Source organism: Occallatibacter sp., from assembly GCF_035317045.1.
Classification (GTDB): Bacteria; Acidobacteriota; Terriglobia; order Terriglobales; family Acidobacteriaceae; genus Telmatobacter.
The window spans coordinates 173014-230342 of record NZ_DATHHT010000033.1; the positions used below are offsets into that span (position 1 = coordinate 173014).

Sequence of the window (57329 nt, forward strand, 5' to 3'; positions counted from 1 at the left end):
CGTCGAAGGCTTCCTCGAGTCGCCGCGCGAAGAAAAACAGAGCATGGAAGGCTCCAGCGACAATGCGGATGACAACGATCCCATGTTCGACGACGCAGTACGTTTGGTGTTCGAATTCGGGAAAGCCTCTACATCTCTGCTGCAACGCCGCCTTAGAATTGGCTATGGCCGCGCCGCCCACCTCATCGACCTGATGGAGCGTGACGGCCTGGTCGGCCAAGCCGACGGTTCCCGCCCCCGCGAGTTGCTCAAGGCGCCGGGTTGGCTCCACGAAATCGGCGTTGCCGACGAATAAGAACAAACGCACGACGAGCCACCAGAAAGCAGAAATATGCTTGGCATCGGCGAAAAGCACGAACTTGCCACCATCCTCCTGATTGACGACGACCTCGTCAGCCGCGAAGTGATCGCCACCGTCCTCACCCTGCACGGCCACATGGTGCACAGCGCCGAAGACGGAAACCAGGCTCTCGATATGCTCAAGACCGGCTCCGTCATCCCCGGCGTGGTGTTGTTGGATACACAGCTTCCCGGCCTGAGTGGGTTGGAACTGATCACCAAGCTTCGCGAGCTTGGCCAGGACGAAATCATCCTCATCAGTGGCTCCACGCCCTCTGACGAACTCATTGCAGCCGCGGACGGCTTTTTGCTGAAACCGTTCGGTCCTGAAGATCTGCAGAAGCTCCTCAGCCAGCACAATCCCAAAATCGATCAGCCCCAGGACATTGACTCCGAGGAACTGGTCATCAATCCCACCACCCTCGCCCAGTTCCGCCAACTCATGACCGAATCGACGGTTCGCGAGATCTATGCCGCTGTGGTCTCCGACCTGCATAAACGATTGGCCGCATTGGAGAAAGCGATCACCGAGGGCAACAGGGAAGAGGTGCGCCGCATCGGGCACGCCATCAAGGGCGGATGCGGTATGGCCGGGGCAATGCAGGCCGCCCGGCTCGGGGCGTTCTTCGAGTCCAGCAGTGACCAACTGGATAACTGTGCCCATGCACTACAAGAGTTGTATTCGGCCACGCAAAGACTGGAGCGTATGCTTGAAAAGGAATTTCCAGCTTAGGACAGGCCTGCCCGCTTATGGGAAGCAGGACTGGAAGATGTTACTGAATGCGGGCCGCTTACGTTGCCCGTTCCTTAGTCCCGGCTTTTCGGAGGTATAGGGCTCTCGTGGAACAGCAACCCATTCGCATCGTACTCGCCGATGATCATCCGGTAGTCCGTATCGGTGTGCGCAACATGCTCACCGAACGAGACGGCTTCGAAGTCGTAGGAGAAGCCGACGATGGCGATGAGGCCATCACCCAGACCCTGGAGCAGACCCCCGACATCCTTTTGCTCGATGTCCAGATGCCCCGCCTGCCTGGCCTCGAAGCCATGCGCGCCATCATGAATGGCTCGCCCACCGTCAAGATCATCCTTCTCACTTCCACCATCACCACCCAGCAGATCATTGAAGCGCTCCACATCGGCGCCCGCGGCATCGTCCTCAAGGATGCACTGGCTGCCGGACTCCACACCGCGATCCGCACCGTCTATGCAGGCGACTATTGGATCGGCGGAAAGCGCGTGGTCAATCTCGTCTCCGCCCTGCATGACCTCATGCGCCAGGCTCAGCCTCCGCAGCGCAAAACCTACGGCTTAACCCCCCGCGAACTTGACGTTGTCGGCTGCATCGTAGAAGGCTGCAGTAACCGCGACATCGCCAAGCAGTTCACCCTCAGCGAGGAAACCGTGAAGCGCCATTTGTCCAACATCTTCGACAAAACCGGCGTCTCCACCCGCCTCGAACTAGCCCTCTTCGCCATAGCCCACCAGTTAGTTACGCCACAGCAGCAGTAGTTCGTCCGCCTGTTCGCGCTGTCATCGAACCAAAGCGCAAGCAGGCGACAAATCCTCGTTTGCCCTTCTGACCGACCAAATCACCTGAGTAGCTTTTTCATCTTTTGAGCAGCTTTTTCATCTTTTGAGCGCTTTTTCATCTTTATTGAAGATGTCATTCCGACCGCAGCGAAGCGGAGTGGAGGAACCTGCAGTTGCTTTTCTCCGAGCCGCATGTCGTGCTAACTTCCGGTGGCCACGATATGCCTATCGCTTCGGAATAAGCCCGTATTTGCCAACATTCGTTAAGCTTGACTCGCTGAGGTAAATTCGGATTGGCGCAACGCGCCAGGATGACGCGGTTGCATCCTCACCGCCGCCTCCCGAAAGAAGCCGTACCTCCGAAATGTCCGCGATAAGCCCAGAACCGAGAAAAGCCGTGTTCCATTCACAAAAAAGCGCGTACGCTGGTTGCGTTCGGCCGATTTGTAGGTCAAACACCCGCGCAACCGCCTTTTGGGGGCCCGATGAAACCGCTGAAGACGATCATCTTGTTACTGGTGCTGATGCCCTCACTTGCCACCGTACAGGCCAAGCCTAAGAAGCCCTATAAGCTGCCTGTGGCGTTTGACCAGGCACGCTACGTTTATGTGGAAGCAGTCGATGGTCAGGAATTTGACCCGCGGTTAGATCCTGACGACCGCCAGGCCATCGCCGACGTTGATCAAGCTCTTGATGGTTGGAAGCGCTACGTACTGACAATTCGTCGCGAGCAGGCTGATCTGATCTTCGTGGTTCGCAAGGGCCGTCTTGCCACTGCAACGGTTGGTGGGCAAGTTGGTTCCGGGCCGCGGGGGGGTCCGAGCCGGCCAGCGAACGGTCCGATTGCAGGCAATGGCGTCGCCGTTGGCGGTGAAGTGGGCCCTCCCGATGATCTCCTCGAGGTGTACCTGCCCGATCCAGGCAATGCTCGCGGCGCGTTGGTCTGGCAGCGCACCCTTGCCGATGGCCTCAACTCGCCCCAACTCACGCTCATCAAACAGTTGAAGGATGAAGTGGAGCGCACCTATCCCCTCCAGACCGCGACCAAGGCCTCGAAGCCCTGATAAGGCACCACGATTGGGTACGCAACTGAGTGTGCTAAGCCAAGCGAACCGCTGACGCTGGGCCCAAGTCTCGATTTTGAGACCTGGGAAAGCACGAACCCACCCCAGTCCGTGTCATCCTGAGCGAAGCCGAACGATCTGCGGTTGCTCCTTTGCGGGATTCAAAACAAAGCAAAACTGGATTACTTCCCACTTGCCCACCATCCACCTGGTACTCGGCAACCAGCTTGCTATACTCACTCTGCAATTCCGGTTGGAGGCGTTCATTGCGAGTTCACGTTTTGCGGATTTTGGTGTTCTTGCTTGTGTGCGTAGCGACAGTTCCCTGCGTGGCACAGGACAAAGTGACGATCCTCTATGACGCGTTCGGGGAATCGAAGGAGCTGACGAAGGATTGGGGATATTCGGCTCTGGTGGAGCACAACGGAAAGCGAATTCTGTTCGATACAGGGAACGATGCCGCGATTTTTGAGCGCAACGTGAAGGCGCTGGGCGTAGACCTTACGAAACTGGATTTTGTGGTGATCTCGCACAGGCACGCAGACCACACGACGGGGTTGAGATATGTGCTGAAGGTAAATCCAAACGTTACGGTCTATGTGCCCGCGGATAGTGGGAATGGTTTTGGGGGATTGCCGTTTCCGAAGACGTTTTTGCGACCGGATGAGACCTTGCCGGCGAAGATGCGGTATTTCGGGGGAGAGGATCCGGAACATTTCACATGGGGCAAGCTGTATGACACGGGGAATTTTGTAGGGGTGAATCAATTGACGGAAGTATCGCCGGGAATTTTCCTGGTGCGTACTGTTTCGCAGAAGAAAGGAACTCTTGAGCTGCCGGAATTGACGCTGGCGATCAAAAGACCGAATGGATTACTGCTAGTGGACGGGTGCTCGCACGCGGGGATTGAAGCAATATTGGAAGCGGCAGGCGCGGTCGATCCGAGGACGGAGATTATGTTTGGCGGATTACACCTGGTGACGACGCCTGTGGAAGAGATTGATGTGCTGGCGGAGAATCTAAAGACTAAGTGGAAGGTGCAGAGGATTGCGCCGGGACATTGCACAGGTGAGCCGGCGTTTGCGCGACTGAAGAAGGCGTACGGCGAGAAATATTTGTATGCGGGGTTGGGGACGAAGATTGTGCAGTGAGAATGGCGGACATCCCGGATTTGCAGTAGCCAGGTGGAAAATCGCCAACCCGCTCATTAAAACGAACAGGTCTTCGAATGTCGCCTTCCCGACCGTCTTTCGTGATTTCCGGGCGCTCTCGAATTTTCCTGCGTCTCACACATACAGAAACTGCTTGGCCAGCCGCACCAGCAGCCCATCCATCCCATCGCACACCCCCGTATGCACCGGCGACGGCTGAATAATCGTGCTCCGCGGCGAAATCATCCAATGAAACGCTCCCGCTGCGGTAACCTTCCAATCGTCACGGTTGCGCGTAATAGCTGCTCTCCGCGCGGACATTCACGCCGGGCCGGTCCACCTTCACGTCAATCGAATGAAACTCGTCCGCGGCAGCCGCCGGAATCGAGTCGAAACTCAACTCATAAAAATCACCGGCATCGGCAAGGATTGCATCCATCGCATCCGCAAAGTTCTTCACCCTGGCAACCGCCTGCCCTCCGTTCTGGCGCGCAAGAGCGGGCAGCGCCATCGTTACCTCGGCGATCGCGTCCGGCGTAGACGGGGCACTGGCGGTTACGCTCATGAGGGGTTTACTTGAGTTCCTCGGCGTTTCGAAATCTCCCCACGAAACCGCATCGAGGGTCACCTGTGCCTCCCTCAAATTAGTCGTGAGTTCGACGAGGACATCGCGATAGTTTCCCCTCTGGGCCTCCGCCTGAATTCCAAAATCGGCGAGCAATGGCCAGCCGCGCCCAGTCCAGATAAGGATTGTCCGGCCACGAACATTATTCTGTTCGGCAATCAATGATCTGAGAGCGCTAACCGATTCCGTGAAATGCGAAATCATGCAATCTGCTCGTTCTTCCGCTGAATTCCCAGGCGATTGGGAACCCATGGCCTGTCCACTCATGCGGCTCCCCTCAATGAAGTGCGTTTGATCGCACTCCGCCTCGCGAGGACGGCGCGCGAACTCCGCCAGCTCGTTGGCAACCGCCGAGCGGTCCGTGGAGGGCTGTGATTCGGATTCTCCCGATCCCGATGCGAAAACCAGCGTGATAGGAAATGGCAACGCCTCGTGGTGCTGCGCAAGAAATTTGTCCAGATCCTTCTTCACGTGTCCAATCGACGATCCGCCGTCGTTGATCGCATCGAGAACAAGCATCACGTGTACGTTCGCCGTGCTTGCCGGTCCTTCAAACTCGTGGAACGAAGTTGTTCTTGTTGGCGTCCGGTTGTCGAGCAAAGAAAAATCATCTGCCTTCAGTCCGGTCACCGGCTTTCCCGACGAGTCCGTAACCTGCGCAACGAGCGCAATAAGATGATGAGCCTGGTATTTGTGCTCACGCTCCGCTTTCGTCCTGGGAATGAGTTTCGGCGAAGTCGAATCGGGACTTTGCGCGCAGATACTCCCTGCCTGCTGAATCACGGCGACAAGGAATAATGAAACACCCAGGACTCCAACGCTTACCTGGCGCGATGGCATCATGTGAAAGAACCTCGGCGGAATACCGCATGGCGTGTTCAGATTGCAACGGATCGAGTATCACACATCCAGAAACTGTCTCTCCAGCCGATCCATCAACCCATCCGTCCCGTCGCACACCCCCGTATGCACGGGCGACGGCTGAATGATCGTGCTCCGCGGCGAAATAATCCAATGAAAGCGCTCCCGCTGCGAAAGCTTCGCAATCGGCCCTGCCGCCTCATCGCCCTCACAAATCCGCCGCACCGCCTCCAGATGCTCCCGCGCAAGTTCCACATCCGCGGCCGGCCACAGCGCCTTCAGACGCTCTGCATCCAGATGAATCCGGGCGGCGAGATACTTCTTCTCCAGGCAGAACGCCACAACCCCGGCGTTGATAAACTCCTGCCGCTCCACGCGCGGCACTACACGCAGAATCGCGTAATCAAATGAGGCGGCAGTGGGCACCAATCGCCTCCTCTTCAAATACTGCGGAAGCTTGAAGCCTCCGTACAAAGAACCTCAGATATCCCGCCCGCCTCTCGGCCACATTCACATTGCCCGGAATCGCCTCCAGCCACGCATCCGGCACGATCTCCACGATCCCGCGCAACACCGGCTCCGTCAACTTTTCATGTGCAATTGCAGCAGCCTTTGCAATCTCCTTCGCCCAAGGCAGCAGAATATGATCCTTGATCTCCGCAAACGGCGAATCAATCTTCTTCTCCCGCGACGCCCAGTCGTGATGAAAAAACAGCGCCGCCCCGTGATCAATCGGATACAGCTTGCGATGCCACACCAGCAAATTTGCATTCCGCGCCGTGCGGTCGATGTTCTGCGTATACCCGTCGAACCACACCATCATCGAAGCCTCGTCAGCCGGAGCCGTATCCCGCGCCGCCGGATCGAACATCGTCGAACCCGGCAGATAATCGAGCGCCAGATTCACGCCCGAGCTCGCCTTCAGCAATTGTCGTATCTCATAGTCCGGCTCGTTGCGCCCCAGCGCCTCGTCAATTTCCATGAACACGATCTCCGGCACACGCAGCCCCAGAGCCCGCCCGATCTCACCCGCCAGCAGCTCCGCGATCAGCGCCAGAATCCCCTGCCCCGCCCCACGAAACTTCACCACATACAAACCCAGATCATCGGCCTCTACAATCGCGGGCAGAGAACCGCCTTCACGCAGCGGCACAACATAACGCGTCGCATTCACCGTTCGCAGCATCGATGATCCAGTCTATCGCGCATCCTTCGCGGTGCTTGCGGATGCACCACACTCTAATGACAAGATAAATGCAGGGAGCAAAACAGATGAAAATTGGATTTTTAGGAACTGGCCAGATGGGTACACCCATGGCGCAGCGCCTGCTCGCAGCCGGCCACGAACTCAGGGTGTGGAACCGCACCGAGGGCCGCACGGAACCGCTGCTCCGCGAAGGTGCAATCGCCGCAGGCACTCCGGCAGAAGCCGAACTCGGCGCCGACGCTGTAATCACCATGCTCTTCGATGACGCGGCTCACGAAGAAGTCCTCTTCGGCCCCAACGGCTTGATGGACGCCCTCGAACCTGGCGCGCTGCATATCGCCTGCAGCACCATCAGCGTTGCGCTCAGTGAACGCCTCACCGCCGAGCACATCCGCCGGGGCATCGACTTCGTTGCCGCTCCCGTCTTTGGCCGGCCCAACGTGGCTCAAGAGGGCCGCCTCTGGGTCGTTGCCGCTGGAGCCGACAAGGCAATCGCCCGCGCCCGTCCGGTGCTCGAGCCCCTTTCGCGCGGCATCTCCATCATCGGCCCCGAACCCCCGCAGGCCAACGCCGTCAAACTCGGCGGCAACTTCCTCATCAGCACCATGATTCAATCGCTTAGCGAGTCGTTCATCTTCGCCGCGTCGCAAGACATTGCCCCGGCCATCTTTCTCGAAGCCGTCAACAGCGCCCTCTTTCAGTCGCCGTTCTACGCCGCATACGGCAACGTAATGCTCCACCCGCCCGAGCACGCCGGCGCCAGCATCAGCCTCGGCGCAAAAGATACGCGCCTCCTGCGAGAAGCCGCCGCTGCCCGTAACACCCGCCTCAGCCTCGCCGACAACCTCGCCGAAATCTTCGAGCAAGCCAAACAAGCCGGCTTAGCCAATGAAGACTGGGCCGTAGGCCAATACCGCATCGCCCAACAACGCAGCGTTCTGAATCCCTGAAAACTCTGCTGTGTCATCCTAAGCGCAGCGAAGGATCTGCTTTGTTTTTACCCATCGATTCTCCAACATTAGCTGGGTCCACAGCCGCCCGTACAACCCATCACCCCTCCCCACAAAACAGTTCGCTAGGATAGTGTCATGAGCCTTAAGGGAAAAATCGTCTTCATCACCGGGGCCAGTGCCGGCATCGGCGCGGCCACTGCCCTCGCCTTCGCCGCCGAAGGAGCCCGCCTCCTGCTCGCCGCCCGCCGCGCCGGCCGCCTTTCCGAGGTCGCCTCGCAGGCTAAGGAGCGTGGCGCTCCCTCCGTTCACTCCATCGACCTCGACGTGCGCGACCATCGCGCTGTGCAGAACGCCATCGACAACCTGCCACCCGAGTGGTCCGAAATCGACATCCTCGTCAACAACGCCGGCCTCAGCCGCGGCCTCGACAAGGTCTACATGGGAAAAATCGAAGACTGGGACGAGATGATCGACACCAACATCAAAGGCCTGCTCTACGTCACGCGCTGCGTCGTCCCTGGTATGGTCGTGCGCGGCCGCGGCCACGTCATCAGTCTCGGCTCCACCGCCGGAGAACTCGCCTACCCCAATGGCGCGGTTTATTGCGGCACCAAGGCAGCAGAGCGCCTGATCAACGATGGCCTCCGCCAGGATGTGTTGGGCACCCCAATCCGCGTCACCAGCGTCGACCCCGGCATGGTCGAGACCGACTTCAGCCTGGTCCGTTTCCGTGGCGACACCGAGCGCGCAGCCAAGGTCTACAAAGGCGTAAAACCGCTCACCGCCGAAGACGTCGCCGAAGTCATCGTCTGGGCCGCCGCCCGCCCCGCCCACGTCAACATCGCCCGCGTCTCGATGACCACCGTCCATCAGGCCAACTCCATCATGTTTCACCGAGAGCCGTAGAGATACAGGATGAAGAAATTCATGTTGAGCGAAGTACGGCGGAGTCGAAACATCTGCCGTTAAAGTTCAGACATTGGCACGAACATTGGTACCCCATCCAAACTCCGCTTGGGTCGGAAACCACGATCTGACCAGCACCGAAACGTCAGTCTTTCCGGGTGTCACGCAGCGACATCCATCAATCGCAAAAATTCAATTTCCTTGATCCGCTTCCTGCGGAAAAGTCGCCCTGCGCGTGAACTCCTGTTCCCGTCAAGACCCAACCGGCTCCTTTCGCACTAACGTGCAAGCAAAGCGGGACGATACACGAAACAGAAGCGAAAACGGCAAGCTCATCGCACTTCAAACCAAGAGGAGACGTCACCTGCTCCATGCATGCGTGCTTCTGCCGTTTCTTCTCGGGTGCACGTGGATGCTATCCGGATGCGGGACCATTTCGCCAAATATAGGAGGTTCCAGCCCGGCAACGAAGCTGGTTGCACTACCGGCGGGAACCTACACTGCCGTTTTCAAAGCCAGTGCGGGGAGCGAAAGCATAGAGCTTCCCATCGCCGTTACGGTCCAAGAGTGCCGGCACCGGAAACTGTCGATATTTCCGCAGCTTATTCCAACGCCTTGATCAGTTGCTCAATCTCCGACAAAGCCGACGCCAGTGCGGCCCGCCGCGATGCGTTCGATGTCCGCTGCGAAAGAATGTTCTCGCGTTGAAGGTTCAATGCCTGCTTGCGCCGTTCGTTCGCGGCACGCTGGTCGACAGCCTGCCGACGCTCTGCTTCAGTCATCAGTACCTCGCCGGGACGCGGGGGCTTTTTTTCAGTGGCACTCGCCATCTGTTCTTCCACCGATTTACTTTCCCACCCGCGCGCCATATCTTCATTTTACGGTCGGTTGCAAATTTCCGTACCACGATCGCACGCATCCAATCACATTTGCATCATTCCTCACTGGAGTCCTGACTCATGCGCGTGTGGCAAGTCCCATCCTTCGGCATTGATTCTCTTGAGCTTGTCGAGCGTCCCAAGCCCGTCGCAGGCCCCGGCGAAGTGCTCGTAAAAATTCACGCCGTTTCGCTGAACTATCGCGATCTGATGATGGTCAAGGGTGCCTACAATCCCAAACTCCGCCTTCCCCGCATCCCCTGCTCCGATGGCGCCGGCGAAGTGGCAGCCATCGGCGATGCCGTCACCGCCTTCAAACCCGGTGATCGCGTCTGCGCCATCTTCATGCAGAACTGGCTCGATGGCCCACCCACCCCCGCCACCATAAAGGGCGCGCTCGGCGGCGACATCGACGGCACACTCGCCGAATACATCCTCCTCAAAGAAAGCGGTCTCGTCCGCATCCCCGAATACCTCAGCTTCGAAGAAGCCGCTACCCTCCCCTGCACCGGCGTCACCGCCTGGAACGCGCTCGCCCGCGCCAACCTCCAACCCGATTCCACCATCCTCATCCAGGGCACCGGCGGAGTCTCCATCTTCGCGCTGCAATTCGCTAAACTCCAGGGCCACCGCGTCCTCGGCATCTCATCGAGCGAAGCCAAACTCGAGCGCGCCTGCTCCCTCGGCCTCGACAAGGGACTCGACTACGGCGAAACCTCCGAGTGGGATCGCTGGGTGCTCGAGCAAACAAATGGCCAGGGTGTCGATCTCGTCGTCGAAGTCGGCGGCGTCGGAACACTCCCGCGGTCTCTACGCGCCGTCAAGATGGGCGGCGTCATCGCGCAGATCGGTGTCCTCTCCGGCCCCGCCGATCCCATTCCCGTTCCGCTCATCCTTCACAAGCAGATTCGCATCCAGGGAATCTACGTCGGCTCCCGCCACGACTTCGAAGAGATGAACAAAGCCATCGCCGCCGCAAAGCTGCATCCCGTTTTCGCACCCCGCTCATGGACGGAAGCCCGCGAAGCCTTCCAGGAAATGCAATCCGCCACCCACTTCGGCAAACTGGTCCTGAAGGTTCAATAACGAGTCTCGAAAACACCGCTAGTGCTTTCGTTCATCGTCACATCGGCGGAGCGCCCGGAGCATTCTTCAAGTGTTGTTGCTTCTGTTTGTCGGCCGCCGAGGCCGCTGCGCCCTGGGCATACCGCACGGTCGCAATATAGTCCCGCAAGTCCTCGGAGTGGTCGATCATCACCACGGTCGAACTGCTGATGAACTGGTTCGATCGGTGCAGCCCTGAACCTCCGCTGCCGACACAAACAGGCGGAACGGCAAAGGTCATTGTTGCCTTTGCCGCTCCCGCCCGAGTCTATATTTTTCAGCAGAACTCTTTGAGTTGCGACTCACCGCTCCGGATCGGCCAGCCGGTAAGCTGTGTGGATGAAGCAGCCAGTCGTGAGCAAGTTTCCGTTAGCATCATGGTCCACCACGAGGAAAAGAGGCCGACCTACGCTCGGACATCTACGCCCTGGGCCTCATCCTGGCGGAGATGATCACCGGCAAGCGTTCTCAGAATCCTGAAATTCCACCCTCGCCCCTCCATCGTGTGATCAGCCGATGCCTCGAAATCGACCCCGACGCTGGCCGGAGACATAGGCGAGCACCCCGGTGAAGGACGATGCGGCAAGCGAAACAGAATTTGTGCCCAATCCAATCTGCTGTGCCACCGGCAATGCTTGACGATGGGATCCTCCGGCGGCATGAACCCGGCATAGTCGCCCGATGGCCGCTACGTCGCTTACTGGGGTTCCCATGGGATCTATCGAAAAGCGACGGACGGCGCAACCCCACAGGAACTCCTGCTTCGCTCTTCGACGTTGGCCGTTCCCAAGAGTTGGTCTCCTGATGGTCGATACCTCATCTATGCGAAGATCAACCCCGGAACCGCCGCCGACCTGTTTGCACTGCCGGTCGCGCAGCCTGACCCGCATCCGCTGGTTCTCGCGCAGACGCAGGCCACTGAAGACCAGGGCCAGTTCTCGCCCGACGGCCGTTGGGTCGGCGGGTGGCCCCGATGTCGAGGCGCTATCCAGTTGAGGGTGCCCCCGGTCCCTCGCTTTTGGGGACCGGGGAAGAAGAGGCTGACTGCCGGTAGCGCATCCACTCCGGCAACTGCCCGCCCCTGTGCTTGGCAATCCATGCCGACTCAATCTCCCTTTCCCGGCCTCGACCGCCGCCAGGTAAGGACGGCGCCGATAGCAACTGAAGGTGAGGAAGTGGAACTCGCCTGTTTGCTGATAACGGATGCGCTGGCCTTTCATGCACTGCGACCCTCGGCTTGATTGGGGCCACCCCGCCAAAATTCCTACTTGACACCGACATAAAATCCACTACCATATGGTTGTGGATAGGTTGGGTACAACATTTGCGGCTTTGTCTGATCCCACCCGTAGGGCGATGATCGAACGACTCAGCCATGGGCCTGCCCCTGTGCATGGATTGACGGAGCCGTTTGCACTCTCGCAGCAGATGATTTCAAAACATATTGCCTACCTGGTGCGGGCTCGCATTGTGATCAAGACCAAGCGTGGACGAGAGAGTGTGTGCACGCTGAGGCCGGGGGCGATAAAAACAGTCAGCGACTGGGCAATTACCTATCGCCGATTCTGGGAAGAAAGTTTCGACAAGCTGGAAGTGGTCGTGAATCAAATGAAAAAAGAGGAGGTCAGAGATGACAAATAACACGGTGAGCGAGACAGAGCGGATGGTTGTCACAAGAGTTTTTGATGCCCCACGCGAATTGCTTTGGAAGGCGTGGACAGACCCGAAATATGTGATGCAGTGGTGGGGGCCGAAGGGTTTTACTTCGCCTTTTTGCGAGATGGATTTTCGCGTAGGTGGCAAATTCCGCTGCTGCATGAGAATGCCGGATGGCCAGGAGTTCTGGAATGCTGGTGAATACCACGAGATTGTTCTGCACGAGAAGATCGTTTCCTCCATGTACTTCTCTGACTCGGAGGGAAACAAGATTGAGCCTGAGCAATTAGGAATAGAGCATGAGGCCATCGAGGGTGCATACGACGTGACCCTCTTTGAGGATCTCGGAAACGGCCAGACGAAACTCACTTTCATTGGAAATGAACCCATGGAGAGCGCGAAGAATAGCGGTCAACTCGAGGGCTGGAACCAGATACTCGATAAAGTTGCCGAGGTTGTTGCGGGGCTGGCGCAGGCGAAATAAGAAGTTGAAGTTTTGACGATCGTCATGCGCAAGATACAGCGAAGGGTGGCGGGAGGTTGCGTAGTTCGGGCTTCTCGTCACCTCCCCGGTCCCAAAAGCGAGGGGCCCCTTCGGGCGGGTGGCCCCGCTGTCGAGGCGCTATCCAGTTGAGGGTACCCCCGGTCCCTCGCTTTTGGGGACCGGGGAAGAAGCGGTCTCGTCGAGCAGACCTCGTGATCTCGCGATAACATTGACCGAGCCAGACGAATGCCTTGTCTTTGTCTCCCAGGCCTGCATAGATGATTGAGCGCCTGGACAATCTTCATTCTGACCCGCGCTTCGACCAACTCCGGCGTCAGGTAGGACTCCCTGCGCTAAAGCGATAGCGATACTTCTGACAGCATTGCAATCCCAGAAGTTTCGGCGGGCGGCCTAGGTCTGGTTCTCTCGATCTGCAAGAGGAGCGGGTGCTCCATGTCTAGATTCTGAGACGTTGGAGAGCACGAACCTCACCCCAGCCTCTGCGAAGCGTGCAATTCGGCTGTCAAGCGCCGGTTCCCGTCATCGCTGCCTAACCCACTCAAAACAAACGCCAAAAAGTTTGCCGGCTTTTGCAGGTTATTTTGCCAATTGGCCTAGACTTGAATCTGTGCATCCGACCTCGATCATCTTTCGAGCGCCAGCCCCGGAGGGCCGCACGAACACTCTTCGAACTGGAATCAGTGCGAAAAGACCTCCAAGCCATTTGCTGAGAGGGCTCTACGGCTAACTCCAGTGATCGGAGCACCTTGACGGCAAAGCTCCCGCTAGACTAGTGAAAGTAAATAACTTACTGCGAGAGACGGGATAATAGGGGTATGACCAGTTCGCAGCTGCAGCTTAACTGAACCCCAGCACCGGATGCGGCGTATAAGGCTCCTCCAGCGCGGCAATCTCCTCCGCCGTCAATTTCACCTCCAGCGCAGCCACCGCGTCCGTCAGGTGATGCGGCTTCGTCGCTCCCACAATCGGCGCCGTAATCCCCGGCCTGCTCAGCATCCATGCCAGCGCGACCTGTGCCCGCGGCACCACGCGCTTCTCCGCAATCTCACCAAGCCGGTCGACGACCTTTTTATCGTCCTCTTCGGTCCGCGCATACATTGTGTTGCCGAATTTGTCTGTCTCAGCCCGCTTCGTCGTCTCCGCCTGCCATGCCCGCGTCAATCGCCCGCGCGCCAGCGGGCTCCACGGAATCACCGCGATGCCCTCGTTCGCGCACAACCCCATCATCTCCCGTTCTTCTTCGCGATAAAGCAGGTTGTAATGGTTCTGCATCGAAACAAACCGCGTCCACCCATTCAGCTCCGCGAGAAAAAGCGCCTTCGCAAACTGCCATGCAAACATCGACGACGCACCGATATAGCGCACCTTCCCGGCCTTCACCACGTCATGCAGCGCCTCGAGCGTCTCCTCGATCGGCGTCTCGTAGTCCCAACGATGAATCTGATAAAGGTCCACATAATCCGTGCCGAGCCGGCTCAGACTCTGATCCAGCTCAAACAGAATCGCCTTCCGCGACAGCCCGCGCCCGTTCGGCTCCTCGCGCATCACCCCATGCACCTTGGTCGCAATCACCACCGCCTCGCGCCGCGCATTCGCTTTCAGAAACTTGCCCACAACGCGTTCGCTGTCGCCGCTCGAGTACACATTCGCCGTATCGAAGAAGTTGATCCCCAGTTCCAGCGCCTGCCGCAGGAACGGTTGGCTCTCCTCTTCATTCAACGCCCACAAATGCCGACCGCCCTTCAACTCACCAGGAGCCGGCGGCTTGCCGTAAGTCATGCAGCCCAGGCAAATCCGCGAGACCTTAAGTCCGGTGCGGCCAAAATTCACATACTCCATCTCAACTCCTCAATTGCATTGATTCATTGTGTGTGCGAAGGTTGCGAAGAATCAGACGATCGGCGCTCGCGGCGCCTCGACGAGAAACCCTTCGTAGATTGCCAGCGTCTCGGCATTGAAGCAGACAAGCTGCACTACTTCGACTCCGCTCGCATCAACATCTTCTCTTACCGTGTCGATCGCAATCCGCGCCGCTCGTCTTGGCGGAAATTGATAGACGCCCGTACTGATCGCCGGAAACGCAATCGTACGCACCTGGTGCAGCTTTGCAAGTTCAAGACATCGCCGATAACAGCTCGCCAGCAATTCGTCCTCGTCGTGCCCGCCGCCTTGCCAGACAGGCCCAACAGCATGAAACACCCACTTCGCCGGCAAATGAAATCCCGGCGTCGCCTTCGCATTGCCAGTCTCGCAGCCACCCACCTTCCTGCATTCCGCCAGCAACTCCGGTCCCGCAGCGCGATGGATAGCGCCATCCACGCCTCCACCGCCCAGCAAGGAAATATTGGCCGCATTCACAATCGTATCCACCCTCAAGGTGGTGATATCGCCCCGCATTGCGATCAGTTGTGGCATAAATACGCCCCGAACATCCCGCTTTGACGATACATCAACGCATTGGGATGTCCGGACGCAACGAAGCAAGGAAAATTCGGAAGGGGAATGCGAGCAACTGGAGTTACTGCACGATATACATCACCGATGTGCTCGACATGTGCAGCGTCCCCTTCGGCGCGAAGGGAATGTTGTAATTCAAGGTATAGCTCACCACAACCTGCACACGGCTACCGGTATTCTCATTGCCATCTGGATACGTTGTATTCGCGCTCAGTGTGCCGCTGCCGAGATTCGGCCAACCAAGATGAGTCACTGCGTTGTTGATTGTCGATGCCGACGCCGTGCACGAAGATCCGCTGCTGGTCTGGCACGTCGCCCCACGCACAATCGCATACCGCGTTCCTTCGCGAGCCGACTCGGAAATCATGCAGTAGCTGTAGAACGCGAGACAGATCTCGATCATCATCAAAGTGAACGCTGCGATGATCGGCAACGCTATCGCCACTTCAATGATGGCCTGGCCCTGCTCGTTCTTACTCCGGCAATCTTGATTCAACCGTCTCACAGTTATTCCTGCACTTCCATCACCGAGGTTCCGCTCACCGTCCACGTCTTCGGCAATCCCGGACAAGTTACCGGCGGGTTGATGCTCATGCTCGAGACGACCTTCACAAACTGCAGGTAGTGGTTGCCGGCACTTGCCGGACACACGGCCGCCGCCGCGCTCTCCGATGAATACTGCGTCCCGTCCACGGCGTTCGAACATGCGTAGTAGGTGGTCGGTGTCACCGTTACGTTCGTCCCGAAATCAGCTGCCTCTGCCTGCGCAGCGTTCTGGATTCCCGCAGTGTCCCCGGCAAATGTTGAACTGATCATGCCGTACATCGCGCCTGCGTGAGCGCTGTTCGACAATTCAATCGAGTCATAAATCAGCATGGAGAGTTCCGTGGTCCCCAACAGCAGTGGAGTTCCAAAGATTCCGAATGCAAACGCAAACTCGAGTGCGGCGTTTCCCGCATTGTTCATCAACCGCTTGTGCATTCGCACCAGGATCGATCGACAATTGGTAGAACTCAGACAATTCCAGATCATATAACTACCCCTCATTCCACCAGCTTGGCTACGGAAAGATTCAAAGTTCCCAGACTCGATATCGAATAGCTGTTCAGTGCCGCTCCCCCCGAAATCGAAAGCGTCTGTGCCACAAAGTCCATCGTCAGCGTCGTACCCGTCCCGTTGTTCAGGGTCACCGCTGCATTTGGCGCGTACACCAGGCCCGAAAGATTGGAGTTTGTCCCACCCTGGATCGACACAGTGTTTCCCATTGCGTAAATCAGCGTCTGAGGAACACCACTGACGGTCGGAGCCGAAAGCGTTGCCGTCGCGCTGTTGGTGAAGTTCACATTTCCGCCAACATACAACTGCATATTGCTACCGGAGATGGGCGCGCCCCCGCCGGTCGTCAAATCCCCTTGGATGTAGTAGGTGTAACCGGGCGTGAAAGTCACCGAGCGGGCGTTGCTCGTATTCAGGCTCTTGAAACAAAGAGTATTGCTCGTTGCTGTTTCGCCGGCCACTGGAAGCGTGTAGTTGCCGGTATACCCAGTCGAGACCGTATAACCCTGGACCGGATTGTCATAGCAGGTAATCCCGACGGGGAGTGTCGGCACCGTCAGCACCGGCTTGCACTGGGTTGTAATCCCCGCCACAATCTTCGATGAAGCGATCTGACCATTGTTGTTGACGTTGTTGCCCAGGTTGCTGGCGCTGTTCCAGGTGTTCGACACGGTGCCCAGCGATAACGAATTCAGTGTCGCGCTGCCCACAATCCCCACGGCATTGCTGCTGCTCGAGTCCACCGTCACGCCGCATTGTGTGGCGTTTATCTGGCCGTTGTTGCTCATCGTCAGGCCCTGGCCCGTGGGTGCTTCAAGGCAGATACAGGTTGGACTGCTCAATCCACCCCCGGCCACCGCGCGGGCGGAAACCTTCATGCTGCTCGCGCTTCGATTGAATGAAGACAGAAAAAAGGTCGGGATAAGCTTGGAGACATCCGCTTCAATAAAACTCGCCGACCCCGAGTAATTCCCTGTCGTTGGAGTCTTCAGCGTCACCGTCGCCGCATTCACCGAAGCCGCTGGATCGAATCCATTCATCTTCGCCATCGCGTTGGCGACTGTCTGCTCATTTGAATTATTTCCGGCGTTGGCTTCCTCGGCGGCTGCGACGGCAGCGGCATCGGCTGCTGCCTGTGCCATCCGCTTCTGGTGAAACAGGTAGCCGACGTCGAGCCCGAGCGCCAGAAAGCCCAGAACAAACAGCCCAATGAAAATCACAATCACCATCGCGGCTTGTCCCCCGTCATCGACGAGAAAACGGCGGCCCTGCTCCCGACCGGATTGCCTCACGGTTCCTAAATCGCTGACGGCGAGGGCCCGAAGGATTGCGTTGAACGAGAAAGTCTTGCTTTTCTGCACGTTGCACCAAAAGTAATCAAGATAACGACCCATAGGTAATGATTACTATGATCGTAGGCCGCTATGACACCATAGGAGCTACCACTTTGGGAGATTGGGTGTCCCACTTCGGTACAGTCGCGTTGAAGCGTACGATCTTTCCCTGTCGGCGGAGCAAAGCCGGATTCGCCAGGACAGGACAGGCCGCTCGTTTTTTCGTCGAAACGGCTGTTGTAAACGTTACGTTTTGATCAATTAGGGGCTCATGCGCAGCATCGCTTCGGTCAAAAAGAGCTAACCTTGAATTTGCGCTCTCGTCGAACCGGACGGGACCAGCTCCAACCAAGGACAATCTGCCTCCGGTGCAGCAAGCCATACATCCCGTTCAGCACCAGCAATCTGCGTGTGTCCTCTCGGCGACTAACAGTTACCGCAGGCCATGCCTGAGGATCATTTCTGGACTTCTTTTGATGGGAGCAGCCTTTCTGGCCGGATGCGGAGGCGGCCCAGTGACCGCGACTACGTCCAATATGGCCTTCTCCATTTCACCGGGCACCGCGTTCATTGACACCAGTTGCACAGGTTGTAATGTTCTCAATGCTCACGCGGCCCCCGTTCACCAATTCACGGCAACGCTCGTCGGTGGCGGAGCCGCTCCCGTCGCCTGGTCCGTCAGTGGAGGCGATCCGGCCTCAGGTCCTGGCAAAATTAACGAACAGGGCCAGTACACACCTCCCGGTTATCTCAGCTCCGACCGGGCCGAGGTCCTGGTCACCGCAACCCTGAAGTCTCAGCCGGGACTCCGCGCAACTTCCCGCCTGACACTCACGCCTGGATTCCTGCAGCCGCTCACACCGGAAAACGCCGCTGTGGGACCAAATGGTTCCGTGACCCTAACCAGTTACTTGGCCGAAGCGGGTGGAAACAGCGAAATCCACTTTGCGCTTGCGAATTCCCCTTCCGGCAGCACTGGCGGCGAAGGCACATTGAGCGCGACCACCTGCCAGCGCTCCCGTCGGGCATTTACGTCCTGCTCCGTCACGTATTCCGCACCAGCAATCGTTTCCGGCACCGGAGTCACGTATGTCGTGGCAACGCTCCCCGGTTCCTCCGCGAAGATTGAGGCTGCCCTGCTTCTGAATTCTCCCGGCGTAAACAGCAATCCCGCTGCCCACCAAGGCTCCCAGTCGGCATCAATCCTCCTCGGCAGTTCCGGAGGCAACAACAACGACTTCGACGAAAAAGGCAACAACATTGTCGACTGCTGCAGCGGAACCCTCGGCGCCCTGGTTCAGGACGCAAGCGGCCGTCAGTACCTGCTCAGCAACAACCATGTTCTGGCGCGAAGCGACCAGGCCACCGTCGGCGACACGATCGTTCAGCCCGGGCTCATTGACAACAACTGCACCCCCAACGGCGACGGCGCTGGAACCATTCCTGTTGCCGCGCTGACTGCATGGCTCCCACTTCGTTCCCCGCAAACCAATGTCGACGCCGCCATCGCCCAGGTTGCATCGCATACCGTCGATCCCGGTGGCAACATTCTCGAATTCGGACCGAGACAGCCCGACGGCTCGCTTGGCGCCGCACCTCCTGGAATCTCGTCTACCGGCGGTAGAGGCGAAAATGCAACCCTGCAGTTGCGCGTCGCTAAAAGTGGCCGCACTACCGGCCTCACCTGCGGCAGGGTCAACGCCATCGCGCTCGATGTCGCAGTCGATTACTATCGCGACTGCGCCGAAACCAAGCCGTACTTCACCAAGACCTTTACCAACCAGATTGCCGTTAGCGGAGATCGCTTCGGCGACGCGGGCGACTCGGGCTCGCTGATTGTCGACACAACCGATGCTGAACCAGTAGGACTGTTTTTTGCCGGCGGCATCGACGCCTCAGGGGTCAGCCACGGCATCGCCAGCCCCGCCCCCGACGTGCTGAATGCCCTTGGCACGCAGATGGCGGGCGACTCAAGTTTCTCCTTCGTCGGTACCGCCGACCACGCCGTAAGTTGCCTCAGCTACGGAGACAGCACCATTGCTTCAGCCCAGGGTCGCGCGCTCACCGACGGTGAATCATCGCGCCAGCAGTCTGCGCTTGCCGCTGGCCGGGCGCTTATCAATCCTTCGGTCGGCATCCTCGGCATTGCCCCCGGAAAGAGCAACGATGCGCCGGGCTCAGCGACGTTAATTGTGTATGTCGATGAGAATCTCGCGCCGGCAGTTCCCGTGCTTGTCGAGGGCGTGCGTACTGTCGTCATTCCCTCAACCGCCCACGCGGTCGCTGTCGGTTCGGCGCCCTTAACGGCCACCGCTGCCGGCCTGCCCCCGCTCGCCGCATCCGCCATGGCGCCGGCTCTGGCCGCCAAGCACCAGATCGCTCGCAAGCTCATGCAGCAAAATCCTGCATTCTTCGCCGTTGGCGTGGGGCAGAGTTTCGACAATCCCCGCGAAACTGCCCTCGTAATCTACGTCGACCGCCAACGCATTCCGGCGCAGTTCCCATCCACCGTGAACGGCGTCCGCACGCGCTATGTCTTCATGGATCGACTGCACGTCACGCGTTCGTATGCGGCCAGCTTTCCCACCCCGCATCACTGCGTGCCGCACTCCGCATCTGGATTACCGGACAGCGATGGCCTGTTCAAGCCCCGCGCCATCGATTTCCCGTGATGCCGTCCCGATTCGTCCGCAGGTGATCAAACTCGCCGGCGGCGCAACCAAAGCGCAATCAACCCGCCTAGAATCGCAAACGGAATCAAGGCATCGGGAATCCGGCGCAGGACGATCACGTCGATCAGAATCGCGCCCACCATGGTCGTTCCCAAAAGGGCGAGTCCCGCCGAAACCGTTTGCGGAAACAGCGTCAGGAATGCTCCCAAAAGTTCTACAACTCCGGTCGCGGTGCGGAACCACTGTCCGAAACCGATGTCGTTGAACAGCTGAATCCATGCCGCATTGGTATTCGTGTTGAATTTCCCGCCGCCAAAGAAAACAAACGCCGCAAAGATGACTGCACGCAGGGCCCAGTCCGTGACAGAGTTTCTAAATTTCAGTGCACCGGATGACGATTCGTTCATATTCTTTCCAGGCAAATCATAATGGAGAATGCACCTGCAAACTTCAACAGAGGTTTCCCTACGGATCAAAGGCGTGCCGTCGCTCCCACGCAAAAAGAGGGCGCCAGTTCAGGACGCCCTCTCTCGCTCTGCAACGCTATAGTCCAGCCTCGATCCGTCGCGCTCTTACTTCGACGAACGCCCTAAGTCGTACACCACGCCAACTGTGACTCCATTGGGATTCAAATCGTGCGGACCGAAAATCGCGTGCCAGAACTGGTAATCGTACTCAGCTCTCGCGGAAAAGCGACTCCAGAACCGTATATCTGCGCCCGCGCCGGGCTCAAAGACAGACCTTGTGTCGTGCGAGTACGTTGCCCCCGGGCTCGGGAAATCGATGCTGCCGATTCCCATGACAAACTTCGCGAAAGGGCGGATCCGTCCCTTCCGGCGGAACTCATAAATTGGCCCACCCAGTGCTGTATCCATTCGGTGGCCCGGCAAATAGGAAGGGGTTGCGTAATTCACGTCGCGGCCCTCAAATTCCAGCCCGAGGCCGTCCAGAAGCGGCGGCATATGCGGAAGGCGCCAGTCCACCCACATCGTGATTCCAACCTGGCGCGGATTCTTGATGCCCCAGTCATCTGAAAAATCGGAAAATCCCGCACCAACTGTGAATGGCAGCTTCCCTTCCTCGGCCGAATATGTCACCTGTGCACGCGCCGTTAATGCCGCTCCAATAGAAAATAAAGCCATGACCGGCAAAACCATCAACTTCCATCGCATTCTTGTCTCTCCCTCCCGGATTTTTCACTCTCCCGGTTTGTGGCTTGCGCGGGAAAAGCGTTCAACAGTCAGCAAGTTTGGCAGATCGAATTGGGAAACCACTACAATGTGGTGCATGCCGCATGCCGAGGCAGGCGCGCGAAGAAAAATTCACCTAATGAAGCAGGTCGCCTGCCTCATCGTACATGGCATCTAGAAATGAGCGTAGCATCTCTGCTCTTGATTCAGCCATGGCCTTTGAGCCTATTAGACGTGTCTGGTTGGCCAAATGGTTAACCGCATTCCTTAAAACCGGAACAATTGAACTGAAACTGGGGTAACGCGAATCCCGTCCCACCTTTACCGCTGCCCGCAGGATTCCGATTGCGCCCAGTTGCTCCAGAATGTCTGCGTCTCGAATTAACATACCCTCCACTGTTGTTGGTTCGTCCTTGGCCTGGTGATTACGGATAGCCGACTCAACCCCGTCCAGTTTTTCCCCGGGGAACCCCCACTCTGTCAAAAGTTCCCTGCTGCGGCATATGGTGTACGGAACGTGATCCCACCGGGAAAGTTGCGCAGGATCTTTCGGCCGATGCCCCACAAACACTCCAAGGTCATGCATCCAGGCCGCGGCAAACAGAATGTCGTCGTCATAGTCCATCCCTTGGCCGACCTGTCTGGCGAGTGCATAGAGCCTTGGTTGGTGGCCAAATTTGTCTTCGGGCTGCGCCTCGACCCGAATGTACGCAACTATCGACTCCCGCCAGCCTCGGTTCGTCATGCGGTCTTCGCGGGCCAGCGCGGCGTAATCCGAATCAAATCCAGCCCTCCCATATCCTGAATGGCAAAAACCGGAGACGATGCCGGAACTGCGACAATCCCGCGCGCCTGCAAGTCCACCGTTCCGAAGCCGGCGCTCGTCAGCCGCGTACTCCCCTCGGCCGCAAACAAATACGCCAACCCCGTTCTTGCCTCGCCCTCGCGGCGCAGGCTCGTACTCGAACGACTAACTTCGACCGGGATTCTCTCCACGCAGAAATTCTCGTCCTCCACCAGCACCGTGCGATCCTTCAAAACCTTCGGCATCACCTTGCCGGCCTTCGTCTTCAGCCGCATGGCCTCCAGCGATTTCTCAATATGCAGCTCGCGGCCGCGCCCGTAGTCATACATTCTGTACGTCAGATCGCAATTCTGCTGCGTCTCCAGCAGCACCGATCCAGGCCAGATCGCGTGCACCGTTCCAGCATCCACATAGATCATGTCGCCCGCGTGCACCGGCAGCATCTTGAGACTCTCTTCCAATGTGCCGCCCTCGATGCCCGCTTTCACCGCATCCAGGGTGACTCCTGCCTTGAGCCCCGCTGCGACCTGCGCTCCGGCTTCGGCCGCCAGCACATACCAGCACTCGGTCTTGCCCCGCGGCTCACCGTATTTCTGCGCCAGGCGATCGTCCGGATGAACTTGCACGCTCAATTTCTCGCGAGCAAAAATTACCTTGATCAACAGCGGTGAATCGCCCGACGGCGCATTCTCTCCCAGCATCGCCCGCGGCATTTCTCTGAAGATTTCGCCCAGCGTCTTGCCTGCATGCGGACCTGTCGCAACCGCGCAATCATCTCCCGTCTGCCAAACCTCGCCGATGGGTTCGTCCTTTGCCTTGCGGTCATACCAGGGATGCAAATCCTTCCATCCCCACACGCGGCCAACAAACCGCGGCTCCACCCTGAATGGCGCCATCTCGGCAAATATGTTCCGCTCGATCACAGGCACGCGGTCCTCTGGTTTCCTTCTGGAATTTGCGACCTTGCAATGAGGCTCAGAATCGCATGCGCAAATTTTATCGTACGTGCAGATCGATATTTTCCTGGAGAACTGGCTGCGGAGATCAGAGGTAACGGCATTTCCGACGCAAAACCTTTCCATTCGACTGGCAAAGCAATAAGCGGCACGTTATCCTCGCTCCATGATTCTCACTCCAGCCTTTGACCACATGTTCCAGCTCCCCATTCCCATCATCGAGAAGGTGGTGCGACCCGTCATCGTGTACCTCGCACTCGTCCTTCTGCTGCGCATCTTCGGAAAGCGCGAGCTGGCGCAGTTGAACCCCTTTGATCTCGTCGTCCTGCTCTCACTATCAAACACCGTTCAGAACGCCATCATCGGCGACGACAACTCCGTTTCCGGCGGCATCATTGGCGCCTTTACCTTGCTTGCCATCAATTGGCTCGTCGTCCGCGTGCTCTTCCGTTCTCCGCGCCTCACGCGAGCGCTCGAAGGCCGCTCCGTCGTCCTCATCCGGGACGGCAACATCGATGGCAAGGCTCTGCAACACGAAGCCCTTACCCGCGAGGAACTCATCGAAGTCATCCATCGCCAGGGCTACGAGCACGTCCACGAAGTGCATCGTTGCGAACTCGAGCCCAACGGCTCCTTCTACGTCGAAGGCAAGGACCCGTCTATCGCCGACAAGCGTCATGACGAACTTCTGTTAAAGCTCGAAGCGCTGAACAAGGAGATCGCTGCCCTGCGTACTCGACCTGCCACAACCTGACCCACCTTTTGGCTCGCGATTCGCACTCTGGCGCGTCTCAGAAGTACAATTTCCGCAAGCAGGAGCTTCCTTGATGTCTCTTTCCCTCCGCTGCCATTCCTGCCTTCTTCTGGTCCCGGCAGCCCTCATCTTCAGTGCTTTTGCGTGCGCGCAATCTCTTGAGTACCGGTCTGACAAACCTGTGCCGGAACCAGCCAAGCCCGCTGTCTCTTCCCAACCGGTCCTCGCGAAAGGAACCAGCCTCCAGGTCGAAGTAAGCCGTCACTATCCGGTCAAAATCGGCCAGCCCATCAAAGCGCACTTGATCCACCCGATCTACTCCGATGGCAAACTCGTTGTACCCCAGAACACTCCGCTCGAAGGCCGCGTCATTGCCCTTCAGGCCGACTCAAAGACGCGCTGGCATGCCCGCCTGCGCGGCGACTTCACGCCCTTCCACACCGTCGAAGTCCAGTTCGACAAACTCGAACTTCCCACAGGCCCGGTGTCCATCGCCGCTGCTCCCGCCGCCGACGGCGCACCCGTGATCAAACTCCGTGCCTCCGGAGTCTCGCCAAAACAGTCTTTCATCGCGCGCCGCTGGGCCGAAGCCAAGGCCAACCTCCACGACCGCATCGCCTACTTCACCGCACCTGGCAAAGGCGATCGCGCACTTCAGTTGCTCTACCATCAGCTTCCCTACCATCCCGAACGCATCGATGCCAACACCGCATGGTCCTTCGAGCTTGCGGCGCCGGTCGTCCTGCCCGCATCCGCCACCGCTCCGCCTCCACCTTCGCCAAGTGCTTCCGGCGCGGGTAAGCCTGAAATCTGGTCCGTCAATGCTACGCTCGCGCGCGATTTGACTTCTGCAACCGCCAAGCCCGGCGATTCCGTCGAAGCCCTCGTCGTCGAACCTGTCTACGACAGCGAGAAATACCTGGTCGTTCCGCAGGGATCCAGGCTCATCGGCAAAGTCGCCGTCGCCAAGGCAGCCCGCTCATTCGGGCGCAACGGAAAGCTCCGCTTCACATTCCAGAAGGTTCAGTTCCCCGAGGGGTACAACCGCGAAGTCGAGGGCGCGCTCGCCGGGGCCGCAACGGAAAAGAGTCAGAATCTCTCGCTCGACGCCGAAGGCACCATCACTCCGCGCAACCAGTCCAGCGTCATCGCGCCACTGCTGCTGACGATGCTTGCGGGCCGCGCCCTCGATGAAGACGGCAACCTCACCGCCCAGACCGGCGTCGCCTCTAATGGCTTTGGATTGGTCGGCCGCATCGTTGGCGTTGCAGCCGGGAATCGCAATATCGCCGCAGGCATCGGATTTTATGCCGCTGCTCTTTCTGTTTACGACAATTTCCTGCACTCCGGTCGCGATGTCGTCTTCCCTCATGACACCCGCATCGAGATCGAAACCACGCCGCTCCGGGCGCCGGTGATCAAGCCCGAGGGGCAATAGCTCTCGCTTCTTCGATCTGCTCCGTGATCACGCGCTTTAGATTCGCAGGCGAATACGTCGGCGCCTTGATGAACTTGCCATCTTCGCGCTTGTGCACCTTCAGAACCGTGTGCCAGTTCCCGCCATGCGCTGCCGCAACGTCCGGGTGAACCAGTTCCTCGCCGGTCCCGCGCACCAGCACAGCGTTGCACTCGCTGCAATGCGGCCACGCTTTGCTCATGTTGCTCCGCTGCACTTCATCCCACGCGCTCTGCGCCTTCACGCCGGCCGCAACCAGCGCCCCGTAAGTCACCACAAGCTGATCGATGCACCCATCCACGTATTCCGTAAAGTCCGGTGCAAGTTCGGGCGCGGCCACCACGCTGATCTCATCGATCACTGTCGTCTTCGTCCCGTCCTCCCCGGCCTTCGCAACCGTGCACCCGCAAGCCCGCACAAACTCCAGCGCCTCCTCAAACACCAGCCGCGCCCTCAGCAATCGCGTCGCCGCATCCGGAAGCTCTGGCGAGTCCTTCACGTCCTGCTCAAACTGCACCATCAACGTAACAATGTCTTCCTGCGGCCGATAACTCTTCTCCATCATTCCATCCTCAATTCCAGCTGCATAGTGAGACTCGGCGGTTCCCCGAGTTCCTCACACATGCAACAATAATGGATCGCGCACCGAGACTAGACCGAACCTGAAGTGAAAATCTGAGCACGCTCGTTAAACGCACTACCTCCGGATTGCCCACTATCCGAGCGGAACTCGAATCCAAGAATGATCCGTTTCAATGAGTGCTGTGGCCTGGTTACCACAGTTGGGTTGGGTCACGTCAACTTTGCAACAGTCTCGATCACTGTCTCTGATTCTGCTTTGCGCCAGCCGGCAATCTGGAAGAAAGTTACGCCCCGCAAACAGGTCAATGTGACGCTGAAGGTACCCAAGCAATGCCGTCCACACCTTTGGTGAGCCGAATGGGCTCTTCCATCTTCGAATCTTTAAGATTCAGGACCTCGATCGTACCGCCCTGGGGACAGGTCAAGTAGACGCGTATGCCGTCTGGCGCCAGCGCGAATTCTCCTGGGGTTGGTAAAACCGGCACATCCGGGGTGTCAAACGTTTTTGCAACTGCTCCACTGGCCAGATCAACCACGAAGAGCTTACCTGATTCGGAGTTGGCAAGGAGCCAATGGCCGTCCTTTGTGATTATGGAAGAGAATGCAATCCTCGGGAGGGAAATCGATCGGACAACCGCGTTGGTTGCAGTATCGATGACCACGATGCGTGGTGTTTCCTGGTCCTGCGTAAAAACAAACCTGCCGTCGGGTGAAATCGAGATGCGCTGCACTTTCTTAGAGATTGGAATCGTCGTGAGCAGAGTCCGCGCTCGCAAATCGAGAACACTCACGCTACCCGCTTCGTTATTGGCGGTGTAGATCCTCCGGCCGTCGGGAGAGATCACGAACATGTGGGTATGGCTGGCCCCGGTAGCAATCTCGCCCACGAGAGAGCGAGCATTAGTGTCGACGATATAGATGGCATTGGCGAGTTCAGCCGAAACATACAGCCGTCCGTCTGGACCAAAGTGCGCGCAGTGCGGACGAACTTCTTTGCCGAGATCGATGACGGCAACAGTCCTCGCCCGGCGCAGGTCGACGACCTGAATCGTACTTCCATTCGAACCGGGCTTTCCCACCCATGTGTTTCCGTAAATGGGAACGTAGCCGAAGCGACCGTCCGGGGAGACAGCGACTTCGTGTCCGTTAATGTCAACTCCCACTGTGGCCAGAACCTGTTTGGACATAGGATCCACAAGCAAAACGCTGTGCTCCATTTGGTTCGCAACCAACAGAAGATTGTCTGGGCGTGAGTCACTAGAGTTGCCGGGCGGAAGCAGAAGACATGCGAAATAGCAAATCCCCAAGATGCGGTGATTCACAATTGCCCCTTTCTTCGAAAAGGAGAGCAACTCCCAGTTGACAGGGAGTGTAGCACCCGCGGCAGCCGTAGGTTCTTCGCATGCGCGCAGCCCGATAATTGTTGATAAATCTCTAGTGTCCTATTCCCACTCGATCGTGCCGGGCGGCTTCGACGTAATGTCGTAGACCACGCGATTGATCCCGCGCACCTCGTTCACAATCCGGCTCGAGATGCGTTTCAGCACCTCGTGCGGAAGCGGAGTCCAATCCGCCGTCATGCCGTCTTCCGAATACACTGCCCGCACCGCACACGTGTAGGCATACGTCCGCTGGTCGCCCATCACGCCCACGCTCATCACCGGCAGCAGCACCGCGAAGCTCTGCCAGATGCTCGAATAAAGTCCCGCCGCCTTGATCTCGCTGACCACGATGTCATCGGCTTCCTGCAACAGCGCCACGCGGTCCGCCGTCACTTCCCCGAGGATGCGCACCGCCAGCCCCGGTCCCGGAAAAGGCTGCCGCCCCAGAACGTCTTCCGGCATCCCCATGTCCCGTCCGATCCGCCGCACTTCGTCTTTGAACAAATCACGCAGCGGTTCGATCAGTTTCAGCTTCATCCCCAATGGCAGCCCGCCCACGTTATGGTGGCTCTTGATCGTCTGGCTCGGCCCCTTCACGCTGCTCGACTCAATCACATCGGGATAGAGCGTTCCCTGTACCAGCCAGTCCACGCCCCCGGTCTGTTGCGCAATTCTGTTCGCCTCGTCGTCAAACACCGCGATGAACTCCGCGCCAATCCTCTTGCGCTTCGTCTCCGGATCGGTGACGCCGGCCAGCTGCTTCAGAAACCGCTCGCTCGCATCCACGGCAACAATATTCAGTCCCAGCTTGTCGCGCAGATTCTTCTGCACGCTTTGGAACTCGTTCTTGCGCAGCACTCCATTGTTCACAAAGATGCAGGTCAGCTGGCTGCCGATCGCTTTATGCACCAGCATCGCCGCCACCGAAGAATCCACGCCGCCTGAGAGACCGCAGATCACGTGTCCCTTGCCGACCTTCTCGCGAATGCCCGCAACCGTCGTCTCGATAAAGTGCGCAGGAGTCCAGTCGCCCCTTGCCCCGCAAATGCCAAACACAAAGTTCTTGATCAGCTGCGGCCCCAGCGGCGTGTGGTGCACCTCAGGATGGAATTGCACCGCCCACGTCCGCCGCTCATCATTCGCAATTGCCGCCAGCGCGTTCGACGTCACTGCCGTGCGCCGAAATCCAGGAGGCAATTCCAGCGCCTCGTCCCCGTGACTCATCCATACCTGGATCGCGGGCGGCAGCCCGGCAAACAGCGGCGTTGACCTGTCCTCCAGCGCAACCTCGGCATGTCCGTATTCGCGCTTCGGCGCCGTCCGCACCTTGCCGCCCAGGTGATGCACGATGAAGTGCAACCCATAGCAGATGCCCAGCGTCGGCACCTTCATCTCCAGCAGCTTGGGGTCGGCATTAGGCGCATCCGCGTCGTACACCGACGACGGACCTCCCGACAGAATGATGCCAATCGGCTTATATGCCTCGATTTCCGCGAGGGGGACCGTGCAGGGAAGCACGACTGAAAAAACGTTCAACTCGCGAATACGACGCGCAATCAGCTGCGTGTACTGCGAGCCGAAATCAAGAATAACGATGGTCTGGGTGTCCACCTTTCAGTGTGGCAGGGGCCACGGCGCCGTGTAAAGAACTGATAAATCTTGATAGTGGGTCAAGACCCACTACCTGAATCTTCCCCGCTTCCGTCCGCTCCGCCGAAAAATCTCGATGCAAGCTCGGGGATATCCAATCGCCATGGATCGCCTTTGCATGACATCGAGGAGCGGACCCGGAACATCACTGCCTACAGCTCCTTCTTAACTGCTCTGAATTCTGTGCCAGAATGCCCACCCTCCCCATTAAGTAACGATTGCGGGACATTACCGTCGCCGAATTACCCTGCACTGCTGCGCTCCTTCGCGCGCACTAAAGCCATATTGTGTGCTGCCGACATCCGGAATACAGTCTGAGAATCAAACGGGCGAGATCATTTTGAATTGGACCGGCGTTACGCAGGTTCGGTCGCACAACAAGGAGATCATCTAATGGATCCATCGAGCATCGGCGCCCACTTCTCCATAGTCCGCGATCATTTGCAGCTTTTTGCTGCTCTCCTGTTTGCTTTTCCCACCCTCAGCTTTTTAAGTATCAAGATCTGGAGTGCCGGTCGCTCCACAAAGGTACAGCGAACCACAAATTGGTTCGTCCCCACCGACCTCGAATCCGAATCGGCGCGCTTGCACTACAGCATGCAGCACCAGTCCGTGGCCTTCGCTCACCAGGTTCACCGCAATGCGCGCCATGCCGTCGCAGTCAGGAACTCGAGTTCAAGGCGGAGCGCCTGAGATTTACGCTCCACCCCACTCCCCCGCCAATCCCTGCTCGACGCATGGCGCGTCTTACTTCGCTGCGCTGCCTTCGCCCTTGTAAACTACCCCGGCCTTCATCACAAACTTCACGTCCTGCAGCACACGCACATCGTCCAACGGATTCTTGTCCACTCCAATAATGTCCGCCCACTTTCCCGCCTCCAGCGAACCCGTCTTCGCGGTCCACCCCATCAGGTCCGCCGCGTTCACGGTTGCCGATTGCAGCGCGGCCAGCGGCGACATGCCCATCTGATTCACATACACGTCCAGCTCATGCGCGTTCAGCCCATGGGGATACACCGCCGCATCCGTACCGAGCGCAATCTTCACTCCCGCCTCGATAGCGTGCTTGATGTTCTTCTTTGCCACAGCCGTCACATCCAGCATCTTCTGGTGATAGAGGGCAGGCAGATTACCCTTTTCCACCATCCAGTCCTGCAGGTAGAGCGTCGGCACCAGGTACGTTCCCCGCATCTTCATCTCTGCGATGGCTGCGTCGTTGATGTAGCTACCGTGCTCAATTGAATCCACGCCAGCCTCCGTCGCCCAAAGAATTCCTTGTGCTCCATGCGCGTGAGCCGCCACCTTCCGTCCCAGCCGATGCGCATCCGCGACAATTGCCTGCATCTCCTCCAGCGTGTATTGCGAAGCCTGCGGATCATCGCCTTTCGACAGTACGCCACCTGTCGCGCAAATCTTGATCAGGTCCGCGCCATATTTAATGCTCTGCCGCACCTTTTGTTGGACCGCCGCAATTCCATCGGCCACACCATCGCCCACCTGGTGATACTGCGCCGGCAGCAGGTTGTCATCGCAATGCCCGCCCGTAATTCCCATCGCCGGTCCGCTCACAAGCATGTGCGGTCCCGCCACCTGGCCCGAGTTGATGGCGTCCCGTAGATCCACATCGGTGTAATCGCCCGCCCCCACATTTCGAATCGAAGTGAATCCCGCCATTAGCGTCAAGCGCGCGTTCACCACGCCATTGATCGCCTGCTTCGCATCGGTCGACGTCAACTCTCGAAATGGATCGAAGTCCGTGTTCATGGTGATGTGCGTGTGCACATCGATCAGACCTGGCATCACCGTCATCCCGCCCAGGTCCACCACCGCGTCACTCGCCTCGGCAGTCAGTGACGCCGTCGGCGCAATCGACTGGATGGTATCGCCGACCACCACGATCGTCTGCGCATCTGCAATCTTGCCCGTCTTCACATCGAGCACATGCCCGGCCCTTACGAGCGTGCGCCTGACTCCTGCCTTTTCCTGTTGTTGGGCGGCAACGGCCGGCAAAAATGCCGTTCCGGTAAACGCAAGGCATAAAAATAGCGCAAGCTTCCGTCTCAAACTCATTCCGTCTTCTCCATTTCGGGGGAACTGTTAGCGGAGTTTAGCAAATCTCATGCACCGGCTGAACATTTTCTTCCGTTCAGATTCCTGAAGCCGTCCGTCGGCTGCGTCTGGTAATCTTTTCTGCGGCGCAGCGACGCTCGATCCCGCTGCACTTCTTCCAGGCCCCCTCTTCCCCCTCCTTTGCCGAACGAGCGCGGCCTGTCAATTCGAAAACCAAGAGGAGAACCAATGAAGCTTTCTCAACTCGCGCCTGTATTCCTGATTGCAGCCGGAATTGCAGTGGCACAATCTCCCGCCCCATCTTCCAGTGACGATTCCAAGCCCTCGCCGCCCGCAGCCTCCAAGAGCTTCGATCTTTCGGCGATCGATAAATCCGCCGACCCCTGTGAAGACTTCTACCAATACGCATGCGGAAACTGGGTCAAGGACAATCAAATTCCAGCCGACCAGGTCCGCTGGGCTCGCTCGTTCTCGCTTCTCAGCGAGCGCAATCGCTACCTGTTGTGGCAGGAACTCGACGCCGCATCCAAGAATCCCAAGACCCCACTTCAGAAAAAGTACGGCGACTTCTATGCCGCCTGCATGAATACCGACCTGATCGAACAAAAAGGCCTCGAGCCGATCAAGCCCGCCCTAGATCGCATCGCCGCGCTCAACGACACCAAAAGCCTCGCTCCGCTGCTAGGCGGTCTCGCCGAAAAAGGCGACCCCGCGCCGCTCTTCCGCTTCGGGGTACAGATTGACGAAAAGGATGCATCCAAACAAATCGCCAGTGTCGGCCAGGGCGGTATATCCCTGCCGGATCGCGAATACTACCTTTCGGATGGCAAGCGCTTCCAAACCATTCGCCAGCAATATCGCGAACACGTGACCAAAATGTTCACCCTTGCCGGCGATTCGCCTGAGGATGCCGCCAAAGAGGCGGATGCCGTACTCACCATCGAAACGGCGCTCGCCAAGGCCTCTACCAGCCGCACCGCCCTGCGCGATCCTGAAAACCGCTACCACATCTATTCCGTTTCCGACTTCCAGAAGCTCGCACCCGATTTTGATTTCGCGGTGTATTTCAAAGACGTTCAAGTCCGGCCCTTCGATACCCTCAATGTCGCTACTCCCGACTTCTTTAAAGAGCTGAATGAACTGCTCACATCCGAACCCGTCGATGCCTGGAAGTCGTACCTGCGCTGGCACACGATTCACGCCTCGGCCGCCAACCTGCCCAAGACCTTCTACGACGAAAACTTCAACTTCTTTGGCAAAACCCTCGCTGGCCAGAAGGAGCCTACTCCACGCTGGAAGCAGTGCACCGGCGAAACAGATCGTGCCCTGGGCGAAGCTGTGGGTCAGGACTGGGTAAAGGAGCATTTCCCACCCAAATCCAAGACCAGCATGGACCTGCTCGTAGCCGCCCTTGAAAAATCGCTCGGCGACGACATCAAAACATTGCCTTGGATGACTGACGACACCAGAAAAGCCGCTGAAGCGAAGCTGGCCCTCTATCGCAACAAGATCGGCTACCCCGAGAAATGGCGCGATTACTCGGCCATGGATGTCAAACGTGACGACGCGATCGGCAACATGCATCGCGACGCCGTTTTCCAGCGCAATTACATGCTCAACAAGCTGGGAAAGCCCGTCGATGAGAAGGAATGGGGCATGACGCCGCCGACGGTAAACGCGTACTACAACCCGTCGATGAACGACATCAACTTCCCCGCCGGCATCCTCCAGCCCCCGTTCTTCGACCCGGACATCGATCCCGCCGTCAACTTCGGCGGCATCGGCGTGGTCATCGGACACGAGATGACGCACGGCTTTGACGACGAAGGCTCGAAATACGACGGCCACGGAAACCTGCGCGAGTGGCAGACTGCCGAAGATCGCAAGAAGTTCGTCGAGCGCACCGACTGCGAAGTGGCCGAATATGGCGGTTTTGAAGCGGCCCCGGCCCACGGCGACGTGCCTGAAGCCAAGCTCAATGGCAAACTGACCCTCGGCGAGAACACCGCCGACAATGGCGGTCTGCGCATTGCCTACATGGCGCTGCTTGACGTCCTGGCCAAGGAAGGCAAGTCCATCAACGACAAGATCGATGGCTACACCGAGGAGCAGCGTTATTTCCTCGGCTTTGCTCAGGTCTGGTGCCAGAACGAAACCGAACAGGCTGCACGTCAGGGAGCCATGACCGATCCTCACTCACCCGGCCGCTGGCGCGTCAACGGTACGGTCCAGAACTTCGACCAGTTCGGCAAGGCATTTGGCTGCCACAAGGGTCAGCCGATGTATCCAGAAAACTCCTGCCGCGTCTGGTAGCAAACCCGCCCATCCGGAGCCGCGGTGCATCTCTACCTCGGCTTCGGCCCTTTTCAGGCCCACTCCCGGACCCAATTTGCACTCCCGCCACTCAGCAGTGCCGATTCCCCTCCTGTGCGGTGACGTTGCAAGCATTTCCGCGTCCAATTCGCATCGGTTATCCGCACCTGATTGGCACGAGGGCGACATGTTCTATCACGCCGCGTTTCCCCGCAACGATCCAACCTCAAACACCTTGTTTGGGCCTATCTCGCGCTGAAACTAGGCATAACAAGCCCTCGCCTTTTACAATGCAGCAGGGACCCATCCCAACCCAGCTCTGCTGCGGAATCAGCACACACTTGGCGGCTCTCGCCTGACCAGGATGAAGGAATCGCATGAAGTTCAGGAAATTCGGCAAGGCTCTTCTGATGACTGCCCTCTCTGCTGGCGTGGTCTTCGGTATCTCGTCTTGCGTGCAAAGCTTTACAGTCGGCTTTCTCTACGTCACTGGAACGCAAACGGCCTCCTCCGCAGGTCAAGGCATTATCAGCGGCTTCAAAATCGACCACAATACCGGCAATCTTGTTCCGATCGCAGGCCTTCCCGTCAGTTCCGGCGGAGCCAATCCAAACCGCGCCGTGCTGCTGACCGGTGGACGCTTCGTCTATGTCCTCAACCAGGGGTCCCACTCCGACGGCTCTCCCTGCACAACTGCAAATCCCTGCACCAACGCCAATATCACCCAGTTCTCCATCGGTGGCAACGGTGTGCTCGCCCCCCAGGGCACCTACTCTACCCTGGGAAATAACCCCTTCCGCATGGTTGCCGACTCGCAGGGCGCACACATCTTTGTGCTCGATCATGATGCTCCCAATGGAACAGGGTGTTCGCTTGTCTTCGGAGCATCGACAACCACCTGCGGCGACATTACCGCCTTTTCGGTCGACCCTACTACTGGGCGCCTGAGCTACGTCCTCAATTCGCAGGTCACCGCTTCCAGCGGCGCGCCGCTGCCCTACTTTCCGATCCCGGCGAACCCCATCGACTTTGTGCTTTCCGGAAACTTCTTCCTCACGCTGAGCGGCACTCCGGCGACCGGCGACTCGGTCTTTCCTTACGCCTACAATCTGGCGAGCGGCCAGCTGACCATCAACCAGAACAGCTCGCAGCCGCTTGGCATCAGTCAGGGAACGGCGATCGTTACGGCCGGCGCCCAGATCTATGTTCTCGATGATGGCCCCAATACCAATACTCCGCCTTCGAATGGCCAGATCTTTGCCTTCACCGCAGGCACAAACGGTTCGCTTCAATCCTTGGCCAACGGCAACATTGCCGACAACGCCAACTTCTCCAGGCCCATCCTTGCGATCCAGGCAAATGGCAAGAGCTGGCTTTACGTCCTGAATGAGGGCGACAATGCCAACACGACTGTTGCTCAGAGCGGAATCGCAGCCTTCACCCTTACGACTCCGTTTCAGGCGTCGCCAATCTCCGGCCAGACGGGTGACACAGGCGGGACTGGTGCCGGCCCTCAGTGCATTCTTGAGGACCCGTCCAACCAGTACGTCTACACCGCTAACTTCAACGATTCGACGGTCACGGGCCTCTCGATTGATCAGAACGACGGCAATCTCACTCCGCTCAGTCAGTCGACGAAGGCAAAGGACAGCTATAAGCTTCCTGGCCCCGGGACATGGTGCATCGCCACCGGGCGCACAAGCTAACACCTTCGCGGCGATGTTCACGAGTGAGAGCGACCATCGCGGCTGCTCTCACTCGAACCGCAAAGGCTCTTGAAACACAGCCGATTCGATCAAAGTCCAAAAGCAGAATCGGGCATCAGCAATTCAGTTCAAAGAATCGATTGTTAGAAGGTCACGAAGTTGGCTCCAACACGAAAGATGCGCATGAAGTTGAACAAACCGATTCAGTTGCTGGCCATCTCGGCGGCAAGTCTGCTGGCAGCCTTCTTCCTTTCCGCCTGCGCCACGCTTACCGTGGACTTCGTATACGTGACAAGTGCCCAGGCGGCAGGCCCCAACAGCTACGGAGAAGTCGACGTTTACGAGATCAACTCCGAGTCCGGCCGAATACGCCGGATCGTTACCTCACCCTTCCCTTCCGGCGGCCGCAATCCCGTTGCTGAAGCCGTGTCGCCCGACGAGGCCGATCTCTATGTCGCCAACAGAGACGACAATTCCATCGTCCAGTTCGTCATCGGCAACGACGGCAAGCTCTACCCTCAGAACACCGTGAATACGCCCGGCATCTTCCCGCTCGCGACTGCCGTCGCTGGAAATTTCCTCTACGTCGTCGATACCTTCCAACCGCTGCCAACCTGCAGCCCCGCGTCGCCTTGCTCGGGAGCTGTCGCCGTTTTCCCCATTTTGAATGCCACGCAGGCCGGCGCTCTCAAGCCTGCTCAACCCGCCGACACCCTGGGAACTCCGTTGGTGAACACCGCCATCAGCGCCAGCTACTGGCCTCTCTCGCTGTCGGGGGCGGCCGCATCTGACGTCTTCGTTCCCACCGCAGTCACCGCGGCTTCATCCGGCCCCTATGTGTACATCGCGGGCTATGATTCCACCACCAGCCTCGGCTACGTTTTCGGATTTGTCAGCGGCTCCGACGGCACCCTCACCTCAGTTCCTGGATCCCCTCTGGCCGTTGGTACCCATCCCAGCGCAATCGCGAGCGACAAATCCGGCGCCTATCTCTACGTCACCGATTCCACACGGGACCTCGTCTATGGTTTCCAGATCAATGGCGGGGAATTGGCCGCCCTGAGCAACAGCCCCTTCGCCACAGGCGGTCAGCCAAGCGCCATCCTGCTCGACGCGAACGCCAAGTACGCCTTCGTCGCGAACGGTCAGGATTCAAACCTGAGCGTCTACTCCGTCTCCTCCGGCAATTTGACCCGGCTCGGGTCGTACACAACAGGGACACAGCCAGTTGCAATCGGCATCGATCCGTCGCTCAACCAGTTCGTATTTACCGCAAATTTCCTCGGCAATAGCGTATCGGGGTTTCAGTTGAACTCCAGCGACGGTTCGCTTCTCAATTCTCAGTTTTCACCGTCCCCGTCCAACGCCAATCCAACAGCCGTGGCAGCAATTACGCATGGAAGTTCCAAGAAATAGCCGGCATGTGGCCGGCGAACGGCCGGCTTCGCTTCACAAAACGCAATTCGGCTCGATGCCGCGCACGACAGCAGCACCCCTTTCAGGGCTTTTACAATGACTGATAGGAACCTCAACCAGCATTCTCAGGGCTTGACCTTGACAGCCCGTGACGAAGGAAGCGCATGAAGTTCAGCAAATTGAGACAGCTCATGCTGGTCTCGGCCATCGGCCTCGTTGTGGCCACGCTCTTTTCAGGTTGTCAGCTTGTGACGATCGACTATGCGTTTGTCGCCACCTCCGCAAGCAAAATCGGATCCAACGGGACCGCTTGTCCTGCCGGCGAAGTTGAAACATTCGCCGTCGATTCGCAGTCCGGTGCAATCCGCTCCGGCGCCCTGCAGGTCTGCTCCGGTGGCACCACGCCTACGGCAATTGTCGTCTCTCCCGGATACCAGAACCTCTACGTCGCCAATCAGGTGGACATGAATATCGTCCACTTCGCCGTCGCCGCCAACGGCGTGCTCACAAAGAAGGACAGCGTATCGCTTGGCACAACGCCCGTCGCCATGGCGGTCAGTCCCGACGGCAATACACTCTATGTCGTTTCTGGAACCACCACCGCGACGCTGTCGACCTACTCGCTCTCTTCCGGCGCTTTGGGCTCTGTTGCCAACCAGGTCAGCCTCGCAATCCCGGGCTTTGCCTCGGATTCTGTCGTGCCGACCGGTGTCACTGTCCTGGCAAACGGAAATGCGGTTTATGTGACAGCTTACGATTTGTCCGCCTACAACCCCGGAGGAGTCACAACCAGCACCGCCAGCCCCGGATGGCTGTTCGGATTCACCACCGGCTCTGGTGGAGCATTGACCCCGATTCCCGGAAGTCCCTACAACGCGGGTGTCAAGCCTTCTGCACTCGCGGCAGACCCTACCAACCGGTTCGTCTACGTTACCGATTTCGCATCGAACCAGTTGATCGGCTACGGCATCTACACCGGCTTTAGCCTCAACTTCCTGGTCAACGGCCCCTACAAGACCGGCGGAGAACCTACATCGATCGCAATCGATCCGCGCGGCAAATTCATCTACGTCTCCAATTCGCTTGACTCGAGTGTGACCGCATACGTAATCGATCTGACGACCGGTACGCCATCAACTGCAGTCAACGCAACCGGCTCACAAACCAACACTACCGATACGCAGCCCTTGTCTGTCGCAGTTGACCCCGCGCTTGGCCGCTTTGTCTACACTGCCAACTTCCTCGGCAACTCGGTCTCCGGTTTCCGTCTCGACCCAACCGCAGGAACGCTGAAACAGACCCAGGCCACACCGTATCCCACCGGCATCCACCCGACCAGCGTCGTCCTGGTGCCGCATGGCAACCACTCCACGCAAACGGTAACGCCGTAGCACTGCGAATCCATACAGTCATAAGCCCAGCCATCCGGCTGGGCTTTTGCTTTTTGCAGCACCCACAAGCTCGTCCGTGGCCTAGTCGTTTACCCGCGGTTCCCGCGTCGCTATACTGGCTCCGCACTTATCCCCCATCGGTTACTTACCACTTCCTTCTTGAATGTTGTCCAGATCGGTCGCTACACTCTCCTCACTTAAAACTCAGCAAAATTCTCGAGACTTCCGCTTCCCAGGATCAGGAGGCAACATGGATTCCCGCTCACTGCGACCGTCTGCACACCTGGCGGCTCTTGTCCTCGCCATCTGCGCTCCCTTCGCCCAGACACAACAATTGAAGACCATCAACCCTCCCGGCGGCGGCACCATCGTTTACGGCCAGGTTGCCGGCCAGACTACCGAGGCCGGAGCCATGGGCGCCGTCCTTCGCTCAGTCCACCAGAACGTCGGCGAGAAACCCCAGGTCGGCAAGCTCTTCCAGGTGCACGGCACCGAATCAGTAGCCGCCTTCTTCAGTGCCACACGCCGCAATGGCAACGGAGGTCAAGTCGCCGGCATCATCATCGCCACCAAGGTCAGCTCCGATCACGTCGAGGCTGCCCTCGTTACCGATGAAGCCACGCGGTTCCATCGCTCCTTGCCGACGAACATGAAAACACTGTTCGCAGCTTGGCACCCGTTGAAGGACGCAACGGGCGCATCCGCTTCCTCCGGCCCCGGTGCTTCTGTCGCGTCGCTCCACCAGCAGGTGCTCCCCGACCGCTCCGCCAGCGTCAGTCTTCCCGACAACTGGAGAATCGCCCCGAATCTCAGCGGCGGTGGAACTATTGTGGCTGTGGGGCCGGACGGCGAAAATGCTTTTCTCGGGCTAGCCTTCCCCGCGATGGACACCAATAACCCGGCGGTCCAGCAGACCATGCGTCAGCTTCAGGCTGGCCGCTTGCAGAACACCGCCTACGCGCGGGCGGCGTACATTCCTTACGGCGCCGATATGCAAAAGACTTTTGTCTTCCTCTTCAATAAGTCACGCGACCGCGGTGGAATGCCGGCCGCCGACTTCACTTTCTCCGCTTTTGCACCGATGCAAGGCAACGGCTCTGATCATTGCGCACATCTCGCCGGAACAGTCGATTTCAAGGATCAGAAGGGCACGCGCGACATGAACGGAGTCTATTGTGTCGAGCAACCCGGCCGCATGGGATCCTACATGACCCTGGCTTACGTGACGACGGTTCCGATGCCTCTGGCTGCGAAGCAACGTACAACCTTGGGTGCGATCCTGCAGAGTTTTAACGTCAATCAGTCCGTCGTCAATGCGGAGTCCGCGCAAATCGCCGCACCCGCGATCGCGCAAATCCACGCCATCGGCGCCGCAGCGGCCGCTCAGGCACAGGCCGCCCATGAGCGCAATGATATTCAGAACAGCAGCGTCTACCAGCACTGGGACAGCATGGACCGCCGAAGCCAGGAATTTGAAAACTATCAACTCGGCTACAGTGTTATTTCCGACAACCAGAACAGTGCACACGGCACCTTTTGGAACGAAGACGCCGACGCCCTCGTGAAGAGCAATCCCAATCGATTCGAGTACGTTAACGCACCCAACTACTGGAAAGGCATCGACTATTGACGGTGATCGGCCGCATGAAACGATTAGCGCCATCACCAACGCTCTGCGGACAGATCCATTTCAAGTCGATCCAGGATCAATGTAGAGTTGGTAGTCCTATGCGATTCCGGCAGCCGCGCCGAGGAATCCGCCCTCCTGGCTCTTTATCTACCTAGGTCGTATCGATGGTCGCTTCGTGGATGCGATGCGGATTCTGGCGAACGTTTGTTCTGCCGTGTGACTTTGAGCTCAGCCTCTACTTCGGCGATACGGACGCGAAGGCGGCGCTTGATCTCTGCAACGGTCTCGGTCTCTCCGAGGTGGCCGGTTTCATCGAAGTGCTGCAGGTAGGTCCGCAGCTCTTCTAGGAGTTCATGGGGAAGGCGGTGGCCCATAGACAGATGATTTTGCCACAAAATCGGTGCAAGCGGAGGTAAAAATTCTGTTGTGGGCCAATCGTCGGAGTCGGGCTGGTTCCCGCTCGCTGCCTTTTAGCGCCACACGTGCATCCACCCGCGCAAAATGCGCTGCGCGGGCTTCTCTACGAAGTGGAGCGCCATTAGCGCAAGCGCTATTAGCAGCAAATAACTGATCCAGGGATCAAATCGCGCTAGATTCAACCGGTCCAGTACATGCGAATCGTGAATCATGTTCCACAGATTGAAGTGAAGAAGATAGAGACAGTAGCTCGCCTCGCCCACAAACACCAGCGGTCGCATGCCTAGCAGTTTCGACAGCGGATTCACGCCTGCCAGCCCGATAATGATGCAACCGAACAGTGGCATAAAAAAACCGTCATGCAATAGCGGATAAGGCAGCCTGCGCGCCTCGACCAGGACCACAAAGGTTGCGGCAAATCCGAAGATTCCCACCGCCAGCCGCTTCATCCCCATCCTGGGCACCATCTCGTCGAGATTCGCCAGCATTACGCCGAAAATAAAGCTAGCCAGGTGTGGAATCGGCGTATATTTCAGCGCCTGCAGCCACTTCCCATAGCTGAAGCGATCTACATGCTCCAGCCCATCGGGATTAAAAATCACGTAGAGTGTTCCCGGAATCAATCCGAGCATCCACACCAGCCCCATCTTCGCAAGGTGCGGTCCCACTTGTTCCGGCTTCTTCCACCGTGCCATCCACGGAAACAGCACGTAGTAGAACGACTCGGCCGACATCGTCCACGCCGGCGTATTCAGAAATGTCGCAATCTCCGGAATCCATCCCTGCAGCAGCAACGGCGACAACACCATGCCCGTCCAGAACATCCCGTGAGTGTGGGTTCCCCACTCCAGTGGAATGATTTTGAACGCCAGGATAAGGCTCAAGAGATAGATTGGATAAAGCCGCGTAAATCGTGCTTCATAGAACCGCACGTTGCTTAACTCACCCGTGCGTGCTTTTGCGCTGTAGTTGTACCCCAGCACAAACCCCGAGAGCAGGATGAAAAAGCTCACCGAGGCATAGCCCGCGTTTACAACAGGCGCCAGCGGCCCAAACCAGTTGGGATTGGAAAAATGAAAGAGGACGATGTTGACAGCCGCAAAGCTGCGCAGGCCCGTCAATGCATCAAGCCGCGCTGGCTTTTTCATTTCCACTTGCTGCTTAGACGTCAAAGTGCCGCCAGCTGACGCAATTACCGAAGATCCGGGAATCTCTCGAGCCGTGCATCCCGATCCTGATTTTCCAGTTCCCAGGACAACTGTGAACTTCGAACTTGGAACTGTGAACTGCCGCTAGGCCGTCACTAGAGAACCGACCTTTTCGCCAAGCACCACACGCCGGATATTCCCCGGGTGGTTCATGTTGAAAATGATCATTGGCAGGTTGTTGTCCTTGCAAAGGCTCACCGCGGTAAGGTCCATCACCTTGAGCCCTTGCCTCAGGATTTCCATGTAGGTAATCTCGTCGTACTTCACGGCATCTTTCACTAGCACCGGGTCGGCACTATAGACGCCCTCCACCTTCGTTCCCTTCAGCAGAACGTCGGCCTTGATTTCCATTGCCCGCAGGCTTGCCGCCGTGTCGGTCGAAAAGAATGGATTCCCGATGCCCGCCGCAAAAATTACCACGCGGCCTTTTTCAAGATGCCGCACCGCGCGCCGCCGGATATACGGCTCGGCAACCTGGTTCATGAAAACAGCCGACATCACCCGGCACTGCACCCCGCGCTGTTCCAGCGAGTCCTGCAGGGCTATCGCATTCATCACGGTGGACAACATGCCCATGTTGTCGGCGGCAACTCGGTCCATCTCCTTCGCTTGCTGGGCTACCCCGCGAAAGAAATTACCTCCACCGACTACGATCCCAATCTCCACGCCCAGTTTGTGGACATCACGGATCTCCTCCGTGATCTCTGCAACTTTTATTGCATCGAGGCCAAACCGGTTTGCTCCCGCCAATGCCTCGCCCGAAAGCTTGAGAATGATCCGCTTGTACATGCTTTTTCGAGTATCGCACACGCACCGGGACCCCACGGACGCAGCTCCCCACACTGCCGGGATGCAGGCTCCCAAAGTTTCAATTCTGAAACAAAAGTCGCCGATCTGGCGGTTTGCTCCAAAGCCTTTAGGTGTAAACCCCCACGTCCCGCGTGTTCAGCTTGAGCATCGTGCCGGCCCGTCGCGAGTGATTCGAAGATCCCCTTTCTCCATCGTCGTAACCCGCACCTCTGTCCAGACTTAGGACAACCAACGTTTACTCCGGCGAGTCCTGAACCACCCGCGTAACTTGACAGCATCTTTGCTCTGGTTTACTTTACTTTGCAGCGTAAAGTGAGTGTGCGATGAGCTTCCCAATTCACCCTCTAGACAAGGCACTCGGCGACATCACCAGCATTCGCCGCCAGGTCGCACGCACCACTGAATTCCGCGGCTACGGTGCTGCCACGCTCGCCACCACCGGCCTGTTCGCCGTCCTCGCTGCTGTTATGCAAGGCTTTCTGCTGCCCGATCCCGCCAACCACATCGGCAATTACCTCCGCATCTGGATCACGACCGCGATCCTCTCAGCTGTCCTCATCGGCATGCAGACGCTTACCCGCACCCGACGCATCCACTCCGGATTGGCCGACGAGATGATTCTCATGGCCGTCGAACAGTTTCTCCCCTCCGTCGGTGCCGGCGCACTCATCTCTGTTGTTCTCGTCCGCTTCGTTCCCGGTTCGGTGTGGATTCTGCCCGGCCTCTGGCAAATCACCTTCAGCCTCGGCGTCTTCGCATCCTGCAGATTCCTGCCCAAACCGATGACAGCCGCGGGCTGTTGGTATCTGCTTACAGGTCTCACCTGCATCGGCCTCGGCGACACGCGCGCCCTCACTCCTTGGACCATGGGCATAGCCTACGGTGTCGGCCAGTTGATCGTTGCCGCGGTTCTCCTCTGGGGTTCGAAAGAAGATCGCGATGAAGTCTAAGTCCTCCAGCAGCGAAGGCCGTTTCGCCTACGAAGGCCTCGATCGAGTAATCCACGAACGCGCCCGCCTCAGCGTGCTTACTTCCCTCATCACCAATCCCAAAGGCTTGGCGTTCAACGATCTCAAGCAGCTTTGCGCGCTCACTGACGGCAACCTCAGCCGTCACCTCAGCCTTCTCGAAAAAGAGAAGATGGTCGAAATCATACGCGGCCACGACCGCAATCGCCCCCAAACTACATGCCGCATCACCGCTTCCGGCCGCAAACGCTATCTCGAATATCTCGCCACACTTGAGCAAGTAGTACGCGATGCCGCCGGCGGCGCCAAGCCCGATGCCGCCGTCTCCACCTTGCTGCAAAACCTCGCGCCCTCGCGAACTTAAAATTTTTTGCCTAATAACTTTGCACTGCAAAGTTAATCCTGGATGGAGGAACACCCTTGAACGACGCGCCAATGCTTCACCCCAGCTTTCAGTCGAAATTTTCATCCCGCTCCATGGGTGTGAAACTTCTCATCGTCTGCGCGCTGGCGTTGGTCATGACCATTCCGGCCCTCTTCGTGAACGACCTCGTAGACGACCGCACCCATCGCGCGTCCGATGTCGTCAAGGAAATCAGCAGCCATGTCGGAGGTCAGCAGACCTTTCTCGGACCCACTCTCGCCGTTCCTTACGACATCCCGGCAACGTCATCCGCTTTCAATGCGAAGCACGGCACTTATCTCGTATTTCCCGCCCAGGCATCAGCGACAGTAAAAACCAGGGCGGAAGAAAAGCGCCGCTCGCTCTTCAAGGTTCCCGTCTTTCAAGCCGATCTCAACTTTGAAGCAGCATTCGACTTGAATGGGGTACCCTCCGCCGCACCGCAAGGCGCCGTACTCGATTGGTCCCGCGCCGAGTTCATCGTCGGCGTCACCGATGCGCGCGGCGCAATCTCCGACGGCTCCTTGACCATCGGCGGCAAGACGCTCCCGCTATCGCCAGCGGAGACAACTGAGAACTTTTCCCTCGGTTCGGATGCCGCACAGCAACTCAAGCTCAAACTCTTTGGCGCGCGGCCTGGAAACGTGCAGCCCAATAGCCACTTCGCCGTCACCGCTGCAATGCGCTTCTCCGGCGCTCAGCGCATTGCTTTGCTCGCGTACGGAAAAACCACTCGCCTCAACATGCAGGGCGACTGGCCCGATCCCAGCTTCGATGGCGGCTTCCTGCCTGTAAATCACAACATCACTCCCAGCGGGTTCACCGCCGACTGGACCGTTCCCTTCATCGCTCGCGGAGTGCGCGCCGAAGGCGTCGGCGACACCCTCACCGGTCTCGACACAACCGCTCTCGGCGTCTCCTTCGTTGAACTCGCCGATCCCTACCAATCCGTGACGCGCTCACTCAAATACGTCCTTCTCTTCCTCGGCCTGCTCTTTCTCTCCTACTTCGTCTTCGAAGTCACCACCGGCAAACGCGTCCATCCAGCGCAATACGTTCTTGTAGGCATCGCGCAAATCATCTTCTATTTGTTGTTGCTTTCTCTCGCCGAGCGCATCGGCTTCGACTTCGGCTTCCTCGTCGCCGGCGCCGCCACCGTCACTCTGCTCTCCACCAATGCCGGCTGGATCTTCGCAAGCCGCGCCCAGGCTGTCCGCGCGTTTGTTGTCTTCGCTCTGCTATACACACTCATCTACCTCCTGCTGCGACTCGAAGACAACGCCTTGCTCGTCGGTGCCGTGGCCAGCTTCCTCGCCGTTGCCGGTGCTATGTACTTCACGCGTTCGATTGATTGGTACGGATCTCTGCCAGATACAGCCACTCCGAATCAATAGTCAGGATTATTGCTCGTATCCCCTCGTCCGTCAGGAGACTTTATAGTGCAAAGCAAATCAAACTCTCGTCTTCACGTCGCCATCATCATGGACGGCAACGGCCGCTGGGCCACTCAACGCGGGCTGCCACGCGTCGCCGGACATCGTGCCGGTGTCGCCGCAGTCCGTCGCGTTGTCGAGCACGCACCCCCACTCGGCATCCGCGTCCTCACCCTATACGCATTCTCGTCCGATAACTGGGCGCGCCCAGCGTCGGAGGTGCAAAGCATCTTCTGGATCATCCGCGCCTTTCTTCGCCTCGAGTGCGAACGCCTCCGCCAACAGGGCGCGCGCCTCGAAGTCATCGGCCGCCGCGATCGCATCCCTGCACCACTGCTCCGCGAGATCGAACGTACCGAATCCGCAACCGCAGCTGGACGAAGCCTTCACCTCCGCATTGCCATCGACTATTCCGCACAGATGTCCATCGCCGCCGCCGTCGCAACCGCCGCAGCCCAGCCCCCGCGCGAACAGCTGATCTCTCCTGACCACATGCGGGCTTTCATTGCTCACGCACTCACTGCAGACAGCGGTAACGTCGATCTGCTCATTCGCACCGGCGGCGAACAGCGCCTCTCCGATTTCCTTCTCTGGGAAACGGCATACGCGGAACTCGTCTTCACCCACCGCATGTGGCCCGACTTCGATGAGTCCGATCTCGCCTCCGCCCTCGGCGACTTCAATCATCGAGAACGCCGCTTCGGCGCCATCCCCGCCGCACCCGTCCAGTCCGAATCTTCAAACACGGACAGTGCTCAATGACCGCCGCTTCCCGACATCCCCTTCCTCCATCGCGCGCGCTACGCGTCAAATTCATCCTGCCTGCGCTCACTGAGGCCACCGACCCTTACTGGCGTCCCATCAAGTACTCGCTCTTCCCGCCGCTCGGCCTGGCAACGCTCGCCGCCTACCTCTCGCCCGACGACCACGCCGTCATCGTCGACGAACACGTTCAGCCGCTCAACCTTAACGACACGCCCGACCTCGTCGTCATCCAGGTCTACATCACCAACGCCTACCGTGCGTACAAGATCGCCGACCACTACCGCAGCACAGGCGCCTTCGTCTGTCTCGGCGGACTCCACGTCACCTCCCTCCCCGCAGAAGCCGCCTCTCACGCCGACGCCATCTTTCTCGGTCCCGGCGATCAGACCTTTCCGCAGTTCCTCAGAGACTTCCGCGCCGGGATTCCGCAGCCCGTCTACACCTCGACATCCGGTCGCACACTCGAACGCATTCCGCCGATTCGCCGCGACCTTATCCGCCGTGCTTCTTACCTTGTCCCCAATTCCATTGTCGTTACCCGCGGCTGCCCCCAGCATTGCGACTTCTGCTACAAGGATGCGTTCTTTCAAGGTGGCCGCGGTTTTTACACACAACGTGTGGACGAAGCTCTCGCCGAAATCGAACGCCTGCCTGGGCGCCATCTCTATTTCCTCGATGACCATCTCCTCGGCGACCGCCATTTCTCTGAAGCGCTCTTCTCCGGAATGAAAGGCATGCGCCGCCTTTTTCAGGGCGCGGCCACCGTCGATTCCATACTTCGCGGAGACCTCATCGAGCGGGCCGCTGAAGCCGGTCTCCGCAGCATCTTCGTCGGTTTTGAAACCCTCACCCCCGACAATCTCCGCCGCAGTAACAAGCGCCAGAACCTCGGCCGTGACTACAAGGCCGTCGCCGACCGCCTGCACTCGCTCGGCATCATGATCAACGGCAGTTTCGTCTTCGGCATGGACGACGATGGCGACGACGTCTTCCGCCGCACCGTCGACTGGGCCGTCGAACAGGGCATCACCACAGCGACCTTCCACATCATGACGCCCTATCCCGGCACGCAACTCCACGCCCGTATGGTGCGCGAAAGTCGCATCGTTACGCGCGATTGGAACCTCTACGACACGCGCCACGTCGTCTACCGCCCCGCTCGTCTCTCTCCCCAAGCTCTCAAGAATGGATACGACTGGGCCTACCGGGAGTTCTATCGATGGTCTTCGATCGCGCAGGCATCATTGCATCACGGCACGCTAAAACATCAGCTGAAACATTTCTTCTACGCATCAGGATGGAAGAGATTTGAGCCGCTCTGGGACATGCTGATCCGCGCCCGACAACTCACACGCGTGACGCCACTACTCGAAGCAGTCCTCTCGCGTGTCACCAGCACGGCGCCGCAGCCCCGGGCCGCCCGGGCACCTAGCTCGTTCCCGATCATTTCCAGCGACGTTCCAACCTGATCGATGCAACCCCGCAACAACAACAAAGGCCCGGAGCTTTCGCTCCGGGCCCTCGCCACTTGCATCCACCCCCCAGGGGATGGATCTCTTCAAATTGGCGACTTACTCCGCTGCCGCTTCCACGGCCTTGGTCTGCGAAACGGTCCAATCCGGCGCACCCACCTTGAAGCGCGCGAAGCGCCGCACGGTGATGTTCTCGCCCAGCTTGCCGACCTTCTGTGCAATCAATTCCTTGATGCTGACAGCCTGGTCCTTGATGAACGGCTGCTCCAGCAGGCAAACCTCTTCGTAGAACTTCGCCATCTTGCCTTCGAGCATTCTCTCCACGATGTTTGCAGGCTTGCCCGTCGCAGCTGCCTGGGCGCGATAGATCTCCTTCTCGCGTTCCATATCCTCGGCGCTGACGTCTTCGGGCTTGATGTACCGCGGGTCGCTCGCCGCGATGTGCATCGCGATATCCTTCAGCAGCTCCTGGAAGTCATCGGTGCGCGCCACAAAATCGCTCTCGCAGTTCACTTCCACCATCACGCCGATCTTGCCACCGGCATGGATGTAGGTCCCCACCGCACCCTCATTGGTCGTACGCGCTGCCTTCTTCTGCGCTGAAGCCATGCCGCGCTTGCGCAGCACCACGAATGCGTCTTCGATATTTCCCTTGGTCTCCTGCAAGGCCTTCAGGCAATCGCCCATGGGCGCGCCAGACTTCTCGCGAAGATCCTTCACCAACTTTGCATCTATCTTCTCTGCCACACTCATCTCGCTTCCTTCCCGTTTCCCAAATTCGAAATTCCGTTAAAACTTTCGGCAGTCGACTCGGCTATCGCCTTTCGGAAAGCCAATACGCTTTGCCGGGATGGCCGCACCGCAGGTGCCGCCAAAAGAAAAGCGTGGCAACCAGACTGCGCGGCCACGCTTGTCTCGGTCTACTTAAGAACTTAAAGGGCGCGTTCAGCCACTTCCTCTTCGTCGATCGCCGCTTCAGCCGCTGGAGCCTTGCGGACTCCCGCACCAAGCGCCGCATCAAAGTCGACGTCCTCCACCGGCGCCGCTTCCGCCACCACAGGAGCTTCGTCTTCGGCTGCCGGAGCCTCCGCCGCAGCAAACGCCTTGTCGCCCACCAGGTTCACACCCTCGGCCGCCGAGTCGGCGATCTTCGAGGTGAACAGGCGAATCGCACGCAGCGCATCGTCGTTACCGGGAATCACGTAATCCACCACCGTCGGGTCGCAGTTGGTATCCACCACCGCCACCACCGGGATGCCCAGCTTCCGCGCTTCCTTCACCGCAATCGCCTCGTTGTTCGAGTCGACGATGAACAGCGCATCGGGCAGGCGCTTCATATTCTTGATGCCGGCCAAATTGGCCTGGAGGTGCTTGCGCTCCCGCTCCAGCTTTATGACTTCCTTCTTGGTCAGCAATTCGTACCGGCCATCCGTGGCCATATCATCCAATTCCTGAAGGCGCTTCACCGACTTCTGCACCGTCACCCAGTTGGTCAGCAGTCCGCCCAGCCAGCGCTGGTTGATGTACGGCATGCCCGCCCGGTTGGCCTCTTCAGCCACGGCGTCCTGTGCCTGGCGCTTGGTGCCGACGAACAGAATCGTCTTGCCGCTCGCGCACAGTTCAGTCACAAACTTCGACGCGTCCTTGAAAAGCTTCAGCGTCTTCTGCAGGTCGATGATGTAAATCCCGTTGCGCTCGCCAAAGATGTATTCCTTCATCTTGGGATTCCAGCGCTTCGTTTGATGCCCGAAGTGAACACCAGCTTCGAGCAGCTCCTTCATTGTGATCGTGGCCATTGGCCTCCTTCGTGGATTGCATCCGGACTAACCTTCGTCTGGCCCGGATTGAAACCCGCTCTCGCGGGAGATTTACAACCAGGGACCAGTGGTCAGCTTTCAGTGATCAGATTGTCTTTGCCTTTACTGATCACTGTTCACTGAACACTGTCCACTTCGAAGCGCTTAGCGCTTCGAGAACTGGAACCGCTTGCGTGCACCCTTCTGACCGTACTTCTTGCGTTCCTTCTGGCGAGCATCGCGCGTCATCAGGCCTTCCGCCTTCAGCAGCTTGCGCAGCTCGGGGTTGAAGAGAACCAGTGCGCGGGCAATGCCCATCTTCACGGCATCGGCCTGCGCGGCAACTCCACCGCTCTTCACCGTGGTCACCACGTCGAAGCTCGACGCCAGTTCTGCAACCACCAGGGTGCGCTTTGCCGCCACACGCTGCTGCTCGGTTACAAAGTACGTCTCGAAGGGCTTGCCGTTCACCTTCCACTCACCGGTGCCCGGACGCAGAAAAACACGGGCAATCGCCGACTTGCGGCGCCCCGTCCCGTAATACTGAACCAGATCTGCCATTCTCTCTTGACTCTCTCCGCCGGCCTGTCTCAGCGCGGCCAAAACCGTCTAAAAACCAAATTCGCCACAGCTAAAAGCTGCGCACTCCAATTTCCAAAGCCACTGGCTGTTGCGCAAAATGCGGATGCTTGTCGCCGCGATAGACCTTCAGCTTCGTACCCATCGCACGGCCCAGCTTCGACTTCGGCAACATGCCCTTGATCGCCTCTTCCAGAATCTTCTCCGGCCTGCGGGCCAGCAGACGCGAGAATTCCTCTTCGCGCAATCCGCCGGGGAATCCCGTATAGCGGCGATAGACCTTGCTCTGGGCCTTCAGACCTGTCAGGCGAACCTTCTCCGCGTTGATCACGATGACGTGGTCGCCCATGTCGATGTACGGAACGTACTTCGGATTCAGCTTGCCGCTCAGAACATCGGCCGCCTTGGTCGCCAGCCGGCCCAGGGTCTGGCCGCTGGCATCCACTACATACCACTTGCGGTCAATATCCTTGCCGCTCGGAACAAAGGTGCTCATCTCTCTCCTGCCCTCTATCAACTCAAAAACTGCAGCGCATAGCGCTAATTCCCCATGGCATCCGCGCATGGGATTCAATTCTGCCCACTTCCAAACAATCCTGTTCGGGTGAGGACTGCGGCGCTTGCCCCTCAAAAAGGGCCCTGACTCTGCTGGACTTAACTTGCTGTCCCAGCCGAAGGTGCCTGTTCCGGTCGAATCCGATTAAGGGGTTCAATCAGCCGGGTCCGGGCTAAACTTCTTCTCCTCATCGACTTGAAACCGTCTCAGAGGGCCCACAACAGACCCCAGGCGCAACACCGCACAAGACCCTTAGGATACCCGAATCCATAAGCAGAGTCAACGAAATGCAGGAATTGGTAGTGGGTCAGTTTGAAATATGTTACTTAGAATTTCCGTCTTTTGAACCGCGACCAAAGATATAGCCAAGTGCGGTTGTAGCGGCGCCCAAGGCGAAGTGGGCTTCGCCAGACCAGAACTCACGACTCCCAGTCTTATAGGCAAGGCACCATAGTCCGCCCGCGCCAAGCATGCCACAGAATACGACGACAAAGCCGATTACAAGGGACGCGTGATTTTCGGTCCCAAAAAGAATGCCGAACCAACCAAGTTCGGCCTTCAATCGATCCATCTCATGTTTTTGCGCAAGCTGCTGTCGCGTTATACGCTCTGCCTCGGTTGTACCAGCAGAAATCGCCTCGTCAAGTTTTGTTGGCTGAGTGGGGGGTTCGACTACTTGTTTTAGTACCTCGTCGCGTTCAGAGGCCATCCAGGTACTGCCTACGATATCCGGCAGCTTCCTCCGATACCGCAAAAATGCGAGCGACCATTGAAATCGGATAGCTTTTGTATTTCTCGAACATCTCCTTAGGCATTAGGAGATTGGCTGCAAACGTATTGGCCTCTCTCTCCCACCGGTCGTTAGGCCGACGACTGGGGTCGCGCCACAAGACCTTATAGGCCTGACTGTTTGCCCATTCCTCATGCATGACCTTATGCCCCAACTCGTGGGCAATCGTAAAGGTCTGACGGACTCCGCTCTCGGCTTGATTTACGAGGATCGCGTTTTGCACCGGATCGAATAGGCCAGCAACGCCTTCGCTAGCCCCTTGGAACGCAACGAAGCGAACATTGACTCCGACGAGATTTGCAATGTGGACAGGATTAACCGGAGGGTCAATTATTCCAGCTTCGTTCAATAACCGGATCGCCTCTCGCTCTGCTTGACGGTAGTTCGGTTTTACAAGGCTTTCCATAGTCGATTTGCCCCACTTCCGTGGAGGGGAGAACGAATGGCGAATAGGCACCCCTCTTGGTAGAGGTTAGCACCATTCATGGTGAGTTTTGCACAGGTTTTGGATAAATTGTGGAAAAGTAGCACACAATTAAGGACTTTTCGTGCTATAGGACTACTCCTGCCGTTTGTTGTAAGGACCCCGCTTCTTTGCCTGCTTCACTGGCAAAAGAGAAATCAATTCCTCGACGCTCCAAACGTGGTTCGATAGTCCAGATTCCATTGCCGGGGTGACCCGCAACGTCTGATGCACGCGGCAAAAGTTATAGAACATGAAGTACAGCGCGATTGCGTGACCGTGGTTCTCAACCTTCTTTGAAAACGCATTCGTCAGCCGCGTGAACCGGCGCATAGACATGCGCATGGTGAGGTTCTGGCGCTCCACGTAGCTCGTGCTGACGTGCGCGGGATCGGGAACACCGCTGACCGTCTTCATGTCGCAGCCGATGCACGTTGCAGGGCTGTAGCGTGTCTCTGGACTGTTTCCTGTTGCCCCAAAGACCTTGTGAAGCACTGCGTAGTCGGCATCGCCGCCAAAAGCCTTTTCAACCGCCGTCAGATAGGGTCTATGCGAATCTGTTGTGATCTGCGGTTTCCCGATAATGCGGGCTGCTGCATCCTTCATGAAGTTGAAGGCTGAGAGCTTGCCTCTGTCGCCAACGTAGTAGGTCACGCAGAGCTTTGTATCCGCGTCAATCGCGGTCCATGTCCAAACGTCGCCCCAACCATCGGCCTTTTGCTCTGGCGAAGCATTCTTGTTCTTCGCGCCCACGAAACTCCAGATTTCATCAGCCTGCAAACGCTGAACCTTCATGTTCCGAACGTTGCGGTGATGATAGTCGGCACATGCACAGCCCATTTCGATCAGTAGGTTCGTCACAGTGTTCTTAGCTACACCAGTGATGCGGACCGTTCCGCGAATGCTCATCCCTTCGCAGAGGCACTTAATAACTTGAGTCTTCTCGGCGATGGACAGGAGATTCATACTGACCAAATTATGCTTGATAAAATGGTGAGTGTCAAGCACTAAATGACGACAATAACGCCCGCATGGGAGACTCGTTATTTAGCAGTGACAGCCGACATACTTTAAAACGCATCACAAGTATTTATAAATCTGCAATATACATCGATGGCCAAATTGGCCGTCATTGCCATGTCACGAGATGCTCATGCGGGACGTCATTTCCACAGACACGAGTCAGTATATTTCGACCAAGATTTCCACAGGTCTGGTTTTACGCACGAAAGTATTGACGGGAATGAACGGGGGTGTAATGCTTGTAAATAGAAACAGCCGGGCGGGTGGAAATCTTGTCTAGGGACTACACCCACCCCGGCTAGTATGCGGAGGCTCAGATGATATTAATACGGCGACACCCCTCGAAAGGGTGAGGACCTATCTTTGCCTCGCTGTCTCTATTTTACAGGCAGCGAGGCGCAACCCAAAGAAAAATTAGCGACGGGAGGTAACCTCGATGGATATTTATGAACCGGTAATTGCGGAGATGAGAGCGCAGATTGAAGAGTGTCAGCGAGTCATCGTTACGCTTGAAATGATGCGCACGAAAGCAGCAGCAGCCGGAAACTCGCCGAGCGCGGTTGCCTCACCGTCTCAGCAGAACGGACAGCCAAATTTCACCAACGATGCCTTCTTTGGCATGACAATCGGGGATGCGGCGAAGAAATACCTGACTGCGATAAAGAGGACTGCAACTGCACGGGCCATTACCGATGCACTTCTTGCCGGGGGATTCAAAAGCGCTGCGAAGAACTTCGTAGAAAGCGTTCGCTCAATCCTATCCCGCAACCCAACCTTCGTTTTGGTAAACGGAGAATTTGGATTAGCAGAATGGTATCCGGGTAGAAAAGCAGCGCCACCGAAGAAGAACGGGGGAACGAGCCTAGAACAGGACGAAGCAGAGGATGAGGAGCTTAGCCCTGAGAAGGCTTTTGGGAAGGCTTCCATCGCGCTTCCGCTGCCTTCCTTGCAATAGCTTTGCGGCGTTCGGGTGTTAACTTAGCGGCCCGCGCATGGCCTCTCTTGGCTGTCGCGGGCTTTTCTTTCGGCTGCGCTAGCGGAGTGCCATCCATGTGTTCGCCTATCGCACGTTCTACTATTCGAAAAGCGTTGACGGAGAAATCGCGTTCTTTGGCTGGTCGCCTTGGCATGACCCTAGTCTCTTACTTTTGCGTGACTCGTTCAAGTGGCTGAATTTCAAACTGACCCACTACCCAGGAATTGGTAGTGTCCTAATTTGAAACCCGAAGCCAAATTAGGACACTACCCAGGAATTGGTAGTGGGTCTTGGTAGTGGGTCAGTTTGAAACTAGATGGTAGGTTTCTTAACGCTTAAGAAGCCGTAGGCCACTCCGCCAAAGAGAATGAACGCTATTAACTGCGAGACCGGAAGAAACGCTGGGTTTGCGGCGCCCCGATCAAAAAAGAGATTCGCTACCATCGTCCCTGGAGCTAACACCACACTACAGATGAGATCAGGCACAGAGCCTGCAAGCAGGTGAGGTTGAAGGGCTGTAGGCACCGCCACAGCCGCAAACCCAATGAAGATCGCAAGCATTAGAGCAAGCGCCCGGTTCATGCAGCGAATTATAGGCGCACTTCACGCCTTCAGCCGCGCTACAAACTCTTTCACATCCGAAACGTGGTCGCTCAATCCGGCTTCCATCGCGGGGCGTTATCCGGAGCGTTTGATGCACGCGGGAGAAGTTGTAGTACACGATTCGCTCAAATCCGCAGGGGCAGGGTGCCCCATCCTTGCGAAGCAAGGGTGGGAAAGCATGAATTCCGACCAGCCGCTTCCCCGCACTCCGCCGCCAGTCTTTCACAAATCGTTCCGGATCTCACCGACCCGACAACACCGAGCCGATCCAGAATTACTCCGGTAAGCCCGGATGCCCCATTCATGCAGTTTCATCGCATGAGTGGGTCCCGCTCAGTCTCAATCCCGCGCTTTCAACCCCAAATCCCGCTTCATCGGATGCGCCTCGGTATTAAAAATCACCGAATCAAACTCGAGCGTCGACTCCGGCGCGAACAGCAGATACACATACTTCAGCGTCTCCGCAAAGAAAAAGCTCTCCATCGAGTCCCGCTTCTGCTTCGTCCGCACATCGGCCAGCGCCGCGTACGCCTCGTCGGTCCGGCAATACTTCACCAGCCCATCCAGATACGTCCGCCCCATCGCCAGGTACTTCGAGTCGTGCGTGTAATGGTAGAGGTAGTACGTCGATTCGATAATCTCCGGCCGTAATTCGTACCCCGGACTCGTGATCTGCATCTTCGTGTAGTCCAGCGTCTCCGGCTCGATACCCGCCACGTTCCACATCTTGTAGCTCGACTCCTGCAGTTCCGCCGCCCGGTGAACATCGTCTCCCAACGCCAGCACTGCCGGATAAAACGCATCAAGCGCGCCATAATTCGTATGCGTACGCTGCCCGCTGTTCATATCCGCCTGCCCATACCAAAGACCGGTTGGCTCCTGATCAGCGAGATATTTATCGATCGCCTTCACGCTCTCCTGCCACATGCGCGCACAGTCCTTGTCGTCAAACAGAATCGACGCCTTCAGCAGGTACTCGTAGTAGGAATCGATGCCGCCCATAATGCCCGCCGTCGGGTCTGTCCACTTCCCCGTCTCCACATCGATCTCCGACCCCACCAGCCCAATCGCCGAACGCCGCTTGTATAGCTCCACCACCGCCCTCTTGGCCATGTCGTAGTAGTTCTGCTTCCCCGTCAGCCGCGCCAGCATCCCGTACTCCAGCAGCAGCGTCCCAATCTCCGCCGGATTGCTCTTCGTTCCCCGCACCGCGCCCGTGTGCAGGTTCACGTACTCATACGGCATCCCCGTCGGCGAGTCGAACATCGGAGCCATCCGCCGCCCCAGGTCATCAGCCAGTTCCAGCAGCCGCTTGTCCCCCGTCATCTCGTAACAGGAAATCAAACTCCCCAGCAGCCGAATCGTGATCTCAAAATCCTTGACGTAGATGTCCTGGTCCAGATTCAGCTTCGTATCGATCAGAGCGCGCGCGTCGTCTGCCTGTTCTTTCAGCCCCATCAGTGTCAGCGTATCCAGCGCGTCCACCGGCGTCATCAGCAGGCTATGCCCATCCCCATACCAGTCGAATGGCTTCTGACTAAGCGGCTTCAGCGCATCATGCCCCCAGGCATATTTCTTGTACCCATTCCATGCATGCAGAGCCTCAGCGCGAACCCGCTCCGCTATCTCAGCCTTCTCCGCATCGCTCATCGCCCTCGCCGGCGCAGCAGCGGAAGCCACAGGCACACGTTTGCCCGGAGCATCGCTCTGCGCAAATGCAACCAGCCCAAATGAGGCGGCCAATAAAAAAACACCCGGCAAACAGAACTTCGAGACGCGCATTGTCATCCTCGCAACACACCGAAAACATCATACGGAATGAAGCCACAAATCGGAGTGTCATCCTGAACGCGTGTCCCCGCGCAGCCTCACTTCGCGGTGTCGTCCTGCGCGAAGCCGAAGGATCTGCAGTTGCTTTTGTCTTGTATCAGCATGAGCTCGGGTGTTCGCTGTGTCGTCCTGCGCGCGAGCCCGCCAGGCTGTCTCACTTGGCCGTGTCATCCTGAGCGGAGCAGGTTGGGGCCCCACGAAGTGGGGTAAGCGACGCGAAGGATCTGCTTTGGTTCTGTTGCACCCGCATCCAAACAAACCCCCACAAACAAAACCACCCAGAACCAGAATGGTCCCGGGTGGCTAGCTAAAAGCTAAATAGCTACCAGCTAAGCTGCTTCCTACGCCGCGCTCTCGCTCAGCGAACTTACCCTGAACCGCTTCATCTGGATCGACAGTGTCCGCTCGATCTTGCGCAGATCGCCGCGCTCCGCCGGCCCAGCAAACGTTGAAGCAATTCCCTTGGCTGATGCGCGTCCCGTGCGGCCGACACGATGAACAAAATCTTCCGCCAGTTTCGGCATGTCGAAATTGATCACGTGCGCCACGTTGGCCACGTCGATGCCGCGAGCGGCAACATCCGTAGCAACCAGCACGCGGTGATGCCCCTCAGAGAAACTCCGCAGAGCCGAGTTCCGCTGCGCCTGCGAGCGATCTCCATGAATCTGTGTCGCCGACCAGCCGGAACGGCTAAGCCTGCGCGCCACACGATCCGCGCCATGCTTCGTCCGCACAAACACCAGGAAGCTCCCATCCTCTGAATCCAGAAGATGCTCAAGCAATTCCTGCTTTTTGTCGGCAGCCACTTCAAACGTGCGAAGCTCCACATTCTCAGCCGGCTTCAGCACCGATCCGATTTCGACGCGCACCGGGTTGTTGAGATACTTGCGCGCCACTTCCTTCACCGCGCCTTCCAGCGTGGCGGAGTAGCAGAGAGTCTGCCTCGACTGCGGTAGCGTTGTCGCAATCCGTGCAATGGCTGGCTGAAAGCCCATATCGAGCATCCGGTCCACTTCGTCCAGCACCAGCATCTGGATCTGGTCCATCCGCACGAGTTTCCTTTTTAGATAATCCTCAAGCCTGCCCGGAGTAGCCACAATCAACCGCGCTCCGCGGCGAATGGCATCCAGTTGCGGACGCTCCTGCATCCCGCCAACTACAAGTGCAACGGTCTGCTGAGAGCTGGTCCGAATTACTTTGAATGCCGCTTCCACCTGCATCGCCAATTCGCGCGTGGGCAAAAGAATGAGTGCCTGTGCCGCGTTCCGGTCCTGTACCTTTTGCAGCATCTCCACGATCGGGATCAAAAACCCGAGCGTCTTGCCGGTTCCCGTTTGCGCCGTGGCCAGCACGTCGCGGCCTTCTAGAGCCGGAGGGATGCAGCCCGCCTGTACGGGGGTGGGGGTTACAAAATTGTTTGCGTTGAGCCGCGCCATCAGGGCGGCCGAAAGAGTGAACTGCGAGAACTGTGTCGTCAAAATCTGATCATTTCTGAGCTCCGGAGCCCGTCTTCCCTCGAGGCCTGCAATCGGAACCCGACCTTGCAGCCGCACACACACTTGTCCTGCCACGTGCGCGCCTGCTCTCTATTTATGCGTAAGGGAGAACCAAATACGTCCCTGGGACTGACCTTCA

The 57329-nt window shown here is 58.0% G+C and carries 57 protein-coding genes (1 of these 57 running past the window's edge); 26 read left to right on the forward strand and 31 right to left on the reverse strand.

Annotation, left to right across the window (positions count from 1 at the left end):
• The 5 genes from VK574_RS16345 to VK574_RS16365 all read left to right on the forward strand — a co-directional run.
• A protein-coding gene (locus VK574_RS16345; RefSeq protein ID WP_472800928.1) for a DNA translocase FtsK crosses the window boundary here: on the forward strand, positions 1–295 show its final stretch. The gene continues 2336 nt to the left of window position 1, outside the view; the window shows 295 of its 2631 coding nt (coding positions 2337–2631); its start codon lies off the left edge, out of view; the stop codon is at positions 293–295.
• 36 nt (positions 296–331) lie between these two features.
• Entirely contained in the window at positions 332–1072 is a 741-nt protein-coding gene (locus tag VK574_RS16350; protein WP_472800929.1) for a response regulator, read from the forward strand.
• Between the two features lie 107 nt (positions 1073–1179).
• On the forward strand, positions 1180–1851 hold the full coding sequence (locus VK574_RS16355; protein ID WP_472800930.1) for a response regulator transcription factor: 672 nt from the start codon (positions 1180–1182) through the stop codon (positions 1849–1851).
• 506 nt (positions 1852–2357) lie between these two features.
• Complete coding sequence (locus tag VK574_RS16360; RefSeq protein WP_472800931.1) at positions 2358–2936, forward strand: hypothetical protein; 579 nt, start codon at positions 2358–2360, stop codon at positions 2934–2936.
• A 266-nt stretch (positions 2937–3202) separates the two neighbouring features.
• Positions 3203–4087 carry an MBL fold metallo-hydrolase gene (locus VK574_RS16365; RefSeq protein WP_472800932.1) on the forward strand — a complete coding sequence of 295 codons (885 nt, stop codon included), beginning with the start codon at positions 3203–3205 and terminating at the stop codon, positions 4085–4087.
• Between the two features lie 135 nt (positions 4088–4222).
• On the opposite strand, the gene VK574_RS16370 is transcribed toward VK574_RS16365, so the two are convergent.
• The 4 genes from VK574_RS16370 to VK574_RS16385 are packed head-to-tail and all read right to left on the reverse strand — an operon-like array spanning position 4223 to position 6759.
• Positions 4223–4408, reverse strand: a complete 186-nt coding sequence (locus VK574_RS16370; protein WP_472800933.1) for a DUF3037 domain-containing protein — start codon at positions 4406–4408, stop codon at positions 4223–4225.
• The gene (locus tag VK574_RS16375; protein WP_472800934.1) at positions 4371–5555 is read right to left on the reverse strand and encodes a VWA domain-containing protein; all 1185 of its coding nucleotides are present in this window, start codon (positions 5553–5555) and stop codon (positions 4371–4373) included. The genes VK574_RS16370 and VK574_RS16375 overlap by 38 nt, the downstream gene beginning before the upstream one ends.
• Before the next feature lie 57 nt (positions 5556–5612).
• A complete protein-coding gene (locus tag VK574_RS16380) occupies positions 5613–5999 on the reverse strand; it encodes a DUF3037 domain-containing protein (RefSeq protein WP_472800935.1) in 387 nt (128 codons plus the stop codon).
• Positions 5977–6759: a HipA family kinase gene (locus tag VK574_RS16385; RefSeq protein ID WP_472800936.1), complete on the reverse strand. Its 783-nt coding sequence runs from the start codon at positions 6757–6759 to the stop codon at positions 5977–5979. The genes VK574_RS16380 and VK574_RS16385 overlap by 23 nt, the downstream gene beginning before the upstream one ends.
• A gap of 86 nt (positions 6760–6845) precedes the next feature.
• Between VK574_RS16385 and VK574_RS16390 the strand changes: the two genes are divergently transcribed.
• Together VK574_RS16390 and VK574_RS16395 are read left to right on the forward strand one after the other, a co-directional pair.
• Positions 6846–7730 (forward strand): NAD(P)-dependent oxidoreductase, encoded by an 885-nt coding sequence (locus tag VK574_RS16390; protein WP_472800937.1) that lies wholly within the window; start codon positions 6846–6848, stop codon positions 7728–7730.
• 138 nt (positions 7731–7868) lie between these two features.
• Positions 7869–8639 (forward strand): SDR family NAD(P)-dependent oxidoreductase, encoded by a 771-nt coding sequence (locus VK574_RS16395; RefSeq protein WP_472800938.1) that lies wholly within the window; start codon positions 7869–7871, stop codon positions 8637–8639.
• A 602-nt stretch (positions 8640–9241) separates the two neighbouring features.
• Here the strand turns inward: VK574_RS16395 and VK574_RS16400 are convergent.
• Positions 9242–9469 carry a hypothetical protein gene (locus VK574_RS16400; RefSeq protein ID WP_472800939.1) on the reverse strand — a complete coding sequence of 76 codons (228 nt, stop codon included), beginning with the start codon at positions 9467–9469 and terminating at the stop codon, positions 9242–9244.
• A 129-nt stretch (positions 9470–9598) separates the two neighbouring features.
• On the opposite strand from VK574_RS16400, the gene VK574_RS16405 reads away from it, so the two are divergent.
• The gene (locus VK574_RS16405; RefSeq protein WP_472800940.1) at positions 9599–10603 is read left to right on the forward strand and encodes a zinc-dependent alcohol dehydrogenase family protein; all 1005 of its coding nucleotides are present in this window, start codon (positions 9599–9601) and stop codon (positions 10601–10603) included.
• Between the two features lie 37 nt (positions 10604–10640).
• On the opposite strand, the gene VK574_RS16410 is transcribed toward VK574_RS16405, so the two are convergent.
• Together VK574_RS16410 and VK574_RS16415 are read right to left on the reverse strand one after the other, a co-directional pair.
• Complete coding sequence (locus VK574_RS16410) at positions 10641–10862, reverse strand: hypothetical protein (protein WP_472800941.1); 222 nt, start codon at positions 10860–10862, stop codon at positions 10641–10643.
• 268 nt (positions 10863–11130) lie between these two features.
• Positions 11131–11334, reverse strand: coding sequence for a hypothetical protein (locus VK574_RS16415; RefSeq protein ID WP_472800942.1), 204 nt, complete (start codon positions 11332–11334; stop codon positions 11131–11133).
• Positions 11335–11397: 63 nt separating this feature from the next.
• On the opposite strand from VK574_RS16415, the gene VK574_RS16420 reads away from it, so the two are divergent.
• Genes VK574_RS16420 through VK574_RS16430 form a run of 3 tightly spaced genes read left to right on the forward strand, consistent with a single transcriptional unit; the run spans position 11398 to position 12761 of the window.
• Positions 11398–11862 (forward strand): hypothetical protein, encoded by a 465-nt coding sequence (locus tag VK574_RS16420; RefSeq protein ID WP_472800943.1) that lies wholly within the window; start codon positions 11398–11400, stop codon positions 11860–11862.
• A gap of 55 nt (positions 11863–11917) precedes the next feature.
• Complete coding sequence (locus VK574_RS16425; RefSeq protein WP_472800944.1) at positions 11918–12262, forward strand: ArsR/SmtB family transcription factor; 345 nt, start codon at positions 11918–11920, stop codon at positions 12260–12262.
• Positions 12252–12761: an SRPBCC family protein gene (locus tag VK574_RS16430; protein ID WP_472800945.1), complete on the forward strand. Its 510-nt coding sequence runs from the start codon at positions 12252–12254 to the stop codon at positions 12759–12761. The genes VK574_RS16425 and VK574_RS16430 overlap by 11 nt, the downstream gene beginning before the upstream one ends.
• Positions 12762–13619: 858 nt before the next feature.
• Here VK574_RS16430 and VK574_RS16435 read toward each other — a convergent pair.
• The 5 genes from VK574_RS16435 to VK574_RS16455 all read right to left on the reverse strand — a co-directional run bounded on the left by VK574_RS16435 (position 13620) and on the right by VK574_RS16455 (position 17656).
• Entirely contained in the window at positions 13620–14621 is a 1002-nt protein-coding gene (locus VK574_RS16435; RefSeq protein ID WP_472800946.1) for an aldo/keto reductase, read from the reverse strand.
• A 51-nt stretch (positions 14622–14672) separates the two neighbouring features.
• Entirely contained in the window at positions 14673–15197 is a 525-nt protein-coding gene (locus tag VK574_RS16440; RefSeq protein ID WP_472800947.1) for an O-acetyl-ADP-ribose deacetylase, read from the reverse strand.
• Positions 15198–15300: 103 nt separating this feature from the next.
• Positions 15301–15744, reverse strand: coding sequence for a TadE/TadG family type IV pilus assembly protein (locus VK574_RS16445; RefSeq protein ID WP_472800948.1), 444 nt, complete (start codon positions 15742–15744; stop codon positions 15301–15303).
• 2 nt (positions 15745–15746) lie between these two features.
• Complete coding sequence (locus tag VK574_RS16450; protein WP_472800949.1) at positions 15747–16220, reverse strand: TadE/TadG family type IV pilus assembly protein; 474 nt, start codon at positions 16218–16220, stop codon at positions 15747–15749.
• A 62-nt stretch (positions 16221–16282) separates the two neighbouring features.
• On the reverse strand, positions 16283–17656 hold the full coding sequence (locus tag VK574_RS16455; RefSeq protein ID WP_472800950.1) for a pilus assembly protein TadG-related protein: 1374 nt from the start codon (positions 17654–17656) through the stop codon (positions 16283–16285).
• A 488-nt stretch (positions 17657–18144) separates the two neighbouring features.
• Between VK574_RS16455 and VK574_RS16460 the strand changes: the two genes are divergently transcribed.
• The gene (locus VK574_RS16460) at positions 18145–20301 is read left to right on the forward strand and encodes a chymotrypsin family serine protease (protein WP_472800951.1); all 2157 of its coding nucleotides are present in this window, start codon (positions 18145–18147) and stop codon (positions 20299–20301) included.
• A gap of 26 nt (positions 20302–20327) precedes the next feature.
• On the opposite strand, the gene VK574_RS16465 is transcribed toward VK574_RS16460, so the two are convergent.
• The 4 genes from VK574_RS16465 to VK574_RS16480 all read right to left on the reverse strand — a co-directional run bounded on the left by VK574_RS16465 (position 20328) and on the right by VK574_RS16480 (position 23225).
• Positions 20328–20708, reverse strand: a complete 381-nt coding sequence (locus tag VK574_RS16465) for a DoxX family protein (protein WP_472800952.1) — start codon at positions 20706–20708, stop codon at positions 20328–20330.
• 165 nt (positions 20709–20873) lie between these two features.
• Complete coding sequence (locus VK574_RS16470; RefSeq protein ID WP_472800953.1) at positions 20874–21473, reverse strand: outer membrane beta-barrel protein; 600 nt, start codon at positions 21471–21473, stop codon at positions 20874–20876.
• 154 nt (positions 21474–21627) lie between these two features.
• The gene (locus tag VK574_RS16475; RefSeq protein WP_472800954.1) at positions 21628–22236 is read right to left on the reverse strand and encodes an HD domain-containing protein; all 609 of its coding nucleotides are present in this window, start codon (positions 22234–22236) and stop codon (positions 21628–21630) included.
• On the reverse strand, positions 22233–23225 hold the full coding sequence (locus VK574_RS16480) for a type I phosphomannose isomerase catalytic subunit (RefSeq protein WP_472800955.1): 993 nt from the start codon (positions 23223–23225) through the stop codon (positions 22233–22235). The genes VK574_RS16475 and VK574_RS16480 overlap by 4 nt, the downstream gene beginning before the upstream one ends.
• 193 nt (positions 23226–23418) lie before the next feature.
• Here VK574_RS16480 and VK574_RS16485 point away from each other — a divergent pair, with 193 nt between their 5' ends.
• Both VK574_RS16485 and VK574_RS16490 read left to right on the forward strand, forming a co-directional pair.
• Positions 23419–24006: a DUF421 domain-containing protein gene (locus VK574_RS16485; protein ID WP_472800956.1), complete on the forward strand. Its 588-nt coding sequence runs from the start codon at positions 23419–23421 to the stop codon at positions 24004–24006.
• A 73-nt stretch (positions 24007–24079) separates the two neighbouring features.
• A complete protein-coding gene (locus VK574_RS16490; RefSeq protein ID WP_472800957.1) occupies positions 24080–25444 on the forward strand; it encodes a hypothetical protein in 1365 nt (454 codons plus the stop codon).
• Here the strand turns inward: VK574_RS16490 and VK574_RS16495 are convergent.
• From VK574_RS16495 to VK574_RS16510, 4 genes are all read right to left on the reverse strand, one after another.
• On the reverse strand, positions 25425–26027 hold the full coding sequence (locus VK574_RS16495; RefSeq protein WP_472800958.1) for a pyrophosphohydrolase domain-containing protein: 603 nt from the start codon (positions 26025–26027) through the stop codon (positions 25425–25427). The genes VK574_RS16490 and VK574_RS16495 overlap by 20 nt on opposite strands.
• A gap of 319 nt (positions 26028–26346) precedes the next feature.
• The gene (locus tag VK574_RS16500; RefSeq protein WP_472800959.1) at positions 26347–27231 is read right to left on the reverse strand and encodes a YncE family protein; all 885 of its coding nucleotides are present in this window, start codon (positions 27229–27231) and stop codon (positions 26347–26349) included.
• A gap of 255 nt (positions 27232–27486) precedes the next feature.
• Positions 27487–29037, reverse strand: coding sequence for a glutamine-hydrolyzing GMP synthase (gene guaA, locus VK574_RS16505; protein WP_472800960.1), 1551 nt, complete (start codon positions 29035–29037; stop codon positions 27487–27489).
• Between the two features lie 786 nt (positions 29038–29823).
• Positions 29824–31146: a metal-dependent hydrolase family protein gene (locus VK574_RS16510; protein ID WP_472800961.1), complete on the reverse strand. Its 1323-nt coding sequence runs from the start codon at positions 31144–31146 to the stop codon at positions 29824–29826.
• A gap of 228 nt (positions 31147–31374) precedes the next feature.
• Between VK574_RS16510 and VK574_RS16515 the strand changes: the two genes are divergently transcribed.
• From VK574_RS16515 to VK574_RS16540, 6 genes are all read left to right on the forward strand, one after another.
• Positions 31375–33459, forward strand: coding sequence for a M13 family metallopeptidase (locus tag VK574_RS16515; protein ID WP_472800962.1), 2085 nt, complete (start codon positions 31375–31377; stop codon positions 33457–33459).
• A 377-nt stretch (positions 33460–33836) separates the two neighbouring features.
• Positions 33837–35165: a beta-propeller fold lactonase family protein gene (locus VK574_RS16520; protein WP_472800963.1), complete on the forward strand. Its 1329-nt coding sequence runs from the start codon at positions 33837–33839 to the stop codon at positions 35163–35165.
• Positions 35166–35348: 183 nt separating this feature from the next.
• A complete protein-coding gene (locus VK574_RS16525; protein WP_472800964.1) occupies positions 35349–36581 on the forward strand; it encodes a lactonase family protein in 1233 nt (410 codons plus the stop codon).
• 164 nt (positions 36582–36745) lie between these two features.
• Positions 36746–37972 carry a lactonase family protein gene (locus VK574_RS16530; protein WP_472800965.1) on the forward strand — a complete coding sequence of 409 codons (1227 nt, stop codon included), beginning with the start codon at positions 36746–36748 and terminating at the stop codon, positions 37970–37972.
• A 250-nt stretch (positions 37973–38222) separates the two neighbouring features.
• A complete protein-coding gene (locus tag VK574_RS16535; RefSeq protein WP_472800966.1) occupies positions 38223–39602 on the forward strand; it encodes a hypothetical protein in 1380 nt (459 codons plus the stop codon).
• A 179-nt stretch (positions 39603–39781) separates the two neighbouring features.
• Positions 39782–39949: a hypothetical protein gene (locus VK574_RS16540; RefSeq protein ID WP_472800967.1), complete on the forward strand. Its 168-nt coding sequence runs from the start codon at positions 39782–39784 to the stop codon at positions 39947–39949.
• Between the two features lie 123 nt (positions 39950–40072).
• Here VK574_RS16540 and VK574_RS16545 read toward each other — a convergent pair whose 3' ends face one another.
• Both VK574_RS16545 and pyrH read right to left on the reverse strand, forming a co-directional pair.
• On the reverse strand, positions 40073–41167 hold the full coding sequence (locus VK574_RS16545) for an acyltransferase family protein (protein ID WP_472800968.1): 1095 nt from the start codon (positions 41165–41167) through the stop codon (positions 40073–40075).
• Between the two features lie 144 nt (positions 41168–41311).
• The gene (pyrH, locus tag VK574_RS16550; protein ID WP_472800969.1) at positions 41312–42016 is read right to left on the reverse strand and encodes a UMP kinase; all 705 of its coding nucleotides are present in this window, start codon (positions 42014–42016) and stop codon (positions 41312–41314) included.
• Between the two features lie 344 nt (positions 42017–42360).
• Here pyrH and VK574_RS16555 point away from each other — a divergent pair, with 344 nt between their 5' ends.
• From VK574_RS16555 to VK574_RS16575, 5 genes are read left to right on the forward strand one after another with little or no spacing between them, the layout of a single operon-like run.
• The gene (locus VK574_RS16555; protein ID WP_472800970.1) at positions 42361–42987 is read left to right on the forward strand and encodes a hypothetical protein; all 627 of its coding nucleotides are present in this window, start codon (positions 42361–42363) and stop codon (positions 42985–42987) included.
• Complete coding sequence (locus VK574_RS16560) at positions 42977–43369, forward strand: transcriptional regulator (RefSeq protein WP_472800971.1); 393 nt, start codon at positions 42977–42979, stop codon at positions 43367–43369. The genes VK574_RS16555 and VK574_RS16560 overlap by 11 nt, the downstream gene beginning before the upstream one ends.
• Positions 43370–43425: 56 nt before the next feature.
• Positions 43426–44802 (forward strand): cell envelope integrity protein CreD, encoded by a 1377-nt coding sequence (creD, locus tag VK574_RS16565; RefSeq protein ID WP_472800972.1) that lies wholly within the window; start codon positions 43426–43428, stop codon positions 44800–44802.
• A gap of 45 nt (positions 44803–44847) precedes the next feature.
• Complete coding sequence (locus VK574_RS16570; protein ID WP_472800973.1) at positions 44848–45603, forward strand: di-trans,poly-cis-decaprenylcistransferase; 756 nt, start codon at positions 44848–44850, stop codon at positions 45601–45603.
• The gene (locus VK574_RS16575; RefSeq protein WP_472800974.1) at positions 45600–47075 is read left to right on the forward strand and encodes a B12-binding domain-containing radical SAM protein; all 1476 of its coding nucleotides are present in this window, start codon (positions 45600–45602) and stop codon (positions 47073–47075) included. Before VK574_RS16570 ends, VK574_RS16575 begins: the two co-directional genes overlap by 4 nt.
• A gap of 102 nt (positions 47076–47177) precedes the next feature.
• Here the strand turns inward: VK574_RS16575 and tsf are convergent, their stop codons facing one another.
• From tsf to VK574_RS16610, 7 genes are all read right to left on the reverse strand, one after another.
• Positions 47178–47831, reverse strand: coding sequence for a translation elongation factor Ts (gene tsf / locus VK574_RS16580; RefSeq protein WP_472800975.1), 654 nt, complete (start codon positions 47829–47831; stop codon positions 47178–47180).
• 179 nt (positions 47832–48010) lie between these two features.
• Positions 48011–48874, reverse strand: a complete 864-nt coding sequence (rpsB, locus tag VK574_RS16585; protein WP_472800976.1) for a 30S ribosomal protein S2 — start codon at positions 48872–48874, stop codon at positions 48011–48013.
• A gap of 165 nt (positions 48875–49039) precedes the next feature.
• Positions 49040–49435: a 30S ribosomal protein S9 gene (gene rpsI, locus VK574_RS16590; RefSeq protein WP_472800977.1), complete on the reverse strand. Its 396-nt coding sequence runs from the start codon at positions 49433–49435 to the stop codon at positions 49040–49042.
• Between the two features lie 70 nt (positions 49436–49505).
• Positions 49506–49949, reverse strand: a complete 444-nt coding sequence (gene rplM / locus VK574_RS16595; protein WP_472800978.1) for a 50S ribosomal protein L13 — start codon at positions 49947–49949, stop codon at positions 49506–49508.
• A 382-nt stretch (positions 49950–50331) separates the two neighbouring features.
• Positions 50332–50718, reverse strand: coding sequence for a hypothetical protein (locus tag VK574_RS16600; RefSeq protein WP_472800979.1), 387 nt, complete (start codon positions 50716–50718; stop codon positions 50332–50334).
• Positions 50708–51205, reverse strand: a complete 498-nt coding sequence (locus VK574_RS16605; RefSeq protein WP_472800980.1) for an ImmA/IrrE family metallo-endopeptidase — start codon at positions 51203–51205, stop codon at positions 50708–50710. The genes VK574_RS16600 and VK574_RS16605 overlap by 11 nt, the downstream gene beginning before the upstream one ends.
• A 153-nt stretch (positions 51206–51358) precedes the next feature.
• Complete coding sequence (locus VK574_RS16610) at positions 51359–52228, reverse strand: IS1 family transposase (protein WP_472800981.1); 870 nt, start codon at positions 52226–52228, stop codon at positions 51359–51361.
• 493 nt (positions 52229–52721) lie between these two features.
• Between VK574_RS16610 and VK574_RS16615 the strand changes: the two genes are divergently transcribed.
• On the forward strand, positions 52722–53240 hold the full coding sequence (locus VK574_RS16615; RefSeq protein ID WP_472800982.1) for a hypothetical protein: 519 nt from the start codon (positions 52722–52724) through the stop codon (positions 53238–53240).
• A 963-nt stretch (positions 53241–54203) separates the two neighbouring features.
• Here VK574_RS16615 and VK574_RS16620 read toward each other — a convergent pair.
• The gene (locus VK574_RS16620) at positions 54204–55646 is read right to left on the reverse strand and encodes a glycoside hydrolase family 47 protein (protein ID WP_472800983.1); all 1443 of its coding nucleotides are present in this window, start codon (positions 55644–55646) and stop codon (positions 54204–54206) included.
• Between the two features lie 389 nt (positions 55647–56035).
• Entirely contained in the window at positions 56036–57172 is a 1137-nt protein-coding gene (locus VK574_RS16625; protein WP_472800984.1) for a DEAD/DEAH box helicase, read from the reverse strand.
• Positions 57173–57329: the final 157 nt, after the last annotated feature.

Bases quoted from the DNA above. Each gene is read 5' to 3' on its own strand.
- VK574_RS16395 (WP_472800938.1), top strand. From the start codon at position 7,869: ATGAGCCTTAAGGGAAAAATCGTCTTCATCACCGGGGCCAGTGCCGGC.
- VK574_RS16615 (WP_472800982.1), top strand. From the start codon at position 52,722: ATGGATATTTATGAACCGGTAATTGCGGAGATGAGAGCGCAGATTGAA.
- VK574_RS16360 (WP_472800931.1), top strand. From the start codon at position 2,358: ATGAAACCGCTGAAGACGATCATCTTGTTACTGGTGCTGATGCCCTCA.
- VK574_RS16540 (WP_472800967.1), top strand. From the start codon at position 39,782: ATGCGATGCGGATTCTGGCGAACGTTTGTTCTGCCGTGTGACTTTGAG.
- VK574_RS16410 (WP_472800941.1), bottom strand. From the start codon at position 10,862: ATGACCTTTGCCGTTCCGCCTGTTTGTGTCGGCAGCGGAGGTTCAGGG.
- VK574_RS16385 (WP_472800936.1), bottom strand. From the start codon at position 6,759: ATGCTGCGAACGGTGAATGCGACGCGTTATGTTGTGCCGCTGCGTGAA.
- VK574_RS16520 (WP_472800963.1), top strand. From the start codon at position 33,837: ATGAAGTTCAGGAAATTCGGCAAGGCTCTTCTGATGACTGCCCTCTCT.
- VK574_RS16470 (WP_472800953.1), bottom strand. From the start codon at position 21,473: ATGCGATGGAAGTTGATGGTTTTGCCGGTCATGGCTTTATTTTCTATT.
- VK574_RS16535 (WP_472800966.1), top strand. From the start codon at position 38,223: ATGGATTCCCGCTCACTGCGACCGTCTGCACACCTGGCGGCTCTTGTC.
- VK574_RS16495 (WP_472800958.1), bottom strand. From the start codon at position 26,027: ATGATGGAGAAGAGTTATCGGCCGCAGGAAGACATTGTTACGTTGATG.
- VK574_RS16425 (WP_472800944.1), top strand. From the start codon at position 11,918: ATGGTTGTGGATAGGTTGGGTACAACATTTGCGGCTTTGTCTGATCCC.
- VK574_RS16620 (WP_472800983.1), bottom strand. From the start codon at position 55,646: ATGCGCGTCTCGAAGTTCTGTTTGCCGGGTGTTTTTTTATTGGCCGCC.
- tsf (WP_472800975.1), bottom strand. From the start codon at position 47,831: ATGAGTGTGGCAGAGAAGATAGATGCAAAGTTGGTGAAGGATCTTCGC.
- VK574_RS16500 (WP_472800959.1), bottom strand. From the start codon at position 27,231: ATGTCCAAACAGGTTCTGGCCACAGTGGGAGTTGACATTAACGGACAC.
- VK574_RS16405 (WP_472800940.1), top strand. From the start codon at position 9,599: ATGCGCGTGTGGCAAGTCCCATCCTTCGGCATTGATTCTCTTGAGCTT.
- VK574_RS16450 (WP_472800949.1), bottom strand. From the start codon at position 16,220: ATGCACAAGCGGTTGATGAACAATGCGGGAAACGCCGCACTCGAGTTT.
- VK574_RS16490 (WP_472800957.1), top strand. From the start codon at position 24,080: ATGTCTCTTTCCCTCCGCTGCCATTCCTGCCTTCTTCTGGTCCCGGCA.
- rpsB (WP_472800976.1), bottom strand. From the start codon at position 48,874: ATGGCCACGATCACAATGAAGGAGCTGCTCGAAGCTGGTGTTCACTTC.
- VK574_RS16465 (WP_472800952.1), bottom strand. From the start codon at position 20,708: ATGAACGAATCGTCATCCGGTGCACTGAAATTTAGAAACTCTGTCACG.
- VK574_RS16370 (WP_472800933.1), bottom strand. From the start codon at position 4,408: ATGTCCGCGCGGAGAGCAGCTATTACGCGCAACCGTGACGATTGGAAG.
- pyrH (WP_472800969.1), bottom strand. From the start codon at position 42,016: ATGTACAAGCGGATCATTCTCAAGCTTTCGGGCGAGGCATTGGCGGGA.
- VK574_RS16555 (WP_472800970.1), top strand. From the start codon at position 42,361: ATGAGCTTCCCAATTCACCCTCTAGACAAGGCACTCGGCGACATCACC.
- VK574_RS16475 (WP_472800954.1), bottom strand. From the start codon at position 22,236: ATGACGAACCGAGGCTGGCGGGAGTCGATAGTTGCGTACATTCGGGTC.
- VK574_RS16530 (WP_472800965.1), top strand. From the start codon at position 36,746: ATGAAGTTCAGCAAATTGAGACAGCTCATGCTGGTCTCGGCCATCGGC.
- VK574_RS16510 (WP_472800961.1), bottom strand. From the start codon at position 31,146: ATGAGTTTGAGACGGAAGCTTGCGCTATTTTTATGCCTTGCGTTTACC.
- rplM (WP_472800978.1), bottom strand. From the start codon at position 49,949: ATGAGCACCTTTGTTCCGAGCGGCAAGGATATTGACCGCAAGTGGTAT.
- VK574_RS16390 (WP_472800937.1), top strand. From the start codon at position 6,846: ATGAAAATTGGATTTTTAGGAACTGGCCAGATGGGTACACCCATGGCG.
- VK574_RS16350 (WP_472800929.1), top strand. From the start codon at position 332: ATGCTTGGCATCGGCGAAAAGCACGAACTTGCCACCATCCTCCTGATT.
- VK574_RS16545 (WP_472800968.1), bottom strand. From the start codon at position 41,167: ATGAAAAAGCCAGCGCGGCTTGATGCATTGACGGGCCTGCGCAGCTTT.
- VK574_RS16435 (WP_472800946.1), bottom strand. From the start codon at position 14,621: ATGGAGTATGTGAATTTTGGCCGCACCGGACTTAAGGTCTCGCGGATT.
- VK574_RS16575 (WP_472800974.1), top strand. From the start codon at position 45,600: ATGACCGCCGCTTCCCGACATCCCCTTCCTCCATCGCGCGCGCTACGC.
- VK574_RS16560 (WP_472800971.1), top strand. From the start codon at position 42,977: ATGAAGTCTAAGTCCTCCAGCAGCGAAGGCCGTTTCGCCTACGAAGGC.
- VK574_RS16375 (WP_472800934.1), bottom strand. From the start codon at position 5,555: ATGATGCCATCGCGCCAGGTAAGCGTTGGAGTCCTGGGTGTTTCATTA.
- rpsI (WP_472800977.1), bottom strand. From the start codon at position 49,435: ATGGCAGATCTGGTTCAGTATTACGGGACGGGGCGCCGCAAGTCGGCG.
- VK574_RS16525 (WP_472800964.1), top strand. From the start codon at position 35,349: ATGAAGTTGAACAAACCGATTCAGTTGCTGGCCATCTCGGCGGCAAGT.
- VK574_RS16400 (WP_472800939.1), bottom strand. From the start codon at position 9,469: ATGGCGAGTGCCACTGAAAAAAAGCCCCCGCGTCCCGGCGAGGTACTG.
- VK574_RS16610 (WP_472800981.1), bottom strand. From the start codon at position 52,228: ATGAATCTCCTGTCCATCGCCGAGAAGACTCAAGTTATTAAGTGCCTC.
- VK574_RS16605 (WP_472800980.1), bottom strand. From the start codon at position 51,205: ATGGAAAGCCTTGTAAAACCGAACTACCGTCAAGCAGAGCGAGAGGCG.
- VK574_RS16440 (WP_472800947.1), bottom strand. From the start codon at position 15,197: ATGCCACAACTGATCGCAATGCGGGGCGATATCACCACCTTGAGGGTG.
- VK574_RS16515 (WP_472800962.1), top strand. From the start codon at position 31,375: ATGAAGCTTTCTCAACTCGCGCCTGTATTCCTGATTGCAGCCGGAATT.
- VK574_RS16485 (WP_472800956.1), top strand. From the start codon at position 23,419: ATGATTCTCACTCCAGCCTTTGACCACATGTTCCAGCTCCCCATTCCC.
- VK574_RS16430 (WP_472800945.1), top strand. From the start codon at position 12,252: ATGACAAATAACACGGTGAGCGAGACAGAGCGGATGGTTGTCACAAGA.
- VK574_RS16600 (WP_472800979.1), bottom strand. From the start codon at position 50,718: ATGGCCTCTGAACGCGACGAGGTACTAAAACAAGTAGTCGAACCCCCC.
- VK574_RS16415 (WP_472800942.1), bottom strand. From the start codon at position 11,334: ATGGGAACCCCAGTAAGCGACGTAGCGGCCATCGGGCGACTATGCCGG.